At 62.6% G+C, this 55,501-nt stretch carries 57 protein-coding genes and 1 tRNA gene (2 of these 58 cut by a window edge); 35 read left to right on the top strand and 23 right to left on the bottom strand.

Annotated features, from left to right (window positions below; all coding sequences use genetic code 11):
- The 5 genes from AC2S2E_RS03410 to AC2S2E_RS03430 all read right to left on the bottom strand — a co-directional run.
- Positions 1-229, bottom strand: the start of a protein-coding gene (locus tag AC2S2E_RS03410) for an MDR family MFS transporter (RefSeq protein WP_486523699.1). 1,301 nt of this gene lie to the left of the window's left edge; only the first 229 of its 1,530 coding nucleotides appear in the window; the start codon lies at positions 227-229; its stop codon lies beyond the left edge, outside the window.
- A 2-nt stretch (positions 230-231) separates the two neighbouring features.
- Positions 232-1,311, bottom strand: coding sequence for an HlyD family secretion protein (locus tag AC2S2E_RS03415; protein ID WP_476106096.1), 1,080 nt, complete (start codon positions 1,309-1,311; stop codon positions 232-234).
- 145 nt (positions 1,312-1,456) lie between these two features.
- On the bottom strand, positions 1,457-2,383 hold the full coding sequence (locus AC2S2E_RS03420; protein ID WP_486524538.1) for a formylglycine-generating enzyme family protein: 927 nt from the start codon (positions 2,381-2,383) through the stop codon (positions 1,457-1,459).
- Between the two features lie 77 nt (positions 2,384-2,460).
- On the bottom strand, positions 2,461-4,188 hold the full coding sequence (locus AC2S2E_RS03425) for a sulfatase family protein (RefSeq protein ID WP_486523700.1): 1,728 nt from the start codon (positions 4,186-4,188) through the stop codon (positions 2,461-2,463).
- Between the two features lie 133 nt (positions 4,189-4,321).
- A complete protein-coding gene (locus AC2S2E_RS03430) occupies positions 4,322-5,275 on the bottom strand; it encodes a LacI family DNA-binding transcriptional regulator (protein WP_486523701.1) in 954 nt (317 codons plus the stop codon).
- 228 nt (positions 5,276-5,503) lie between these two features.
- Between AC2S2E_RS03430 and AC2S2E_RS03435 the strand changes: the two genes are divergently transcribed.
- The 9 genes from AC2S2E_RS03435 (at position 5,504) to arsH (ending at position 12,138) form a co-directional block, all read left to right on the top strand.
- The gene (locus tag AC2S2E_RS03435; RefSeq protein WP_486523702.1) at positions 5,504-6,040 is read left to right on the top strand and encodes a hypothetical protein; all 537 of its coding nucleotides are present in this window, start codon (positions 5,504-5,506) and stop codon (positions 6,038-6,040) included.
- 27 nt (positions 6,041-6,067) lie between these two features.
- On the top strand, positions 6,068-6,535 hold the full coding sequence (locus AC2S2E_RS03440) for a cupin domain-containing protein (protein WP_486523703.1): 468 nt from the start codon (positions 6,068-6,070) through the stop codon (positions 6,533-6,535).
- 63 nt (positions 6,536-6,598) lie between these two features.
- A complete protein-coding gene (locus AC2S2E_RS03445) occupies positions 6,599-7,507 on the top strand; it encodes a LysR family transcriptional regulator (protein WP_486523704.1) in 909 nt (302 codons plus the stop codon).
- A gap of 109 nt (positions 7,508-7,616) precedes the next feature.
- Positions 7,617-8,822, top strand: a complete 1,206-nt coding sequence (locus AC2S2E_RS03450) for an MFS transporter (RefSeq protein ID WP_476106103.1) — start codon at positions 7,617-7,619, stop codon at positions 8,820-8,822.
- 211 nt (positions 8,823-9,033) lie between these two features.
- Positions 9,034-9,405: an ArsR/SmtB family transcription factor gene (locus AC2S2E_RS03455; RefSeq protein WP_486523705.1), complete on the top strand. Its 372-nt coding sequence runs from the start codon at positions 9,034-9,036 to the stop codon at positions 9,403-9,405.
- A complete protein-coding gene (gene arsC / locus AC2S2E_RS03460; RefSeq protein ID WP_486523706.1) occupies positions 9,402-9,842 on the top strand; it encodes an arsenate reductase (glutaredoxin) in 441 nt (146 codons plus the stop codon). The genes AC2S2E_RS03455 and arsC overlap by 4 nt, the downstream gene beginning before the upstream one ends.
- Positions 9,839-10,339, top strand: a complete 501-nt coding sequence (locus tag AC2S2E_RS03465; RefSeq protein WP_486523707.1) for an arsenate reductase/protein-tyrosine-phosphatase family protein — start codon at positions 9,839-9,841, stop codon at positions 10,337-10,339. The genes arsC and AC2S2E_RS03465 overlap by 4 nt, the downstream gene beginning before the upstream one ends.
- On the top strand, positions 10,336-11,388 hold the full coding sequence (arsB, locus tag AC2S2E_RS03470; protein WP_486523708.1) for an ACR3 family arsenite efflux transporter: 1,053 nt from the start codon (positions 10,336-10,338) through the stop codon (positions 11,386-11,388). The genes AC2S2E_RS03465 and arsB overlap by 4 nt, the downstream gene beginning before the upstream one ends.
- A 3-nt stretch (positions 11,389-11,391) precedes the next feature.
- Positions 11,392-12,138, top strand: coding sequence for an arsenical resistance protein ArsH (gene arsH / locus AC2S2E_RS03475; RefSeq protein ID WP_486523709.1), 747 nt, complete (start codon positions 11,392-11,394; stop codon positions 12,136-12,138).
- On the opposite strand, the gene cueR is transcribed toward arsH, so the two are convergent.
- From cueR to AC2S2E_RS03495, 4 genes are all read right to left on the bottom strand, one after another.
- Positions 12,135-12,608, bottom strand: a complete 474-nt coding sequence (gene cueR, locus AC2S2E_RS03480; protein WP_486523710.1) for a Cu(I)-responsive transcriptional regulator — start codon at positions 12,606-12,608, stop codon at positions 12,135-12,137. The genes arsH and cueR overlap by 4 nt on opposite strands.
- Positions 12,608-14,839: a heavy metal translocating P-type ATPase gene (locus AC2S2E_RS03485; protein ID WP_486523711.1), complete on the bottom strand. Its 2,232-nt coding sequence runs from the start codon at positions 14,837-14,839 to the stop codon at positions 12,608-12,610. The genes cueR and AC2S2E_RS03485 overlap by 1 nt, the downstream gene beginning before the upstream one ends.
- Positions 14,840-14,963: 124 nt before the next feature.
- Positions 14,964-16,019, bottom strand: coding sequence for an NAD(P)-dependent alcohol dehydrogenase (locus AC2S2E_RS03490; RefSeq protein WP_486523712.1), 1,056 nt, complete (start codon positions 16,017-16,019; stop codon positions 14,964-14,966).
- Positions 16,020-16,052: 33 nt separating this feature from the next.
- The gene (locus tag AC2S2E_RS03495; protein ID WP_476106121.1) at positions 16,053-16,460 is read right to left on the bottom strand and encodes a (R)-mandelonitrile lyase; all 408 of its coding nucleotides are present in this window, start codon (positions 16,458-16,460) and stop codon (positions 16,053-16,055) included.
- Between the two features lie 81 nt (positions 16,461-16,541).
- Between AC2S2E_RS03495 and AC2S2E_RS03500 the strand changes: the two genes are divergently transcribed.
- The 6 genes from AC2S2E_RS03500 (at position 16,542) to AC2S2E_RS03525 (ending at position 22,873) form a co-directional block, all read left to right on the top strand.
- A complete protein-coding gene (locus tag AC2S2E_RS03500) occupies positions 16,542-16,808 on the top strand; it encodes a hypothetical protein (protein ID WP_486523713.1) in 267 nt (88 codons plus the stop codon).
- Positions 16,805-18,019, top strand: coding sequence for a helix-turn-helix domain-containing protein (locus AC2S2E_RS03505; RefSeq protein ID WP_486523714.1), 1,215 nt, complete (start codon positions 16,805-16,807; stop codon positions 18,017-18,019). Before AC2S2E_RS03500 ends, AC2S2E_RS03505 begins: the two co-directional genes overlap by 4 nt.
- Before the next feature lie 328 nt (positions 18,020-18,347).
- Positions 18,348-19,034 (top strand): CopG family ribbon-helix-helix protein, encoded by a 687-nt coding sequence (locus AC2S2E_RS03510; protein ID WP_486523715.1) that lies wholly within the window; start codon positions 18,348-18,350, stop codon positions 19,032-19,034.
- On the top strand, positions 19,031-21,598 hold the full coding sequence (gene mobF, locus AC2S2E_RS03515; RefSeq protein WP_486523716.1) for a MobF family relaxase: 2,568 nt from the start codon (positions 19,031-19,033) through the stop codon (positions 21,596-21,598). Before AC2S2E_RS03510 ends, mobF begins: the two co-directional genes overlap by 4 nt.
- Before the next feature lie 7 nt (positions 21,599-21,605).
- A complete protein-coding gene (locus AC2S2E_RS03520) occupies positions 21,606-22,055 on the top strand; it encodes a hypothetical protein (protein WP_486523717.1) in 450 nt (149 codons plus the stop codon).
- 89 nt (positions 22,056-22,144) lie between these two features.
- The gene (locus AC2S2E_RS03525; RefSeq protein WP_486524540.1) at positions 22,145-22,873 is read left to right on the top strand and encodes an IS6 family transposase; all 729 of its coding nucleotides are present in this window, start codon (positions 22,145-22,147) and stop codon (positions 22,871-22,873) included.
- A 1-nt stretch (position 22,874) separates the two neighbouring features.
- On the opposite strand, the gene AC2S2E_RS03530 is transcribed toward AC2S2E_RS03525, so the two are convergent.
- From AC2S2E_RS03530 to AC2S2E_RS03555, 6 genes are all read right to left on the bottom strand, one after another.
- Positions 22,875-23,066: a hypothetical protein gene (locus tag AC2S2E_RS03530; RefSeq protein WP_486523718.1), complete on the bottom strand. Its 192-nt coding sequence runs from the start codon at positions 23,064-23,066 to the stop codon at positions 22,875-22,877.
- Positions 23,067-23,112: 46 nt separating this feature from the next.
- Positions 23,113-25,161 (bottom strand): glycoside hydrolase family 97 protein, encoded by a 2,049-nt coding sequence (locus tag AC2S2E_RS03535; RefSeq protein WP_486523719.1) that lies wholly within the window; start codon positions 25,159-25,161, stop codon positions 23,113-23,115.
- A gap of 28 nt (positions 25,162-25,189) precedes the next feature.
- Positions 25,190-26,809: an alpha-amylase family glycosyl hydrolase gene (locus AC2S2E_RS03540; protein WP_486523720.1), complete on the bottom strand. Its 1,620-nt coding sequence runs from the start codon at positions 26,807-26,809 to the stop codon at positions 25,190-25,192.
- 11 nt (positions 26,810-26,820) lie between these two features.
- A complete protein-coding gene (locus AC2S2E_RS03545; RefSeq protein ID WP_486523721.1) occupies positions 26,821-28,620 on the bottom strand; it encodes an alpha-amylase family glycosyl hydrolase in 1,800 nt (599 codons plus the stop codon).
- Positions 28,617-30,137 (bottom strand): tryptophan halogenase family protein, encoded by a 1,521-nt coding sequence (locus AC2S2E_RS03550; protein ID WP_486523722.1) that lies wholly within the window; start codon positions 30,135-30,137, stop codon positions 28,617-28,619. The genes AC2S2E_RS03545 and AC2S2E_RS03550 overlap by 4 nt, the downstream gene beginning before the upstream one ends.
- A 72-nt stretch (positions 30,138-30,209) precedes the next feature.
- On the bottom strand, positions 30,210-33,002 hold the full coding sequence (locus tag AC2S2E_RS03555) for a TonB-dependent receptor (protein ID WP_486523723.1): 2,793 nt from the start codon (positions 33,000-33,002) through the stop codon (positions 30,210-30,212).
- Between the two features lie 228 nt (positions 33,003-33,230).
- Here AC2S2E_RS03555 and AC2S2E_RS03560 point away from each other — a divergent pair, with 228 nt between their 5' ends.
- The 3 genes from AC2S2E_RS03560 (at position 33,231) to AC2S2E_RS03570 (ending at position 36,726) form a co-directional block, all read left to right on the top strand.
- Complete coding sequence (locus AC2S2E_RS03560; RefSeq protein WP_486523724.1) at positions 33,231-34,265, top strand: LacI family DNA-binding transcriptional regulator; 1,035 nt, start codon at positions 33,231-33,233, stop codon at positions 34,263-34,265.
- A gap of 129 nt (positions 34,266-34,394) precedes the next feature.
- Positions 34,395-35,879: an MFS transporter gene (locus AC2S2E_RS03565; protein ID WP_486523725.1), complete on the top strand. Its 1,485-nt coding sequence runs from the start codon at positions 34,395-34,397 to the stop codon at positions 35,877-35,879.
- 118 nt (positions 35,880-35,997) lie between these two features.
- A complete protein-coding gene (locus AC2S2E_RS03570; protein ID WP_486524541.1) occupies positions 35,998-36,726 on the top strand; it encodes an IS6 family transposase in 729 nt (242 codons plus the stop codon).
- Between the two features lie 86 nt (positions 36,727-36,812).
- Here AC2S2E_RS03570 and AC2S2E_RS03575 read toward each other — a convergent pair whose 3' ends face one another.
- A complete protein-coding gene (locus AC2S2E_RS03575) occupies positions 36,813-37,220 on the bottom strand; it encodes a helix-turn-helix domain-containing protein (protein WP_486523726.1) in 408 nt (135 codons plus the stop codon).
- Between the two features lie 110 nt (positions 37,221-37,330).
- Here AC2S2E_RS03575 and AC2S2E_RS03580 point away from each other — a divergent pair, with 110 nt between their 5' ends.
- Genes AC2S2E_RS03580 through AC2S2E_RS03595 form a run of 4 tightly spaced genes read left to right on the top strand, consistent with a single transcriptional unit; the run spans position 37,331 to position 38,815 of the window.
- The gene (locus tag AC2S2E_RS03580) at positions 37,331-37,525 is read left to right on the top strand and encodes a hypothetical protein (RefSeq protein WP_476106900.1); all 195 of its coding nucleotides are present in this window, start codon (positions 37,331-37,333) and stop codon (positions 37,523-37,525) included.
- Between the two features lie 31 nt (positions 37,526-37,556).
- A complete protein-coding gene (locus AC2S2E_RS03585; RefSeq protein ID WP_486523727.1) occupies positions 37,557-37,736 on the top strand; it encodes a hypothetical protein in 180 nt (59 codons plus the stop codon).
- The gene (locus AC2S2E_RS03590) at positions 37,733-38,437 is read left to right on the top strand and encodes a hypothetical protein (RefSeq protein WP_486523728.1); all 705 of its coding nucleotides are present in this window, start codon (positions 37,733-37,735) and stop codon (positions 38,435-38,437) included. Before AC2S2E_RS03585 ends, AC2S2E_RS03590 begins: the two co-directional genes overlap by 4 nt.
- Positions 38,438-38,452: 15 nt before the next feature.
- Positions 38,453-38,815, top strand: a complete 363-nt coding sequence (locus AC2S2E_RS03595; RefSeq protein ID WP_486523729.1) for a tyrosine-type recombinase/integrase — start codon at positions 38,453-38,455, stop codon at positions 38,813-38,815.
- An 11-nt stretch (positions 38,816-38,826) separates the two neighbouring features.
- Here the strand turns inward: AC2S2E_RS03595 and AC2S2E_RS03600 are convergent.
- Positions 38,827-38,903 (bottom strand) — tRNA-Arg (locus tag AC2S2E_RS03600).
- 139 nt (positions 38,904-39,042) lie between these two features.
- Here AC2S2E_RS03600 and AC2S2E_RS03605 point away from each other — a divergent pair.
- Positions 39,043-39,423: a hypothetical protein gene (locus AC2S2E_RS03605; protein WP_476106893.1), complete on the top strand. Its 381-nt coding sequence runs from the start codon at positions 39,043-39,045 to the stop codon at positions 39,421-39,423.
- 28 nt (positions 39,424-39,451) lie between these two features.
- Positions 39,452-39,961, top strand: a complete 510-nt coding sequence (locus AC2S2E_RS03610) for an MmcB family DNA repair protein (protein WP_486523730.1) — start codon at positions 39,452-39,454, stop codon at positions 39,959-39,961.
- A 338-nt stretch (positions 39,962-40,299) separates the two neighbouring features.
- Here AC2S2E_RS03610 and AC2S2E_RS03615 read toward each other — a convergent pair whose 3' ends face one another.
- From AC2S2E_RS03615 to AC2S2E_RS03625, 3 genes are all read right to left on the bottom strand, one after another.
- Positions 40,300-41,001 carry a DUF1013 domain-containing protein gene (locus tag AC2S2E_RS03615; protein ID WP_476106889.1) on the bottom strand — a complete coding sequence of 234 codons (702 nt, stop codon included), beginning with the start codon at positions 40,999-41,001 and terminating at the stop codon, positions 40,300-40,302.
- Between the two features lie 169 nt (positions 41,002-41,170).
- Positions 41,171-41,800: a glutathione S-transferase family protein gene (locus AC2S2E_RS03620; protein WP_476106888.1), complete on the bottom strand. Its 630-nt coding sequence runs from the start codon at positions 41,798-41,800 to the stop codon at positions 41,171-41,173.
- Entirely contained in the window at positions 41,797-42,801 is a 1,005-nt protein-coding gene (locus AC2S2E_RS03625) for an NAD(P)H-quinone oxidoreductase (protein ID WP_486523731.1), read from the bottom strand. Before AC2S2E_RS03625 ends, AC2S2E_RS03620 begins: the two co-directional genes overlap by 4 nt.
- A gap of 95 nt (positions 42,802-42,896) precedes the next feature.
- Between AC2S2E_RS03625 and AC2S2E_RS03630 the strand changes: the two genes are divergently transcribed.
- From AC2S2E_RS03630 to AC2S2E_RS03655, 6 genes are all read left to right on the top strand, one after another.
- Positions 42,897-43,121 (top strand): DUF1192 family protein, encoded by a 225-nt coding sequence (locus AC2S2E_RS03630; protein ID WP_486523732.1) that lies wholly within the window; start codon positions 42,897-42,899, stop codon positions 43,119-43,121.
- Between the two features lie 147 nt (positions 43,122-43,268).
- Positions 43,269-45,677, top strand: coding sequence for an ATP-dependent Clp protease ATP-binding subunit ClpA (gene clpA / locus AC2S2E_RS03635; protein ID WP_486523733.1), 2,409 nt, complete (start codon positions 43,269-43,271; stop codon positions 45,675-45,677).
- A 94-nt stretch (positions 45,678-45,771) separates the two neighbouring features.
- On the top strand, positions 45,772-46,779 hold the full coding sequence (gene hemB / locus AC2S2E_RS03640) for a porphobilinogen synthase (protein ID WP_486523734.1): 1,008 nt from the start codon (positions 45,772-45,774) through the stop codon (positions 46,777-46,779).
- A complete protein-coding gene (locus tag AC2S2E_RS03645; protein ID WP_486523735.1) occupies positions 46,772-47,308 on the top strand; it encodes a GNAT family N-acetyltransferase in 537 nt (178 codons plus the stop codon). The genes hemB and AC2S2E_RS03645 overlap by 8 nt, the downstream gene beginning before the upstream one ends.
- A 9-nt stretch (positions 47,309-47,317) precedes the next feature.
- Entirely contained in the window at positions 47,318-47,890 is a 573-nt protein-coding gene (locus AC2S2E_RS03650; protein WP_486523736.1) for a gamma carbonic anhydrase family protein, read from the top strand.
- Entirely contained in the window at positions 47,877-48,158 is a 282-nt protein-coding gene (locus AC2S2E_RS03655) for a DUF167 domain-containing protein (protein WP_476106878.1), read from the top strand. The genes AC2S2E_RS03650 and AC2S2E_RS03655 overlap by 14 nt, the downstream gene beginning before the upstream one ends.
- On the opposite strand, the gene AC2S2E_RS03660 is transcribed toward AC2S2E_RS03655, so the two are convergent.
- From AC2S2E_RS03660 to AC2S2E_RS03670, 3 genes are all read right to left on the bottom strand, one after another.
- Positions 48,148-48,771 (bottom strand): YoaK family protein, encoded by a 624-nt coding sequence (locus AC2S2E_RS03660; RefSeq protein WP_486523737.1) that lies wholly within the window; start codon positions 48,769-48,771, stop codon positions 48,148-48,150. The genes AC2S2E_RS03655 and AC2S2E_RS03660 overlap by 11 nt on opposite strands.
- Positions 48,772-49,203 carry a group II truncated hemoglobin gene (locus AC2S2E_RS03665; protein WP_486523738.1) on the bottom strand — a complete coding sequence of 144 codons (432 nt, stop codon included), beginning with the start codon at positions 49,201-49,203 and terminating at the stop codon, positions 48,772-48,774.
- Between the two features lie 74 nt (positions 49,204-49,277).
- Positions 49,278-50,804 carry a peptidoglycan DD-metalloendopeptidase family protein gene (locus tag AC2S2E_RS03670; protein ID WP_486523739.1) on the bottom strand — a complete coding sequence of 509 codons (1,527 nt, stop codon included), beginning with the start codon at positions 50,802-50,804 and terminating at the stop codon, positions 49,278-49,280.
- Positions 50,805-50,955: 151 nt separating this feature from the next.
- Between AC2S2E_RS03670 and AC2S2E_RS03675 the strand changes: the two genes are divergently transcribed.
- From AC2S2E_RS03675 to AC2S2E_RS03695, 5 genes are all read left to right on the top strand, one after another.
- On the top strand, positions 50,956-53,535 hold the full coding sequence (locus AC2S2E_RS03675) for a helicase-related protein (protein ID WP_486523740.1): 2,580 nt from the start codon (positions 50,956-50,958) through the stop codon (positions 53,533-53,535).
- 5 nt (positions 53,536-53,540) lie between these two features.
- Positions 53,541-53,855, top strand: a complete 315-nt coding sequence (locus AC2S2E_RS03680) for an RNA-binding S4 domain-containing protein (RefSeq protein WP_476106870.1) — start codon at positions 53,541-53,543, stop codon at positions 53,853-53,855.
- On the top strand, positions 53,852-54,190 hold the full coding sequence (fdxA, locus tag AC2S2E_RS03685; protein ID WP_172340052.1) for a ferredoxin FdxA: 339 nt from the start codon (positions 53,852-53,854) through the stop codon (positions 54,188-54,190). The genes AC2S2E_RS03680 and fdxA overlap by 4 nt, the downstream gene beginning before the upstream one ends.
- A gap of 343 nt (positions 54,191-54,533) precedes the next feature.
- On the top strand, positions 54,534-55,064 hold the full coding sequence (locus AC2S2E_RS03690) for a CarD family transcriptional regulator (protein ID WP_476106868.1): 531 nt from the start codon (positions 54,534-54,536) through the stop codon (positions 55,062-55,064).
- A 157-nt stretch (positions 55,065-55,221) separates the two neighbouring features.
- Positions 55,222-55,501: the 5' end (the start) of a head GIN domain-containing protein gene (locus tag AC2S2E_RS03695; protein ID WP_476106866.1), read on the top strand. The gene runs 458 nt beyond the window's last position; only the first 280 of its 738 coding nucleotides appear in the window; the start codon lies at positions 55,222-55,224; its stop codon lies off the right edge, out of view.

Genomic DNA, 55,501 nt, shown 5'->3' on the forward strand with positions numbered 1-55,501 from the left:
GCACCCGCTGAAGCCAGGCGGCCAGCGGGATGATGACGATTTCGGCCACCAGATAGGACGTGGCCACCCACGTCCCCTCGGTGCCCGAAGCGCCGATTTCACCCTGAATCGTAGGCAGCGCGGAATTGACGATGGAAATGTCGAGCGTCGCCATCAGCGCGCCCAACGTTCCCGCCGCCACCGCCAGCCATGCCGACAGGTCGGCCTTTACCGGAGGCGCATCGACCATGATCAATGCGCCGTTTTCGTGTCCACCATCGCCGTCACCGACAGACCCGGCACCAACAGGCGGCGCGTATCGGCGTCGGCTTCAATGCGGATGCGCACCGGCACGCGCTGGACGATCTTGGTGAAATTGCCGGTCGCATTGCTGGGCGCGATCAGGCTGAAGCTGGACCCGGTGCCAGGCGCAAGGCTCTCGATCTTGCCCTTGATGGCGCGGCCATCGAGAGCATCGACCTTGATCGACACATCCTGTCCGGGGCGCATATGGGCCAATTGCGTTTCCTTGAAATTGGCCACGACATAGATCTTGGACAAAGGCACCAGCGTCATCAGGCGCGTGCCCGCCGACACGAACTGGCCCTGCATCACGGTCTTGTCCCCAATGCGGCCGTCGATGGCGGCGCGGATCGTGGTGGCGTCCAGATCGACATTGGCGGCGTCAAACTGGGCCTTGCCGCCCTGTCCCTGCGCGGCGGCCTGTCTGGCCTGCGCCTCGATGCTGGCGATGCGGCGTTGCTGGGCCTCGATGGCGGCTTCCTGTGCGCGGACCTGCGCGGCGGATTGATCGGCCGCGGCGCGCAATTGCGACAATTGCTGCGCCTGTTCTGCCCCGCTCGCCACCAGAGGCGTAAAGCGCTTGACCTGATCGGCGTCGAACTTGGCTTTGGCTTGCGCGGCGCTCAACTGGGCGCGGGCCTGTTCGATCCCGGCGCGCTGTTCGGCAATGGCGGCCTGCGCATTGGCTTCCAAGGCCTGCGCAATGGCGACCTGCGCCGATGCCTGCGCGGTCTTGGCCTTGTAATCGCGCGGGTCGAGCGTGATCAAAGGCGTGCCCGCCTTCACATCCTGGTTATCCTGAACCAGCACCTGTGCCACATAGCCGGAAATACGCGGCGAGACGGCCAAAGTATCCGCCGCGATCTGGGCGTCGTTGGTTTCCTCGATATAGCGACCATGGGTGAAATAATCCCACCCCCACCAGCCGCCGCCCAGCAAAACCGCCAATCCCAGGATGGGCAGGACTTTGCGTGCGGTCGAAGACGAGGAATTCTCAGAGGAATCAACAGTCGGGGGAGTTTCGGTCATGCAGTACTCTCATACGTACCAGGGCCAAATCGCATGCCAAACCTATTGGCCAAGCATCGTTATGCTGGGGGTATAGTGGTTTTCCGCCAGTGACAAGCCTGTCAAAAGCGCTTCCCTGTCCGTAAACCATACGGTGTAATGGAAGTCAATCAGCCCGATGGTCCATCACGCAACGAAAACCTATGTGGCTGGTTGAACTGTCTATCGATTGGGGGTGGCGGGCCGCCGGTCGATAGCGCTGGCAATAGGATGGCGCGCATAGGTGCGAGCCGCCCTTGATCACCTTGCGCGGGATTTTGGCGGTGGGTTGGGCGGGATCGAAACTCTTGGCGCGAAAACCCCCACGCGGATTGTCGATGGCGCAACAGGCGCTCTTCTTGCGCGGGCGCGCATCGCCCGGCAGGCTCCACCAATCCTCGCAGATTTCCCAGACATTGCCGATCATGTCATGGATGCCATAACCATTGGCGGGAAAGGCGCGCACCGGGCTGGTCCGTACCCAGCCATCGGCGGCAGTGTTGGCAAAGGGGAACAGGCCCTGCCATGTGTTGGCCCTATGCTCGCCCCCCGGCGTCAATTCGTCCCCCCATGCATATTCGGCATCCTCCAGCCCGCCGCGCGCGGCAAATTCAAACTCGGCCTCGGTGGGCAGACGCTTGCCCGCCCATGCGGCATAGGCGGCGGCGTCCTGATGCGTCACATGCACGACCGGGTGGTCAAGAATATCCGCAATATCGCTCTCCGGCCCCAACGGATGGCGCCAGCACGCCCCCGCCACCCATCGCCACCATTGCGACGGATCACCCAGATCCACCGGCCGGTCGGTCATCGTGAAAACCAGCGATCCGGCCACCGCCAGCGCCGGGTCCATGCCCGGATAATCCCGCGGATCGGGCGGGGTTTCGGCAAAGGTCTTGTATCCGGTGGCCGCGACAAAAGCGGCGAATTGCGCGTTGGTCACCGGGGTTTCATCAACCCAGAATGAAGCAACCCGCACCTTTCGGCGCGGGGCTTCCTCCGGATAAAAGGCCGAAGATCCCATCATGAACACGCCGCCTTCGACAAGGCGCATATTCGATGGGGCGGGCGAAGGCTGCGGCATGGTCATCGCCTATGTCTATGTCCGGATAAACGGCTTGCAAAGGCCCCTTACTTTTCGGGAATCTTCTTGAGCTGTTCGGCCACGGTGGGCGAATTGACGAAAGGCCTGCCCGCCGCTTTGGCCGCGCCCTTGGCCATGGTGTCTGGCATGATGTCGTCCAAACGGTCGGTCCGATTGGGCTCGACCAGCCATTCTTCCGGGAAAGGAGCCGCCCCCGTCCCCCCCTTCATCCGCCGCACCGAACCGATGGCCTGACGCGCGGTATAGGGGATCATGTGCTTGCCCTTATCATTCGCCATCTGTTGATAGAGGGCGGCGCGCAGGGTGATCTTGTCGTTCAGATGCGCCGGATCGTCGATCAGATTGGTCATCTCGGTGGGGTCGGCGCCGATGTCATACAGTTCCTCGCGGTCATAGATGCCGTGATACTGAATATACTTCAGATTGCCGCGCGTAATGGCAAATGTGGTGGGCGTTTCGGGGAAGCTCCATTCCCAGTAATATTCGTAGATGAAATCGCTGGGGTTCCACTGTGCAGGCTTTTGCGCGCCGGTGATCAGGCCCCATGCGTTCTGGCCCTCGAACTGTTGCGGCATGGTTTTCACGCCCGCCGCCGTCAAAAAGGTCGGAGCGAAATCGAGGCCGCGCACGCGCCCCGTGTTGACCGTATTGGCGGGCACCGTCCCCGGCTCCCACATCACCAGAGGCACGCGGACCGATGCCTCATAGGCGGTGCGCTTGTCGATCAGCCCATGGTCGCCGATCTGGAACCCATTGTCGCTGGTGAACACGACCAGCGTGTCCTTTTCCAGATGGTTCTTTTTCAGGTACGCCATGATCCGACCAAGGCTGTCATCCACCGCCGAGAGCGTGCCATAGTAATATTTCAGGTATTCCGTCATTTTCATGTCGGAATTATAAAAGAAATCAATACCATGCCACGTATTGCGCTGATCATAGACCCAGCGCGGCTTGCCCTTGTAATTTTCCGGCGTGTTTTCCGCGCTGGCGGGCAGGGCGAATTTTGCCTTGTCATACTGATGCGCATAGCGCGGCGGGGGCAAGGGATCGGAATGGACCGCCTTGTGCGAAAGGTAGAGGAAGAAGGGCTTCTTGGGATCACGCTCCTTTTCCAGCCAGTTCATCGCATAATCGGTCAGTTCGTCGGTGATATAGCCGGTCTGGGCAACCTCTTTGCCATCGACGTTGAACATATTGGCCTTGCCCGCAGCCACGGCGGCGGCAGGCAGGTCGCCCGTGGGGTAATAATGCCCCTGCCCCTTGAAGCTGAGCCATTTGTTGAAGCCGGGGCGCGGGGCGTCGGTGTCATTGCCCATGTGCCATTTGCCGATAAAGGCGGTCTGATACCCGGCCTGTTGCAGATAGGCGGGGAAGAAGGTCAGCCCATCCTCGGACGAATTGTTATTGTCCACCACGCCATGGTTGCGCGCCGTCATACCCGTCAGGATCGTCGCGCGGCTGGGGCTGCACAGCGAGGAGGTGGTCACGCCATTGGGGAAATAGGTGCCCTCACGCGCCATCTTGTCGATGTTGGGCGTCTGCAACAGGCCCGGTTGCAGGAAGCCCATGCCGTCAAAGCGCAGATCATCGACCAGCACGAAGATGATGTTGCGCGGACGGGCGGGCGCTTCGGGCGCCGGGGCCTCTGCGGGCTTGGCAGCAGGTTTGCGGGCCGCCTGCGCGACGCCACCCTGAAACGCCATGACGGCAAAGCATGCCGCGCCGCCCAGAATCATTTTGTGCAATTTCGCCATCACCAACCATCCCCTGCCTGGCCAATTCTTTGACCCATCCGCGCGCCAGAGAGGATTGCCGCCCCCGCGCCATCTTGGCCCCATGCATAATCGGGCCGCGCGGGGAGTCAAGAAAATACCATCGCTGGTACTTTTAGGCCGATTCGCGGATCACCAGATGGTGGGCAAAGCCCGCCTCCCCCAGATCCCGACCCAAGGCCATATCCACCGCAATCCGCGCAATCTCCTCGACCGGCTGGTGAATGCTGGTCAGCGCGGGGAAGCACATCTGCCCCTCGATCGAATTGTCGAAACCGGCAATCGCCACATCCTGGGGCACGCGAAACCCCATGCGCAATGCGCAGGCCATCGCGCCCAGCGCCATCTGATCATTGGCGGCGAAAATCGCGGTGGGCCGTCGGGGCAAAGCCATCAGTTCGCGAAAGGCGCGCTCGCCCTCGACAAAGGTCATGCCCGCCCGCACGACATGGGTTTCGGGAAAATCCAGCCCCCACCCAGCCAGCCCTTCGCGAAAGCCCGTCAGCCGTTCTTCGGATGCCATTTCGGGCCGGGGCGGCGCGATCATGGCCAGACATTGATGCCCCTTGTCCGCCAGATAATCCGCCATTTCGCGGGCAATCGCATGGTCATGCACTGCCACGCTGCGCCCCACGCCATCCTCGCGCCCTGCAATCCGCACCACCGGCTTGCCCAGCGCCGACAGGGCCGAAAGCACACGCAAATTATCCGCAAAGGGCGGCACCACAATCACCGCATCGGGTTCGCATGACAGGGAAATCGCCGCATCTTCGCCATCGATCACCTCCAGCACCAGATGATAGCCCACCTTTCGACAAGCATCCGCCGCGGCCACCATAATGCGCGAAAAATAGCTGTAGGTCAGGCGGGGGGCGATCATGGCGATGATGAAACTGCGCCCGCTGGCCAATTGCCGCGCGGCCAGAGCGGGGCGGTAATTCAGCGCGCGGATCGATGCCTCGACCTTTTCGCGCACCTTGGGCCGGACGGTCTGCGCGCCATTGATAACGCGTGACACCGTCTTGATCGAAATGCCCGAATGCTCTGCCACATCCTTGATCGTTGCCATTGCGCGCCATCCTTTGATCGGTTGGCTGATGCGCCAATTTACCTGTCATGCGCAAGGAGAATGATTAAAATACCAACGATAGCACTTATATCGCTACCATCGCTGCTCACGATTGCATTGGACGAAACCGCCCGCAACCTGTAGGGCTGGCCATACCGTCAGCATCATTATGTCGCGCGCTGTCGGCTGAGAGTTGCCATGCTCCCGCTTGCCATGGGAGCATCCATCATGATCCGACAGGGTGAAAATCGGCAAACTGATCCGGCAAAACACTGGTTCGACCATACCAATGCGCAGGCATTGCATACCAGTTTCGCCACGCTGGAGGCCGGTTGCCGCTATCTGATCGCGCGTGCCGCGCAAACGCGCCCCGCGCCCAGCCCGCTCAAACCGCAGGTGTTGATGCGGGTTTCGGGCAACCATCTGAAAGAACTCGACCGGTTCTTCTCGCTGCTGATCAGCGAATATCGCGGATTCCTGCAGGCGATGGCGCCCAAGGCCTATCGCCGCGCCCCGGCCGATCTCCACCCGCTGGACAAACACCGGCCCCGCCTGCGCGCGATCCGGCGGTTACAGGTCGTGGCCTGTGATCAACCCGTGCGCAACCATTGCGCCTTGACCGCGCGCGATCTGGCCATGGCCTCGCTGGGCGTGGCGGGCGGGAAACAGGCGGCAGGACAGCCCTTTGTCCTTGACGATCAGGCTCTGGCCGAAATCGCGCGCTTTTATTTGACGCTGGCGGGTGAAGTGATCGGGTTGGGTTAAGCCCCGACCGTTGATAAGGATTGCCCGATGACCTTGCGCCTGCTTGCCGCTTCGTTGTTCGTGATCGCGCCCGGCGCGGCCCTGGCCCAAAGCGCCGCGGCCATCCATGTCGATGCCGCACAGGTGCAGGAAAAAATCGCCAAGGCCCAAGCTGCAGCCGAGGCGGGCAAGCCGATCCCGGCGCTGGACCTGCTGAACCTGTCACCCTATCGCGCCAATATCGAATATCGCATCAAGGTGGGTGGCGCATCCACCCATCGCGATGAACACGAGTTCTTTTACGCCATCGAGGGCAACGGCCATCTGGTGACGGGCGGCGCCTTGATCGATGAAAAGAACGCCGGCACCCCCAATGTCACCGGCAGCGCGATTCAAGGCGGCATCGGTCAGGACGTGAAAAAGGGCGACTGGATCATGGTGCCCGCCGGCGTTGCGCATTGGTTTGACCGGATCGACGGGCGGTTGGTATTGATGGCGATGAAAATGCCGAAATGATACCGGTGTTTCACGTGTGACATCCCTCTACCCGTTCGCTCGCCAAATCCCTATATTCCGCCCATGGCCTTTGCACGCACCGACCTTGCCGATCTTGCCGCTTTTCTGGCCATTGCCCGCCACCGCAATTTTCGTCAGGCGGGGCTGGAACTGGGCGTCAGCGCCTCGGCGCTCAGCCATGCACTCAAAGGGCTGGAGGAAAGGCTGGGGGTTCGGCTGGTCAATCGCACCAACCGTTCGGTGACGCTGAGCGCGGCGGGAGAAGACCTGATCGCGCAATTGAGCGGGCCTTTTGCCGCCGTGCTGGGCGCAGAGGACGTACTCAACCGCCATCGTGACGCGCCGCGCGGGCGCATCCGCATCAATGTTCCCGATGTGGCGGCCGATATGCTGCTGGCCCCGGTGCTGCCGGAATTCAACCGACGCTGGCCGGACATCGAACTGGATATCTATGTCGAAAACCGCATGCTCGACGTCTTTGACGATGGGTTCGATGCGGGAATCCGGTTTGGCGGCACCGTGCCCGATGACATGATTGCCCAGCGATTGAGCGCCGATGTCGAATGGGCCGTGGTCGCCTCGCCCGACTATGTGGCCGCCCATGGCTTGCCCCAGCATCCGCATGATCTGAAGGACCATCGCTGTCTTCAGGTGTGGCTGGGCAATGGTCGCGTCTATCGCTGGGAATTTGAACGCGGCGGTGAAAGCATGGCCTTGGCGGTGCCCGGATCGATCACCCATAATTCGGGACAGTTTGCGCTCAATCTGGCGCGGCGCGGGGCGGGTATCACCTATTTGCCGCTGATTTGTGCGGCCGATGATCTGGAACAGGGGCGTCTGACATCGATGTTGTCGGATTGGCTCACGCCGGGGCCTGCGCTGCATATCTATTATCCGGGGCGGCGCAATTTGCCGGTGGGGTTGCGCATGTTGATCGAATTGATCCGCGAGCTGCGCCCGATGGGTTTTTGATCGATTCACGGTTTGATGAATTTTCCTCATCGACCCATCGAAAAAGCACCGGCTAATCCCCAAGACGTAACGCGGATAGGAAGGCTCATCCCTCCTGTCCGAGAATCTGATGACCAGCCTTTCCCCCCACGCCAATGCAGCAAGCCCCTTTCCCGCCGATGACGCCCCCGCCGCGTGGAGCGCGGTCTTTGCGCTGACGCTTTGCGTCTCGACCCTGATCGCGTCGGAATTCATGCCGGTCAGCCTGCTATCCCCCATCGCCCACGACCTGCATCTGACCGAAGGCACCGCCGGACAGGCCATCGCCATTTCCGGCCTGTTCGCTGTCATCACCAGCCTTTGTATTGCCCGGATCAGCAGCGGGATCGACCGGCGGCATCTGTTGATGGGCCTGACGGGGTTGATGGCCGTATCGGGCGCGGTGGTGGCCGCGGCGCCCAATTTTCTGGTGCTGATGGTGGGGCGCGCGCTGATCGGCGTGGTGATCGGCGGCTTCTGGTCAATGTCGGCGGCCACGGTCATGCGCCTGGTGCCGCCGCGTGATGTCCCCCGCGCGATGGCGCTGCTCAATGGCGGCAATGCGCTCTCCACCACCATCGCGGCGCCTCTGGGCAGCTTTCTGGGCCAATATATCGGATGGCGCGGCGCCTTTTTCGTGGTGGTGCCGATGGCGGCCCTCACCTTTGCGTGGAAATATTTCAGCCTGCCCAGCCTGCCCTCGCCCCCCGAAAAGCCCGCCACGATGGTTGCCGTCCTGCGCAAACCCAAGGCGGCATGGGGCATGATGGCCACCGCCTTGCTGTTCATGGGGCAATTCTCGGTCTTCACCTATTTCCGCCCGTTTCTGGAGCAGGTGACGCGGGTCGATGTTTCGACCCTATCGCTGATCCTGCTGGGGCTGGGCGCGGCGGGTCTGGTGGGCAATGCGATCATTGGGCGGTTCATTGCCGCGTCTCTGCGGGGCACATTGCTCGCCATGCCGCTGGTGCTTGGACTGGTGGCGCTGGGTCTGGCGCGATGGGGGGCGGGCGTCGTGCCCACTGCGGTTCTGATGGCGCTGTGGGGCTGTATCGGCACCGCCGCTCCGGTGGCATGGTGGGCGTGGATGGCGCGCACCCTGCCCGATGATGCCGAGGCAGCGGGCGGATTGATGGTCGCCGTGATCCAGATGGCGATCACGCTGGGCGCAGCATTGGGCGGCGTGATGTTCGACCATCTGGGCTATCAGGCCAGTTTCATTACCGGCGCCATCCTGCTGGTTCTGGCCGGACTGGGCGGGGCCTATGCCCTGCCCATCGCCACCCGGCGCGCCTAACCCTTTGCGCGAAAGCGATAGTCCCTGAACCGCACCACGCCCTTGCCGCTGGCATAGATCGCCATGTGCCGATGAATTCCCTTCTGCCTCTTGTGAACATTAGATCCGCTATATGATGAAGGTGTAAGCAAGGGGCATACCCAACACCATCGCTCTTGACGAGCGCGGCGTATCTCCATATTTCAATACTTATCGAAATATGGAGATACGCGTGGAATTGCCCCCCGTCACCCCGGAGTTGCCCAAAGCGGAAAATGTCATCGCCGCGCTGGGCGCGCTGGCGCAGGAACACCGGCTTGCCGCCTTTCGCCTGCTGGTTCAGGCGGGCGCAGATGGCATGGCCGCGGGCGCCATCGCCGAAAGGCTGGGCATGGCCTCCTCCTCGATGAGCTTTCATCTGGCCGCGCTGTCCCATGCCGGATTGGTGTCACAACGCCGTCAAAGCCGTCTGATCATCTACACCGCCAACTATGCCGCGATGAACGGCCTGATGGCCTATCTGACCGAAAATTGCTGCGGCGGGGCGTCTTGCCTGCCCGATGTCGCCTGCTGTCCCACACCTGTTGCGGAGCAAACCGTATGACCTTGCCTGTTGATATCATCATCTATCACAACCCGGCCTGCGGCACGTCGCGCAATGCGCTGGCCATGATCCGCAATGCAGGAATCGAGCCGCATGTGGTGGAATATCTCAAGACCCCGCCCTCGCGCGAAATGCTGGAGAGCCTGATGGCGCGGGCCGGGATCGGTGCGCGCGCGCTGTTGCGGGAAAAGGGCACGCCTTTTGCCGAACTGGGGCTGGGCGATCCGGCATTGTGCGATGCGCAACTGATCGACGCGATGATCGAGCATCCCATCCTCATCAACCGCCCGCTGGTCGTCTCGCCGCTGGGCGTCAAATTGTGCCGCCCGTCCGAGGAAGTGCTCGACCTGATTCCCGCCGCCCAGCAAGGCGCCTTTGCCAAGGAAGATGGCGAACAGGTGATCGACGCCACCGGCGCCCGCGTGGGTGGCGCATGAGCGCGCCCTTTTCCATTCTGGTGCTGTGCACCGGCAATTCGGCCCGCTCGATCCTGGGCGAGGCGATCTTCAACCATCTGGCCCCCGGCCGGGTTCAGGCTTTCAGCGCGGGCAGCAAGCCCAAGGGCGTGCCCCACCCCGGCGCGCTGAGGCTGTTAGCGCGGCGCGGGATCGACACATCGGTGTTTTCCTCCAAAAGCTGGCTGGTCTTTTCCGGCCCCGATGCGCCGCGCATTGATCTGGCCATCACCGTCTGCGGCAATGCTGCGGGTGAGGCCTGCCCGGTCTTTCCGGGCGCCCCCTTGCGCGCCCATTGGGGATTGGAAGACCCCGCCGACGCCGTGGGCGAGGAAGCCGAGGACGCCGCCTTTGAGGAAACATGGCGCCTGTTGATGATGCGGGCGCAGGCTTTTCTGGCGCTGCCGTTCGAAACGATGGACCGCGCGGAATTGACCGCGCAACTGGCCCAAATCGGGCAAATGGAAGGTGCGGCATGACCCAGCGTCTGTCTTTTCTCAACCGCTATCTGACCTTGTGGATCTTTCTGGCCATGGGGCTGGGCATCGGGCTGGGGCGCTTTATCCCCGCCGTTCCCGCCGCATTGAACGCCATGTCCGTGGGCAGCACCAGCATCCCCATCGCGATCGGTCTGATCCTGATGATGTTTCCCCCGCTGGCCAAGGTGAAATATGAGGAATTGGGGCAGGTTTTCCGTGATAGGCGGATTCTGGGCCTGTCCTTTGCGCTGGCATGGATCATCGGCCCGGCGCTGATGTTTGCACTGGCGGTGACGTTTCTGCCCCATTCGCCCGAATATATGACCGGGCTGATCCTGATCGGCATCGCGCCTTGCATCGCCATGGTGCTGGTGTGGAATCAGCTGGCCCATGGTGACCCGCAATATGTCACCGGGCTGGTCGCGTTCAATTCACTGTTCCAGATCTTTTTCTACACGCCCTATGCTTGGCTGCTGCTGACCGTGCTGCCCCCGATTTTCGGGTTGGAGGCGCATGTTATCGACGTCTCGTTTCCGATGATTGCCAAGGCGGTGCTGACCTATCTGGGCGTGCCTTTCGCCTCGGGCTATCTGGTGCGGCGCGTGCTGATCTCCCATCGGGGCAAGGAATGGTACAACAGCCACTTCATCCCCGCGATCAGCCCGATCACGCTGGTCGCGCTGCTCTTCACCATCATCGCCATGTTCAGCCTGAAGGGCGGCGAAATCCTTGCCCTGCCGATGGATGCGGTCAAGGTGGGCGTGCCGCTGGTGATCTTTTTCATCACGATGTTTTTGCTCAGCTTTGCTCTGGCCAAGGTGATGGGCGCCGATTATCCGCGCGCCGCCGCGCTGTCCTTTACGGCGGCGTCGAACAATTTCGAACTGGCCATTGCGGTGGCGATTGCCGCCTTTGGTCTGGCCTCGCCCGTCGCCTTTGCCGCCGTCATCGGCCCGCTGGTCGAAGTGCCGGTGCTGATCGGGCTGGTCAATGTTTCGCTGTGGATCGGCCGCCGCTGGTTCGCCGACAGCACACCGGAAAAGGTTTGATCCATGACCCAGTCCACGCGCCTGCGCACCCTGTCCGATCCGCATCATCTGCCCGCGCTACGGCCTGAATATGCGCATTTGCGCCCTGCCCTCGGCCTTGGCGCGGGTGATCCGCCGCCGCGCATTCTGCTGCTCTATGGCTCGTTGCGCGAACGGTCCTATTCGCGGCTGGTGGTCGAGGAATCCGCCCGCCTGCTGATCCATTTCGGGTGCGAAGTGAAGATCTTCGATCCCTCCGACCTGCCCCTGCCCGATCAGGTGGGCGGCGATGACCACCCCGCCGTCCATGAACTGCGCCAACTTTCGCTCTGGTCCGAAGGTCAGGTGTGGTGCAGCCCGGAACGCCATGGCCAGATCACCGGCATCATGAAGACCCAGATCGACCACCTGCCTTTGGCCATGAAGGGGATGCGCCCGACGCAGGGGCGCACTCTGGCCGTTATGCAGGTGAGCGCCGGGTCGCAATCGTTCAACAGCGTCAACACCCTGCGCCTGCTGGGCCGATGGATGCGGATGTTCACCATCCCCAACCAATCCTCCGTCGCCAAGGCCTATGAGGAATTTGACGAGGCCGGGCGAATGAAACCCTCGTCCTATTACGACCGCATCGTCGATGTGTGCGAAGAACTGGTACGCTTTACCGTGCTGCTCCGCCCGCATGTCGATCAACTGGTCGACCGTTATTCGGAACGGGTGGAACGGGGAACGCCTGTGGAAACTCCGGTGGAAAAGGCCAGGATTGGGGTCTAATTACGGCGATTGGCTGTGGATTGTTCGCGCAATCGGTGGATGGGATCGGGGCGCCCGCCTTCATCACCCCCCGGCCCATCACCAGGTTGCGCCAGATCGGCCAGGATCGGGCAATCGGGCCGGTCATCCCCGGCACAGCATCCGATCAATGTCTGAAGCGTGGCGCGCATTTCCTCCATCGCGGCGATGCGCGCGCTCAATTGCGCGACATGGTCCGACGCAATCCGCTTTACATCGGCGCTGTGGCGCGAACGGTCGCGCCACAGGCCCAGCAATTCGTGGATCTCGGCCACGGCAAAGCCCATGTCGCGGGCGCGGCGGATAAAGCGCAGATTGTGGACATCGGCGGGCGAATAATCACGATATCCCGATTCCCGCCGGTCCGCCTTGGGGATCAGGCCCGTCTGTTCGTAATAGCGGATCATCTTGGCCGAAACGCCCGATGCCTTTGCCGCCTCGCCAATGTTCATCACGCGCCTCCTTTGGCCCGAAACTGCCGCAGCCGCAGCGAATTGCCCAGCACAAAGACAGAGGACATGGCCATCGCGCCGGCCGCAAACACCGGCGAGAGCAGCACCGGATACAGCACCCCCGCCGCCACCGGGATCAACGCGACATTATAGGCAAAGGCCCAGAACAGGTTTTGCCCGATCGCCCTCATCGTCGCGCGCGACAGGGCCATGGCGTCGCCCACCCCGCCCAGATTGCCCGACATCAACACGACATCGGCGGCCTCTATGGCAATATCGGTGCCCGTGCCCACGGCCACGCCAATATCGGCCTGCGCCAAAGCGGGCGCGTCATTGATGCCATCGCCCACATAGGCCAACATGCCATATTGCGCCTGCAACCGGCGCACGGCTTCCACCTTGCCGTCGGGCATGACCTGCGCCACCACTTCATCGATGTTCAGGCGCGCGGCAATGGCCTGCGCCGTGGCGCGATTGTCGCCGGTGATCATGGCCACTTTCAACCCCATCGCATGAAAAGCCGCAATCGCGGCGGGCGTCTCCGGCTTGATTGGATCGGACACGGCCAGAACCGCCGCCAAAACGTCATCCATCGCGACATAGAGCGGGGTCTTGCCATCGCGGCCCATGATCGCGGCGGTTTCGGCCCATATGCCGACATCGATCCCCATGCTGTCCATGAAGCGATCCGCGCCAATCGCCACATCGCGCCCATCGACCACGCCGCGCGTGCCCATGCCGGTGATGGCGGCAAATCCGCTGACCGGGGCGAGGGTCAAACCTTCCTCACGCGCTGCGGCAACGATGGCACGGGCGATGGGGTGTTCGGATCGATCCTCCACCGCCGCCATCGTGCCCAGAACAACGCCCCGTTCAAACCCCGGCGCCAGATGCAGATCGGTCAGCACCGGCCGCCCCAGCGTCAAGGTGCCCGTCTTGTCCAGAGCAATGACCTTTGCCTCGCGCAGGGCCTGCAAAGCCTCGCCCCTGCGGAACAGGATGCCCAATTCCGCGGCGCGGCCCGTACCCACCATGATCGCGGTGGGCGTGGCCAGCCCCATCGCGCATGGGCACGCAATAATCAGCACCGCCACCGCATTGACCATGGCCAAACCCAGCGCCGGTTGCGGCCCAAACACCATCCACCCCGCAAAGGTCATCACCGCCGCCGCCATCACCGCCGGAACAAACCACAGGGTTATGCGGTCCACCATGGTCTGGATCGGCAATTTGGCGCCCTGTGCCTCCTCCACCATGGCGATGATTTGCGACAGGACCGTATCGGCCCCCACCGCCGTCGCGCGAAAGGCCAGGGCGCCATGTTGGTTCACCGTTCCGCCGACAAGGCGGCTGCCGATGGTCTTGGCCACCGGGATGGGTTCGCCGGTGATCATGGCTTCATCGACAAAGCTGTCGCCCTCGATCACTTCGCCATCCACCGGGATGCGTTCGCCGGGGCGGACCTCGATAATGTCGCCGGTCAGAACCTCGCCAATGCCGACCTCGATCACTTCGCCTTTGACCCGCACCCGCGCAACCTTGGGCTGAAGCCGGATCAGCCGCCCGATGGCCTCGGACGTGCGGCCCTTGGCCCGCGCCTCCATCATCCGGCCCAGCAGGATCAGCGCGATGATGACCGAGGCGGCCTCGTAATAGACATGGACCGTGCCGGGGGGCAGTTGGCCGGGCGCAAAGGTCGCCACCAGCGAATAGGCGTAGGCCGCAAAGGTGCCCACCGCGACCAGCGAGTTCATATCAGGCGCCATGCGCAACAGCGCCGGAATGCCATGCCGATAAAACCGCCGCCCCGGCCCCGCCAGAACCAGCGTGGTCAGCGCAAATTGCAGATACCAGCTGTTCTGCATCCCGATGGTGGCGTGGATCAGTTCATGGACGCCCGGAATGACATGCCCGCCCATTTCCAGCGCAAAGACCGGCAAGGCCAGCACCAAAGCCAGCAGAAAATCGCGGCGCAATGCCTGCGCCTCAACGTCGCGGCGGTGGTCGGTTTCATCCTGATCGATGTCGGTGTGAAATTCATGGGCGGAATATCCCGCGCCCTTGATGGCGGACACAAGGGCGTCGGCATCCGCTGTGCCGCGCACATTGGCGCGTTGCGTCGCCAGATTGACGCTGGCCCCCGACACGCCGGGCACGGCCATCAACGCCCTTTCGGCCCGCGCCACACAGGATGCGCAGGACAGGCCCTCGATCTGCAAAACCTTGTTCATGATCCGCACTCACGCCACGAATTGTCGTTCATGGCGCGAATGTGGGGCTTCCCATCATGGGAAGGTCAAGCGCTATTTGCGAGGCATATTCCGGGGATGGGGTGAAATACGCCTCGCAACCGGCTCAGGCCATTTCGGCCTCAAGCGAAGCCATGTCGATCACGAAGCGATAGCGCACATCGCCCTTTTCAAGTCGATCATAGGCTTCGTTAATGTCCTGAATGGCGATCATCTCGCATTCGGGCAGCACGCCATTTTCGGCGCAGAAATCCAGCACTTCCTGCGTTTCGGCAATGCCGCCGATCAGCGATCCGACAACGCCCGTGCGGTGCAGCACGCTGGTGGCGGTGTTGAATTCGCCCACCGGGCCAAGCTGGCCCACGATCACCAACATCCCGTCAATGTCCAGCAGGGGCATATAGGGGTTGAGGTCATGCTTCACCGGCACCGTGTCGATGATGACATCAAACGTCATCGAGGCGGCCTGCATCGCGGCGACATCGCCGGAAATCAGCAGGCCATGCGCGCCCATTTCGGCGGCTTCTTCGGCCTTGTCGGCGGTGCGGCTGATCGCGGTGACATGCGCGCCCATGGCCGCGGCCAGCTTCACCGCCATATGGCCCAGACCGCCAAGCCCGATCACGCCCACGCGGCTGCCTTCCTTGACACCCCAACGCTTGAGCGGGGCATAGGTGGTGATCCCGGCGCACAGAATCGGCGCGGCGCGCGACAGGTCCATGCCATCGGGCACGCCCAGCACAAATTCTTCACGCACGACAATATGGCGCGAATAGCCGCCGTAATTGTTGGTGCCATCAATCCGGTCGGGCGCATTATAGGTGCCGTGCAACCCTTCGCGACAGAATTGCTCCTGATGCTTTTCGCATTGATCGCATTCAAGGCAGCCATCGACCAGACAGCCCACCGCCACATTGTCGCCCACCTTGTATTTGGTCACATCACTGCCGGTTTCGATCACGCGGCCCACGATTTCATGGCCCGGAATCGCCGGATAGACCGTGCCACCCCAATCGTTGCGGACGGTGTGAAGGTCGGAATGGCACACGCCGGCATAAAGAATTTCGATCACCACATCATTGGCGCGCGGTTCGCGGCGATCAAAATGAAACGGGACGAGCGGAGATTCCGCCGAATGAGCGGCATAACCAAGGGTCTTCATAGATATCCTTTCGATCTTTAATTCTGGCGATCTTTAATCCTGAGGCAGAGCCAGAAAATCGTCGTCGGCCACATGTTCCATCCATGTCGCCGATTGGCCATCGACGGTTTCGATAATGGCAATATGGCTCATCGCCGTCGTCTCGCCCGCGCCGTGCCAGTGGCGTTCGCCGGGGCGGATCCACACGGTGTCGCCTGCGCGTATGGTGCGGACCGGCTCTCCATCCAATTGCACCCGGCCCACGCCATGGGTGACGATTAAGGTCTGGCCCAGCGGGTGACTGTGCCATGCAGTGCGGGCGCCGGGCTGAAAATGAACATGGGCGCCGGAAACCGAGGCACCATCGCTGCCGACAAAGGGGGTGTCGATGCGTACTTCGCCGGTAAAGGTGGCTTCCGGGCCAAAGGCGGCAGGCGCACTGCCGTTGCGGGTGATCTGCATGGGGGCTTCTTCCTGAATAGGGCGCCGCCTTTCTAGGCCTTGAAACGACGCTTGATTAGCCCACGATCAGGACATGCGGCGATGAGCCGATTTCATGAAACCAATGTCAAATTCGCAAATCACGGCCCCCGCATGAACGAACATGCGAATTTGGAACGGGCGATCCCGACAGCGATTTCGGCAAAGTCTGGAAAAATGGTGCACCCGACAGGGGTTCAACAAGGCGCTGATTTCAAATCATTAGACAGGCAAACCGGGGCAAAACGCCTGACGGGTTTCTGCGGGTTTGCGAGGGTGTTGGCTAACCGGACTTCGCTGCCAATTCAGGCTGAATCTGGTGCCGTATGAGTACGACCCTCACCCATGCGGGCCTGCCTGCGGGCGTCACGCGCTTCGACCTGCTGCGCCTGTTCGAGCAAGTGGCTCGGCCCGGCTTCGGCCTGTCCTCCACCGCCGTGGCGCTGGTGCGGCACTACGTCCTCAAGACGATGGATGCCGATTACCTCAAGGGCCGCATCTGCGCCGTCTGGACACAGGCCTGCCGTTTTGCCGAGGCGCTAGGCATCACGCCCCGCTCGATCAATTCAGCCGAGCGTGAGCTTGAGCGCGCCGGTTTCATCGTCCGCAACGCCGGCATCAACGGAGCGCGGGCGGGTGACCGCCAGGACGGCATCATCACCTGGGCAGCGGGCATCAATCTCGCGCCCCTCATCACCCGCTATAATGAGTTGAAGAGCAAGGCCGAGGCGCTCGACCTGCAAGCCCGCGCCATCAGCCAATGCCGCGCCGAGATCCGTCAGTTGGGGCAGTGCATCCGCCACGCCTGCGATGACGCCTTGCGCCAACGCGCCGAGGCCGTTCTGCCCGGCGGCCGCACCGCCCGCATCACCAGCATCGCCCGCCTCACCGCGATCCGGGAGACCCTGTCCGCCATGCTCGATGCCATCGCCAGCGCGCCCGCAGCCGATCCCCGTGCACCAAAAACTTCCGACGCGCCGGAAGAAAACTGCGCACCCAATATACAAGACAAAAACTCACCACAAAGCTGTAGCGCGCGGGGCGCAGCGCCCGACCGGATCACGCCCAGCGCCGCCGTCAGCGTCGCCACACAGGCCTATCAGGAGCTGGTCGCGGCTTTGGGCGGCGCCACATGGCCCAACATCGTCGAGGCCTCATGGCGAAGCTGCGCCCGCCTCGGCATCGCCCAGAGCACATGGGGCCGCGCCTGCCAGCATTTCGGACGAGAACGCGCCGCGCTCTGCGTCCTGCTGATTGACCGCAACGCGGAACTGCCCGGCGACCATCGCTACAAGGCCCGATCCCCCAGCCGCTGCCTGTCCGGCATGATGCGCAAGGATCGCCAACATAGCTTCAACCTCACCGGCCTGTTCCGGGCTGGCCAGAATGACCAAGTTGTCGCTGAGCGTGATGATCGCGCCGTGCCCGTCGATCCGTTCCAGCCTGTCACCGAGGACATGGGCAATGGCGCGCTGGGCCAGTTCGCCAGCAGTCTCATCGCCCACCTTGACAATCAGTTCATAGGAGGCACGGCGCAATGATCGCCCCCTTGTTTCCATCGCGGCCTACAGGCCGGGATACCTACCCCACAAGGGCCAGATTCTGCTCACTGCTCTCCAAGCCCCCCCCTGTTGAGAGCGGCGGTGTAAGGCAAATCAGGCACACACCACGCTACTGGGTAGCCTTGGATCTAGGCAATGAAAGTGCTGTAAATCAGCATGTTGATGCCGCCTATGCCGCCCTATGTAGGCGGTGGCGACTTCATACCGTGCGCTGCATTTCGCGAAGGCTGCCTGCCTATGGGCCTAGACAGGCCCTAGAATCGCGCAATTCCCCCATTCCTGTGCCTAGCCGCAAGGGAGGCCGCTGATGGCGCAACTCAACGTCAGCTTCGACGATGCGCTGCTGGCTGAGGTCGACCGGTTGGCGGCCCAGCGCGGGATCAACCGTCCCGAACTGCTGCGCGCGCTGGTGCGCGAGGCGATTGGCGCGGAGGGGAAGGTTGGTGGCGCGGTGGTGGTGCCGCCGCCTGTTGCGCCGGAACCTCTGCTGCTCACCACGCCGCAATTCCAGAGCAGCCTGGAGCAGATGGCCTTAGATCTCGACCGCGTGCTGCGCGACATGGACCGGCGTGAGGTACGGCTCGGCAAGGCGCTTGCCGCACGCGCCGCGCTGGATGCTGGGGCCGAGGCGCATCTCGCCAACATGATCGGCGAGCGGGTCGATGCCAGCCTCGGTGGTTTCGAGCATCGGCTGACCAAGCAGCTTGCCCGCCTGCCCGGCGAGGTGGCGATGCAGGATATCCTCGCCCGGCTGGAACAGAACGTCCAGACCCTCGCCAAATTGCCGCCCCCGCCGCCACTGGTCGATCCCAACAGCCTCGCGATGCAATTTGCGGCGATCCTGGCCGGTGCGCTGCTGGCGCTGATGCTCTTCTGGGGGCTGCTGTACCGCTACCCTTGGCAAGTGGTGGTGCCCACCAAACCTGACCCCGCCGAGATCATCGACCTGCGCCCCGAGACCACATCCCCCAAGCACCGGAGCAAACACCCATGATCTCGATCGGCGCGGTCAGCTCCGCCAGTGGTGCGGCGGGCTATTATGCCAATGACAACTATTACACCGAGGGCGAAGGCGCCGACCATAGCCAGTGGCACGGGCGCGGCGCCGAGGCAGTGGGGCTGACTGGATCAGTTGCCACCTCCGCCTTCGAGGCGGTGCTGGAAGGTCGCCTGCCCAATGGCGCCAGCATCACCACGCCTTCGGGGCAGGAGCATCGCCCCGGGCTCGACATGGCCTTCCCTGCGCCCAAGTCGGTGTCGCTGATGGCGCTGGTCGGCGGGGACGAACGGCTGTTGGCGGCCTTCGAGGCCAGCGTGAAGGCGACGCTGGGCTGGGTGGAGCGCAATCTGATCGAGGCGCGCCGCTTCGACGAGAAGAGCGGTACTCAGCAGCCGGTGAAGACGGGCAACATGGTCGCGGGCCTGTTTACCCATGACCTGTCGCGCAATCGCGATCCGCAACTGAACATCCATGCCGTGATCGCCAATGCTACCCAGCGGCCCGATGGCGCTTGGCGGGCTCTGCGCAATGATCCGCTCTATGCCCAGCAAGCGACCATCGCCGCCGTCCATAACGCTGACCTGCGTGCCAGAATTGAGGCCTTGGGCTATCGCACCACGCCCGCGCAGAACCCCGCCTATGGCCAGTTCGAGATCGCGGGCATCTCGCGCGACCACATCATGGCCTTCTCCACCCGCCGCGAGGAAATCGCCGCCGCGCTGGAAGCCAGTGGGCGCGGCGGCACGGCGGCCGAGCGTGAACTGGCGGCGCTTTCGACCCGCGCCGCCAAGGATCCCGGCATCTCGCGCGAGGAGGATCGGGTTGCTTGGGCTGAGAGGGCGGCGACCATTGGCTTTGATCCTGCACCGTTGCGAGAAGCGGCCATGGCGCAAATCGCGCGGGGCGGGACGATCTGGGATCGGGTGGTTGACGGTATCAGGGGGATTGCTGCCAGAGGGCAGGCCATTGTCGCCGCCATGGGTTTGGCCCCGCGCGAGAAGGATCCACTGGTGCCAGAGGGGCCGGGCAGACTCTCGCCGCAGGACTATGCCGCAGCGCAGGCGGTGGCCTCGGGCGTCCGGCATCTCAGCCAGAACGAGGCGGGCTTCTGCCGCTTTGACCTGATCCGCGCCAGCCTGTCTTTCGGCGGGCCGATGCAGGTGGCCGACATCGAGGCGCGGATCGACAGTCTGGCTGAGCGCCGGATCCTGCTGACCGATCCTGATGGGGCAATGATGACCACGCGTGGTGCGGTGGCGCTGGAGCGGGAGGTGATCGCGCTCTGGGCGCATGGGAAGGATCAGGCCAAGCCGCTCGTTGAAGGGCTGGCCGCGCCGCAAATCCAGCAGGTGGCGCGCGATATGGGGCTGCGGCGCCTTTCTCCCAAGCAGGAGACTGCCGCCAGTTTGATTCTGGAGGCCAAGGATCGTGTGATCGGCGTGCAAGGTGTGGCAGGCGCGGGCAAGTCGACCATGCTTCAGCCTGTCACGCGGATTGCGGGCGAACAGGGGCGGGCGGTGATGGCGTTGGCAGTGGGCGCAGAGATTGCCCGCAAGCTGGGCGAGGATCTGGGCGTGACATCATCTTCGGTCGCGGCGTTCCTTGGGCGGCACCGAGTCTTGCTCAATGCGGATGCGCCGACGGCGTTGCAGGACAAGGCGCTCGCGGAACTCAAAGGCGCGGTCATCATCGTCGACGAAGCCTCGACCCTCAGCAGCCGCCAAGCCGCTGATTTGATGCGGCTTGCCCATCGCGCCGATGTCGCCCGCCTCGCGCTGGTGGGCGACACGCGGCAATATGGCGCGGTGGAGGCTGGCAAGCCTTTTGCTGATTTGCAGGCCCAAGGCCTCGCCACGGCTGAGCTTACCGACAACGTCCGCGCACAATCGGGCATCATGAAGACCCTCGCGCCGCTGCTCGACCAGGGCGAGCTGCACAAGGCGATGGGCCTGCTCAATCCCTACACGCATGAGGTGCCGTCGGGCGATTTGGCCTCCTACGCGGTTGCGATCTGGGCCAGCCTGCCGCGCGAGGAGCGGGAGCAGACCTTGCTGCTCACCGCAGGGCGGGCCTTGCGCGCCGAGGCGAATACGCAAGCACAGGCCGTCCTCAAGGCGCGTGGCGAGATCGATCAGAAGGGTGTGTCCATCCCGATCCTCGACCGCGTAAACCTGACCCGTGAGCAGGTGCGGCACCGTGAGCCCTATGAGCGCGGGCGGATCATCGAGTTCCGCAACGCCATGCCGCGGCAGGGTCTGGACAAAGGCACGATGGGGCGCGTGGTGGACCGCAAGGGCGACAAGGTGGTGCTGGACACGGCGCAGGGGCGCATCACGTTCAGCCCCAACAGGCTGGCGCATAATCTGAAAGAGGATGCGGTCAGCGTGTATGAGGAGCGCACCATCACCCTGCATCAAGGCGACCGGGTGCGGTTCAGCGCCAACAATCACAAGCTGGGCGTACTCAACGCGCAGGCCGGGCAGGTCGAGGCGCTGGACAGCCAGTCGATCACCATCGCGCTGGCGGGGGATCGACTGGCTGACCCTGGCGCTGGATGATCCAGCTTTGCGCAAGCTGGATCTGGCCTATGCGCTCAATGCCTATGCCGCGCAGGGCGTGACCACGCGGCACGGTATCGTCGTCATCGACAGCACCGAGACGCGGCTTGCCTCATCGCGCACCATGTCTGTGGCCTTGACGCGCATCGCCGATCAGCCAAGGCTGGTCATCGACAGCGCGCCAAGGTTGGAGCGGGCCGCTTTGCGCAATTCCGCCGAGAAGCTCTCGGCGCTGGAGGTCTTGGGCAAGGTGGGCAAGGTTGATCTGCCCAAGGGTGTTCGCGATCCTGTGGCTGGGCGGGAGATCCGAACCGCCGAGCATGTTCAGCGCGAGGAGGAGCGGCTTTGGCACAATGCTGTGCGCGTCCCTGGCGGCATGGGGCCGGGCTTCAAGGCCGAGGGCTATCCTTTCCAGCGCGAAAATCAGTCGGAGAAGCGATTGGAGTTGGGGTTGTGAGGTTGCTGAATGACTGCGATTGCGGACGAACCGGAACGGCGGTTCTGTCGCAAAATTTGCGGTATTCCTATATGGCTGTGCGCAACGTGATGGGATTGTGGGAGAAAAGGGTGTTCAAAGGTCGCCACTTTGATGCGCCGCTGATCCTTCTGTGCGTACGCTGGTATCTGAGTTACGGCTTGAGCCTTCGGAATCTGGAGGAGATGATCGCCGAGCGCGGGATCAGCGTGGACCATTCCACGATCCATCGTTGGGTGTTGCGGAATGCGCCGAAATTGCTCAGCAATTTCAACCGGCGTAAGCGGCCGGTCTCGGGTAGATGGCATATGGACGAGACCTATATCAAGGTGAAAGGCCAATGGATGTATCTGTATCGAGCCATCGATAAGGCGGGCGCCACGGTCGACTTCATGTTTTCGGCCAAGCGCAATCTCAAGGACGCACGCCGGTTTTTCCGGCGCGCATATAAACGACATGGCTTGCCGTCGCAGGTCACAATCGACGGCAGCCAGACAAATCTGGAAGCCGCCCGGCGCTGCCATGGCGAGGTCAGGTTGCGGACGCGATCCTGGGTCAAGCCGGTAATCATCCGTCAGAGCCAATACATGAACAACCGCATCGAGCAGGACCATCGGCGCATCAAGCGTCGGACCCGCCCGATGCTCGGCTTCAAGGCGATGGCCAGCGCTGCGATCATCCTGGAAGGCATCGAACTCATCCATATGATGCGCAAAAATCAAATGGTGTGGCCCGCTCAAACCCGGAACGACGGGCGAAATAGGTCCGTCGCCCAGCAGTTCGAAGCCCTCGCCGCATAATTCAACATGTCAAAGAGCGCTTTTCGGCCGGCCCCAATCTTTGCGACAGAACCGGCAGCGGCACCGGGATCAGATGGGTATCGGCGCTGCGGGTATAATCCGGATCAATGCGCCCGATGGCCCAGTTGACCCAGTTGACCCAGTTGACCCAGTTGGGACAGTTGACCCAGTTGGGACAGGGTTTTTGGCTCATCGCCCTTCCCTATCCCGTGGCGCGCCCGCGTCAACCGGAACGCCGGTTATTTAGCGGGGGTGAGACGAATTGCCCCGCCCCCGCCCGGCGCCAGCCACAGCTTGATCACATCGCCCTTGGCCACCTTGCGGGTTTCGTAGGCGATCCTGTGCCGCGCCTCGGTCAGATAGGTCGCGCCCTCGCCGTCCTTGTAGATCGTGGCGGTATAGGTCTTGCCCGCGTCGAGGAAGTCGAATTTCAGATCGACATCGCGCGCCGTGGCATCATTGACCCCGCCGACATACCAGTCGGGGCTGTTGCGATCCTGACGGGCAAAGATCGCATATTCACCCACCGCGCCCGCGATCAGATGGCTCTGCGCCCAATCGGCGGGGACCTGACGGATGAAGGCCAGTTCGCGCGGGTGGGCCTCAAGGCTCTCGATGAAATCGGCCGCCATCTGGATCGGAGAGTAGAGCGCCAGATAAAGACCCAGTTGCTTGGCCAGCGTCGAGGCGAGCGGCGCATGGTTCGCGCCCTCAAGGCTCAGGATGCCCGGCGTGAAATCCATCGGGCCGGACAGCATGCGGGTGTAAACCAGCGTCGGCTCGTGGCTGGGGCCATTGGCGAAGGCGCCCCATGCGTTATATTCCATGCCGCGCGCGCCTTCCCGCGCGATCCAGTTGGGATAGGTGCGGCGCAGGCCGGTGTCCTTGACCGGCTCATGCGCGTTGACGGCAATGTGATATTGGGCCGCCGTCTGCACCACGCGCAGGTGATGCTGCACCTGACGCTGGCCATCGTGATATTCCATGCAGATCTTGGCCGGATCAGTCCCGCAAGGCGCCTGAATGCCGCCCGCGTCCGCCACATAGCCGGTCTTGACCGCCGGCACGCCGAGGCGGTTGTACAGCTTCATCGCGTCCTCAAGCTGGGCCTCGTAATTGGCGATATTGCCGCCCGTTTCGTGGTGGCCGATGATGTTCACGCCCTTCTTGTGGCCATAGGCGGTGACGGCCTCCAGATCGAAACCATCGGCGGACTTGGTAAAGCTGAAATCGCCCCCCGTGCCCAACCAATTGCCGTTCCAGCCCTTGTCCCAACCCTCGATCAACACGCTGGAAAAACCGTTTTTGGCGGCAAAGTCGATATATTGCTTGGCGCGCTGCGTGGTGGCGCCGTGCTTTGGCCCTTCGGCCCATGTCCAGTCGCCCCGGATCATGCCCCACCAGATGCCGATATATTTTTGCGGCTTGAACCAGCTTACATCGCCGATCTTGTTGGGTTCATTGAGGTTCAGCTCAAGGTCGTTTTCCACCAGCCCCGCCGCATCATCGGCAATGCGGATCGCGCGCCATGGCGTGTTGAACGGCAGATCGCGCACCACCCGCGCCCCTTGCCCCGAAGGCGCGAGGGTGGTGCGGAATTTCTGCCCATCGGCGCGCTTGAACCACATGGCCGAATAATCGACCAGCGCCGCCTCGTGGAAGGACAGATGCGTGCCATCGTCAAGCCGCATGGTGATCGGCGTATGCGCGGTGGAGACGCCATCAATCGGGGTCTTTTGATAGACCTGTTCATAGCGGTTCCATTCGCCGCCGGGGATCCACCAAGCGGTGCCGCGCGGCGCAATGTCGAATTCGGTCACTTCATCGGCGATGTGCATCGTCGTCATCGCGGCCTGCTTGGGCATTTCATAACGAAAGCCCACGCCATTGTCGAAAATGCGGAAACGCACGTCCATCAGCCGTTCGCCCTGCTCCTTGGACTGGCGCAGGTGGAGGGTAAGCTCATTGTAATGGTCGCGCACATAGCGGCGCTCGCCCCAAGGTTGCTCCCATGTGTCATCGCCCTTGGCGGTGTCGGCGCCGGTGATGGTCCACCCGCGCACCATATTGACACCATCGGTCAGGATAAAGCCCATCAGCGATGGCGCGATCAGCGCCTTGCCCCGCCGGGTGATGGCATAGCGCACGCGCTGGTCGCTGTCGGTGGTGACGGCAATGGCGATGGTGCCATCGGGCGAGGTTGCCGAATAGCTGGCGGGCGCGGTCTGGGCATAGGCAGAGGTGGCGGTCAGCAAAAAGGCGGCAAGAGGAGCAAACGAGCGGGCCATATAGGTCGTCTCCGGGGGAAAAGGGGTTTTAGGCAAGGAGGACGAAGCGGGCGGCATAAGGCGGCAATTGCCGCGCATCCGCACCGTTCAGTGCCAAGATGATCTCGCCCTCGCGCGCATCATGCGCGATGGTTTTGCCGCCAAGGTTGAAGGCGCAGGCCATCGCCTCGCCCCCCTCGCGGCGGGTGAAGGTGAGCAGATCGCCATCGGCGCGCAGCCCCTCCATCGCGCCGACCGCCAGCGCCCGATGCGCGCGGCGCAGGGCGATGATTTGGCGGGTGATGGCCAACTGGCTCTGCGGATCGGCCTCCTGCCGGTCCACCGCGCGCGCAATGTTGGCGGGCGAGAGCGGCAGCCACGGCGAACCCTTGGTAAAGCCGCCCTGCTCGTCCTGCACCTGCCACGGCATAGGCGTGCGCACACCATCACGGCTCAACGTCAGCGGCCAGTTGGCGATGGCTTCGGGATCCTGAAGCAGGTGGAACGGAATATCGTCCTGCGTCAGACCCAATTCCTGCCCCTGATACAGAAACGCATTGCCGCGCAGCGCCATCAGCAGCGCCATGGTCATCCGGGCATAGGCATCGCGATGCTCCGCGCCCACCCAGCGCGAGACATGGCGCGGCGCATCGTGGTTTTCAAAGGCCCAGCTTGGCCAGCCCTGCGCGCGGCCATCGGCGTCGGGCGTGCCATTCCACTGCGCCTGCGTGCGCGCCACCAGATCGGCGGTCAGGCGCTCGGCATAAAGGAAATCAAAGCTGTAGGCGCTCGAAAGCCGCCCTTCGCCCGCCGTATAGGCCTTCATCAACGGATCGGCATCATCGCCGCCGATTTCGGCCACGGTAAAGGTCGCCCCCGCCGCATGGCACACCGCCGCGATGCGTTCGACAAAGCCGACCACATCGGGGTGGTTCATGCTGTTGACCTTGGCCTGAAAATCATAGGGCCGGGTGCGGGGCTTGCCCCCCTCTTCCTCAGAAAGGCCCGGCGCCGGCGGATTGTCGGCAAAGCCGGGGTCGAACATCGCATGGTTGAGCGCATCGAGCCGGAACCCGTCCACGCCGCGATCCAGCCAGAAGCGCAGCACATCAAGGCACGCCTCCTGCACCGCTGGATTATGGCCGTTCAACTGCGGTTGTTCTTTCAGGAACTGGTGCATGTAATATTGCTGGCGGCGCGCGTCCCATGTCCATGCCGGGCCGCCAAACACCGATTGCCAATTGTTGGGCGGCGTGCCGTCAGGGTTCGCATCGCGCCAGACATACCAGTCGGCATAGGGGTTGGCCTTGTTGGCCCGGCTTTGCGCAAACCATGGATGGGCATCGCTGGTATGGGCAAAGACCATGTCGATCATGACTTTCAGGCCCAGCCCATGCGCCCGCGCCACCAAGGCATCGAAATCGGCCAGCGTGCCGAAAATGGGATCGACATCGCGGTAATCGGCCACATCATAGCCGAAATCAGCCATCGGGCTGGTGAAGAACGGGCTGATCCAGATGGCGTCGACGCCCAGCGAGGCGATATGATCGAGATGAGCGGTAATGCCCGGCAGATCGCCGATGCCATCGCCGTTGCTGTCGGCAAAGCTGCGCGGATAGATCTGATAGATGGTGGCGCCGCGCCACCATGGGTCTTGCAAAGGGGGCATTGTCGGGGTCCTTATTGAGTGGCCGCGCAGATGGCATAGCCAAAGGCGGGCAGCCGGATCGTCGCGCTGCCCGGCGCGGCGGGCGCGGCGGGGCATGGGCCGGACAAGGTTTTAAAGCGCCGGGTGGCGCTCTCGATGGCCACCTGCGCGGTGACGGGTTGGTCCGATGTGTTGAAGGCCAGCAGCACCTCGGCCCCGGTTGTGGGATCAAGGCGCGAGACGGCAAACAGGCCCGGCCCCTCGCCCGAGGCGCGCAGGATCGTCCGCCCGCCCCACAGCGCGGGCGTGGCGCGGCGGATCTGCGACAGCCGGGCGATGGCCTGATAGAGCGGATGGGAGGGCGTGAAGTTGGCGTTGGCGGTGGTCGAAGATGTGCCGACCAGCGCGTCCTGATTATATTCGACCACCTTGCTGGCAAACATGTCCTGCCGCGAGGATTGGTCGCCCCCGCGCCCGGCAAAGCCCTGTTCGTCGCCATAATAGATCGTGGGCGCGCCGCGCAGCGTCAGCAGCATGGCATGGCCCAGCAGATCGCGCGCCAGCCATTCCTGCGCCCCGATCCCCGGCTTGGCCTCGCGCAGGGTCATGGCAAAGCGGCCATTGTCATGATTGCCAAGGAAGGTGGGCAGGCGCAGCGCCTCCTTTGGTCCATAGAGCGCATCATCATCCACCATGCGGGCCAGTTCCTGCGTGCCGGTCTTGCCGCTGGCCGCATCGGTGGCCGCGCGCATGAACGCAAAGTCCAGCACCGCCGGCAGCCCCGCGCGATGCACCCATCCGGCCAGCAGCGCCGGATCATAATCGCCGGTCGCCACTTCGCCAAAGATGTGGAAATTGGGGATGCCGCGCAAACGCGCCCGCGCCTGCATGGCCGGCACAAAAGCGCGCCAGAATTGCGGGTTCACATGCTTGGCCGTGTCGATGCGATAGCCGTCAATGCCGAAACGGTCGATCCAGCTGCTGTAAATCTCGATGAACCCTTTGACCACACGCGGGTTTTCCGTGGCCAGATCGTCCAGCCCGACGAAATCACCATATTGCGCGCTCTCGCCCTTCCAGTCGGTGTCGCCGCGATTGTGATACCAGATGGGATTGTTGAGCCAGGCCGGGTTCTTCGCCTTTTCCTCGCCCGCCGGGACATAGGGCGTATAGGCAAAGGCCGGATCGGTCATATGCGCCCAATTGGCGGGGCGCGCATCATCATCGCCCGCAAACCCGGCATTGATCGGCGCGCCCGCAACCCCGCCCCGGCGCGAAAAGGGATAGTCGGCCCTGGAACGATAGGGCGCGGCGGTATTGCTCGCCTCCCGGTATTGGATGACATCGGCGGTGTGGTTGACGATGATGTCCATATAGACCTTCATCCCCCGCGCATGGGCCGCGCCCACCAAGGTGGCGAAATCCGCGTCGGTCCCGAAATGCGGATCGACATGCAGGAAATCGGTGATCCAATAGCCGTGATAGCCCGCGCTTTCCTGGCCCTTGCCCCCTTGCACCGGCTTGTTCTTGAAAATCGGCCCGACCCAGATCGCACTGGCGCCCAGCCCCTGAATGTAATCGAGCTTTTCAATCAGCCCTTTGAGGTCGCCGCCATGATAGAAGCCCTTGTCGGCCGGATCGAAACCATGGGTCAGACGGTCGCCCGCGATGCCGCCGGTGTCATTGGCCGGATCGCCATTGGCGAAACGGTCGGGCAGGACGAAATAGATCACGTCCTGTTCGGGCGGGCGGGCGCGCAGGTCGGAGAGCGGCGCCCCTTGCGCGGCGGACGCCGCCAGCGCGGCCAGAGCCAGATCCAGCGCGCGCCTCATGCCATCACCTGTTGCGCCATGGGGGCAGCGCAATGGCGGGCGATATAGTCGGCGTGGGAAGCATAGTGCCCCGCCTCTCTGGTATAAAGCGCCGCAATGAGTTCGAGATATTCGCGCAAATCCGCCTCCGATATGGCCTCGGCCATGGCATGGCTGCTGACCGGGATGATGCCCTGTGCGGCCATCACCTGAAACCAGCCCACCTCGCTGAACAATTCCTCGCCCTCGCGGAAAATCTGTCCCGAGGCGGCAAAGAGGTCGATCCTGGCGCGCAGGCTGTCGGGCAAGGGCGCCGCGCGGCAGGCCTGCCAGAAGGGCTCCTCGCGCCGGTTGGCCCAGTAATGCAAGATGATGAAGTCGCGGATGCGCTCCATTTCAAAGGCGAACTGGGCGTTGAAGGCATCGCGCGTGACCTGTGCCACCGGCCCGCCGGGCAGGAATTTGAGCAGGCGCGCAATGCCGGTCTGGATGAGATGGATCGAGGTCGATTCCAGCGGTTCGAGAAAGCCCGAGGACAGGCCGATGGCGATGACATTGGCCTTCCACGCCTCGCGGCGGCGGCCGGTGGTGAAACGGATCGGGCGGGGCGCGGTGATCGCGCCGCCTTCAAGGCTGCTGATCAATTCGTCATGCACGGCATCGTCGGAAATGAAATCGCTGCAATAAACCCGACCATTGCCGGTGCGGTGCTGCAAGGGGATGCGCCATTGCCAGCCCACCGGATGGGCGATGGCGCGCGTATAAGGCACCAGATCGACCAAACGCGGGCTTTGCACCGCCATCGCGCGGTCGCAGGGTAGCCAATGACGCCAGTCCTCATAGGCCCCGCCCAGCGCCTCGCCGATCAACAGGCCCCGCTGGCCCGAGCAGTCGATGAACAGATCGCCCGCCACATCGCGCCCATCGGCAAGGCGCAGCATCGCGACATCGCCGGTCAGCCCATCGCGGCAAACCTCGATGATCGTCCCTTCTGTGCGTTTGACACCCCGCGCCTCGGCATGGGCGCGCAGAAAGGCGGCATAGAGCCCCGCGTCGAAATGGAAAGCATGGGGCATGGTCGGCACGGTCTGGGCGGTGATCGGCGCGCCGTCATGCATCCGCCCGGCCCGCGCGGCGACGCTGTTGAGCGTATAGGCGCCCGTTTCTTGCGCAAAGCCCAGCCGCATGCCCCGCGACCAGAAATGCTGAAACGCGCAAAGGCCCACATCGCGGCCCACATCGCCAAAGGCATGGATATAGCTGTGGCCCGGATGCAGCCAGCCGTCAAACGCGATGCCCAGTTTATAGGTCGCCTGCGTGGCACGCATGAAGGCCTTTTCATCAATGCCCAGCGCCTTGTTGAACACGTTGATGTGCGGGATGGTGGCCTCGCCCACGCCGATCGTGCCGATCGCGTCGCTTTCCACCAGTTCGACCGCAAAGCCGCCGTCGAGAAAATGGCCCAGCGCCGCGGCCGTCATCCAGCCTGCCGTGCCGCCGCCCACGATGACGATGCGCTGTTGTGGCCTTTGGCTCATCCCGCAATTCCCGTTATTATATTCTTGCAAAAGACGGGCGGAGCATGACGCCCCGCCCGCGTCCTGTCGCGATCAGAACTTGTAGCTGACGCTCAGGTAATAGTCGCGGCCATAGCGCTGATAGTCGATCAGCTGGCGCACATCATTGTTCTGATAGGTGATGAAGGGACGGTCGGTGAGGTTCTTGGCCTGAAGCATGACCGAGAGGCCGTAGAGCTTCGAGCTCGGCTGGAACTCATAACCGATCTGGGCGTCCACAATCGCTTCGGCCTTGGCCTGACGATAGGTGGGATTGGCCGAGAGGCCCGCCACTTCGGCCAGGAAGGTCGAGCGGAAGCGATAGTTCACGCGCGCCTGGAACCCGTGCTTTTCATAATAAAGCGCCGCGTTCTGCACCCAGTCCGACAGGCCCGGCAGTGTGATCGCCTGGCCCGGATTGCTGGCCAGATAGATCGTGCTGTCGGTATAGGACAGGCTGCCGTAGAAGCCGAAGCCGTCGAGCTTGGGGCTCAGCAGCGAGAAGGGCAGCGAGAGCGTGCCTTCCACACCCTTGACATCGCCATGGCCGGTGTTGGCAGGCGCATTGACCGTGCCAAGCGTGGTGCCCACCGCCGCGCGCTGGGCGGGCGTCAGACTGCTGAGCGCAGAGGAGAAGTCATAGATGAAATTGTTCGACGGATCGACGAACTGGGTCAGCTTCTTGTAATAGCCCGCCACCGAGACATAGCCGCCCTTGCGGAAATAGCGTTCGAGCGAAAGGTCGATGTTGGTCGAGTGATAGGGGCGAAGCTGGGCATTGCCGCCGGTCGAGCTGAACACCGATTGGCCCGGCGTGGTCGAACCCAGACGGGTGGGATCGATGTTGAACTCCTGATTGACGCGCAACTGGTCAAGGCGAGCGCGCACCATCGTATGCGAGGCCGAGAATTTCACGAACATCGAAGGCGTCATTTCCATCGACAGGTTCAGGCTGGGCAGGAAATTGGTGTATTTCGCGCCGCCCGTGGCCGGATAGAGCGAGACAGTCCCGTTCGAGAAGTTCGAGATCGAACCGTCCGAGCTCTGATTGGTATGCACCACCTGCGCGCCGATGCTGCCCGTCAGGCGCTTGCCCGCCACATCGCCGTCCAGCTTGAGCATGGCATAGCCGGTGATGACATTTTCGGTCACCGAATTGTCGCGCACCAGCGAGACGGGGCGATTGTCATAGGCGGCGTTAAAGCTGTTGTTATACAGATACATCGGATCGAGCGCGAGCATCTTGGGCACGCCCAGATAATCCAGCGCCACCGAGCCGAGCACCGCCGCATTGGGCACCGGGGCAAAGGTGGTGGTGCCGCTCGACACGGTGCAGTTGGTGCCCGCGCCCTTGGGGCAGAGGAAGTAGGAGAGGAAGTTCGACACCTTCTTGCGGCGCGAATAATTCACGCCCACTTCCCAGCCGGAAATGACGTTATTGCCGCCGAATTTGCCGTCCATGCTGGCGCGCAGGGCCAACAGGTCGTCTTTGAAATTGGGCTTGTTCAAAAAGCCCGCCTGCACCACGGCGGTCGTGCCGTTATAGCCCCAGCCGAGCGGGTCGGTGATGCCGAACAGGCCGGTGTTCGAATAATCCAGCGTGGGTTTGATCGAGAAGGTGCCGTTGGGATTGGCGCTGATCTTGAGCGTGTCGGAGGCGCCCGCCGAATTGTATCCGGTGCCGCTATAGGTTTCGAGCAGGAAGTCGGTGCGCTTGGCCGTGCTGTAGCTGGCGTCGAGGGTGATGTGCGTATCCTCGGCCACGGTCCAAACGCCGTTCCACCCGGCCGAGAAATTGTCCGCCGAACGCTCGTTCAGGTCATTGCGCTGCACCGCACGCACGCCGGTCAGCGTGGCATTGGTGACCAGACCGTTGGTGGTGGTATAGCCCGGCTGTATCGTCGCGCCCGAGCCCCATGCCGGGGCAATCGGGAATTCGATGCCGCGCAGGTGCTGGGTTTCCTTGAACTTGGAATAGAGCAGGTCGAGCGTGGAATGAAAATTGTCGCTGGGCGCCCATTCGACCGTCACCACGCCGCCATAGCGCTTGAGCATGTTCGACTGGACATAGGGCTTGGCCCCGCCAAGGAACAGCGCGCCGCCCGCCGCCACCTCATTGGGGAAACCCCATGCGTTATAGCGTTCGTTCTGCGAAGGGGCGCGCGTGGCCGACAGGCCGATGGCGATGCCCCACTTGTCGTCGGCGAACTTGTCGACATAGGCGGCCGAGGCGCGGAAGCCCTTGTTGTCCGAATCCGGGTTGAGCGCCTTGATGCCGTTCATCTGGCCGCGCACCTGAAGCGCGATGATGCGGTCCTTCTGGGCCAGCGGACGCAGCATGCGCAGGTCCACCGTGCCCGACACGCCCGCCGCGATCAGCCCGGCGTTGGCGGACTTGTACACCACGACATTCTTGAAGAATTCGGACGGATACTGGTCATATTCCACGCCGCGATTGTCGCCCACGGTGACCTGTTCGCGCCCGTTGAGCAGCGTGGTGCCAAAGTCGGGGCCAAGGCCGCGGATCGAGAGGCGCTGGTCGCGCCCTTCCAGACGCTGGGCCGTGACGCCGGGCAGACGGGCCAGCGAGTCCGCAATCGAAACGTCGGGCAATTTGCCGATGTCTTCGGCCGAAATGGATTCCACGATCACCGGCGAACGGCGCTTGAGCGAGGCCGAGGCATCGAGCGAAGCGCGAATGCCGGTGACTACGATGCCCTGATCGTTGGCCGCCGTTTCGGGCGCGGCCTGCTGGGCCATGGCCAGAGCCGGGAAAATGAAGGCAGACACGGCGATGCATGCGGCGGACGCACCAAGGCGCCCCGCCTTGAAGCTGCGGAAGCTCATGATATTCCTCTCCTGATCACACCGGCTGCGCATGGATGACAAACGGTCCATGCGCGCCGGCTTCGTCCCGGCATAGGGCACCCCTGCCCCTTGGTTCCGGTCAACGTGGAGGACGTTTACAGCGCAGATGGCCGTGAACAAAAGATGGCATACGTATACCCACTTTATGCGCAATCGGCTAATGATGCTCTAAGGCCACGCAAGAGCCGGTCAGGAGGGCGCGCAATCATGGGGCAAAAACGGTCGAACAGGCCCACCAGTTTTGACATCGCCTATCGCGCCGGCGTGTCCCAGCCCACGGTCAGCCGGGCGCTGCGCGGGTCGCGATCGGTCAGCGCCGAGACGCGCGCGCGGATCGAGGCGATTGCCCGCGAGTTGAACTATACGGTCGACAAAAACGCCTCCTCGCTGCGTTCGCAGCGGGCCAACACGATTGCGCTGCTGTTTTTTGAAGAGCCCAGCGAGGATGACTCGCGGATCAATCCCTTCTTTCTGGCGATGCTCGGCTCGATCACCCGGCAATGCGCCAATCGCGGGTTCGACCTGTTGATTTCGTTTCAGAAAATGGAGGACGACTGGCATACCCGCTATCAGGACAGCCACCGCGCGGACGGGCTGATCCTGCTGGGCTATGGCGATTACACGCAATACGAACAGCGCCTGACGGGGCTGGTGGCACAGGGCACGCGCTTTGTGCGCTGGGGCTCGGTGCGGCCCGACAATATCGGCGCGACCGTGGGCAGCGACAATTTCGGCGCAGGCCAAATGGCGGGGGCGCATCTGATCGCACAGGGCCGCCGCGACATCGCCTTTCTGGGCCAGGCAGATGAGCATTATCCCGAATTTTCCGACCGTTATCATGGGCTTCAGGCGGCATTGGCGCAGGCAGGCCTGAGCGTGAACCCGGATTTGCAGATCGACGCGCTGACCACCGAGGAATCGGGCTATCTGGCCGCGCGCGCGCTGATTGCGCAGGGCGTGCGCTTCGATGCGATCTTTGCCGGGTCGGACCTGATCGCCATCGGCGCGATGCGCGCGCTCTCCGAGGCGGGCCTGTCGGTGCCGGGCGATGTGGCGCTGATGGGTTTTGACGATATTCCCGCCGCAGGCATGACCAACCCGCCGCTGACCACGATGATGCAGGATTTGAAATCAGCGGGCATTTTGCTGATCGAAACGCTGCTGGCCCAAATCGAGGACCGCCCCCTGCCCTCGCCCGTTTTGCCCACGCGGCTGGTGCGGCGCAAAAGCTGCGGGGGGTGAGCGGCACCGGGCAAATGACGCAGGCGATTTGCCAACCGAGCATAAGGTATTCGTATACGTGATTGCCCCGCGCGCCCGTCCATGCAAGGCCGGGCGCAAGAAACAGACCACCACGCGGAAGGGGAAATCATGTCGGGCAAGCCCAAACTTGGCTGGGCCGGGCTGTGTAATGTCAGCTTTGGCTTTTTCGGCATCCAGATCGGCTTTGCCCTGCAAAATGCGAATATGAGCCGGGTTTTCCAGTCGCTTGGTTCCTCGATCGACGATCTGCCCGCGCTGTGGATTGCCGCGCCTTTAACGGGTCTGCTAGTCCAGCCGGTGATCGGGCATCTGTCGGACCGGACGTGGCTGGGGCGGCTGGGGCGGCGGCGGCCCTATTTTCTGGCGGGGGCAGTGCTGGCTTGCCTCGCCTTGCTAGTCATGCCGCTCCAAGGGGCGCTGCTGGGCGCGGCGATGCTGCTCTGGCTGCTTGACGCCAGTCTGAATGTGGCGATGGAACCGTTCCGCGCCTTTGTCGGCGATATGCTGGACAAGCGCCAGCATACGGCGGGCTATGCGGTACAGACCGCCTTTATCGGCGCGGGGGCGGTGGTGGGTTCGCTGTTCCCCTCGCTGCTCGACGCGCTGGGCGTGGCCAATGTCGCGCCGCAGGGGCAGATCCCCGATACGGTGCGCTATAGCTTCTGGGCGGGCGGGGCGATCCTGCTGGCGGCGGTCTTGTGGACGGTGCTGAACACGCGGGAATATTCGCCCGCGCAGATGGAGGCTTTCGGCGAGGCGCCCGCCCCTGAAACCGGCCCGGACCTTGCGCTGGCGGCGCGCTCGCCGTTGGGAGCCTTGCCGTGGATCGGTGCGGGCGGCGCGCTGGCGGTCTGCGTGGCGCATTGGGCACTAGCGAAGGAGCTTTATCTGCTGGCCGGTCTGCTGGCAGCCTATGGCGCGGCGCTGATCGCGGCCATCCTGCTGGCGCGCGCGGGGCGCACGTCGATGCTCTCCAGCGTGGTGGGCGATTTTGCCGGTATGCCGCCGCTGATGAAGCGCCTCGCGCTGGTGCAGTTTTTCAGTTGGTCGGCGCTGTTCATCATGTGGATCTATACCACGCCCATCGTTGCCCAATATCATTTCGGCACCACCGATCCGGCCAGCCCGGCCTATCAGGCGGCGGCCAATTATGTCGGGCGCCTGTTCTCGATCTATAATGGCGTGGCCGCGCCTGCCGCGCTCATCGTGCTGCCGTGGCTTGCCCGGCGCATCGGCAAGGCGCGCACCCATGCGGTCAGCCTGATGGCGGGGGCGGCGGGATTTGGCTCCTATCTGGTGCTGCGCGATCCGGCCTGGCTGATGCTGTCCGAGGTGGCCATCGGCCTTGCCTGGGCCTCGATCCTGGCCATGCCCTATGCGATGCTGGCCTCCAGCCTGCCGCAATCCAAGCTGGGCGTGTCGATGGGTCTGTTCAATGTGTTTGTGGTGGTGCCGCAATTGCTGGTGGCCACGGTCATGCACACGATCATGGAGGCGTTTTTCCCCGGCGCGCCGGTGTGGACCATGGCTTTTGCCGCCGCCACGTTGATGCTGGCCGCGCTGGCCACGTTAACCTTGCGCGGCGTGGATTGAAACCTTCGCATCAACGGCTAGTTTGAAAGGCGCAACCACAAGGAACCGCCCCCCCATGCCCCCCATGCGGGTTCTGTCGCAAAATTTGCGGTATTCCTATATGGCTGTGCGCAACGTGATGGGATTGTGGGAGAAAAGGGTGTTCAAAGGTCGCCACTTTGATGCGCCGCTGATCCTTCTGTGCGTACGCTGGTATCTGAGTTACGGCTTGAGCCTTCGGAATCTGGAGGAGATGATCGCCGAGCGCGGGATCAGCGTGGACCATTCCACGATCCATCGTTGGGTGTTACGGTATGCGCCGAAATTGCTCAGCAATTTCAACCGGCGTAAGCGGCCGGTCTCGGGTAGATGGCATATGGACGAGACCTATATCAGGGTGAAAGGCCAATGGATGTATCTGTATCGAGCCATCGATAAGGCGGGCGCCACGGTCGACTTCATGTTTTCGGCCAAGCGCAATCTCAAGGACGCACGCCGGTTTTTCCGGCGCGCATATAAACGACATGGCTTGCCGTCGCAGGTCACAATCGACGGCAGCCAGACAAATCTGGAAGCCGCCCGGCGCTGCCATGGCGAGGTCAGGTTGCGGACGCGATCCTGGGTCAAGCCGGTAATCATCCGTCAGAGCCAATACATGAACAACCGCATCGAGCAGGACCATCGGCGCATCAAGCGTCGGACCCGCCCGATGCTCGGCTTCAAGGCGATGGCCAGCGCTGCGATCATCCTGGAAGGCATCGAACTCATCCATATGATGCGCAAAAATCAAATGGTGTGGCCCGCTCAAACCCGGAACGACGGGCGAAATAGGTCCGTCGCCCAGCAGTTCGAAGCCCTCGCCGCATAATTCAACATGTCAAAGAGCGCTTTTCGGCCGGCCCCAATCTTTGCGACAGAACCGCTGGAGCGGGTGAGGCTGGGAAGGGCCAGAGATCAGGCGACCAGCTTGCCCATCGCATCGACCACGCCCTCGTCAAACTGCTCGTGCGCCCAAATGTATTGGAACAGTGCGGCGCTAAGGCGGACGAGATGCTCCTGCTGCACCTCATCGCCGCCACGGGTCAGATAGGCCCAGGCGGTGGCCAAGGCCCGCTCATGGACCTGCCCCAGATCCGGCGCGAATATAGGGCCGTCACCCAGCAGTAGCCAGCTCGCGCTCACACCATGCTTTTCGCACAGATCCGCGACGAGCGAGGCGGGCGGCACACGAACGCCGCGCTCATAATTGGCGAGCCCCGGTTTCGAAATGCCCAACGCCTCAGCCAGTTGAACCTGACTGAGCCCCTTGATGCGTCGCACTTCCGCGATGCGCGTGCCGATAGCGCGTGACTCGTCAATCACGGCTTCAAAATCTGCCTTGACGAATACATATGTATGTCATTGGCCTATATATGACGTTCAATAGCAGCATGTGTAGCACCATGCTGCGCCAATATACAGGAGCAACTTTCGTGACGAGACTCCTCAGCCCCCGCGAGATGGCCCAGCAATCGGGTTGGCCCGAAGGCCGCATCCGCCGCCTGATCTCGACGCGCCGCCTGCGCCATATGAAGATCGATGGCCTGATCCTCCTGCCTGAAACAGCCATCGAGGAATTTACGGCTGCCCATATGGTCGAACCGGTGGCGATCAACACCACCCAGTAACCCGTTCCCACCTTCGCAAGGATGCAACACCATGGCGGCACCTGACGCTGTCCGGCAAAGAACCATCACGCGCGCGGCAAAGGCCATGCGCGCCGCAGGCGAAACCAGCTACAAGATCGAGATCACCCCTGCCGCCGCCATGGTGATCTGGGCAGGCGAAGTGGCACAGCGACCTTCCGACAACAGCTTTGACCGGTTGATTGCGCGATGAAACGCCGATGGCTGCCCAAATGGGTTTCCGGTTTTCGTGATCGACACGGCAAGGCCCGCTATCGTTTTCGGCGCAAAGGGCAGGCGCAATATCTGTTCAAGCACGCTCCCGGCACCGAGGAGTTTCGGCAGGAATATCAGGCTTGTCTGACCGGTGCAGAAGCGCCCAAAATCCAGCCGGGCGCAGACCGTGTCAAACCCGGCACGTTCGATGAACTGATCATCCGTTATTATCGCTCACCCGAGTTTCTCGATCCCAGCCCCCGCACGCAGGAAGTCTATCGCGGTGTGATCGAACGCTGGCGCGCCAGATATGGCAGCGGCCGCGTTGCGGATCTGGAAACGCGCCATGTCGCGGCCATGATGGCGGACATGCTGCCCCACCGCACGGCAGCCAACATGCTGCGCAAGCGGTTGAGCGCCTTGATGGCTTTTGCCAATCGGCAGGGCGACATCGATAAGAATCCTGTTCTGGCCACCAAACCCTATCGCATCGAGGAAGGCGGGTTTCACACGTGGACCGAACCGGAAATTGCACAGTACGAGGCCCATCATGCCACCGGCACCATGGCCCGCCTGATGTTTGATCTCTTGCTTTGGACCGGACAACGAGGTGGCGATGTTCGGCTGTTAGGCCCCAGCAACATTCAAGACAAACGCCTTGTCATCACGCAGGAGAAAACCAAGGTCACCGTATCCTAGCCGATCCTGCCCGCCTTGGCGCAGTCGATTCTGGCGACGCAAACTGGCGAAGAGACGTTCCTGGTCACCAGCCATGGCAAGACGTTTACCCGCAAGGGCTTTGGCAACAAATTTCGCGACTGGTGCGACGCGGCAGGGCTGAACCACTGCAGCGCCCATGGCCTGCGCAAGGCCGCTGCACGCCGCTTTGCCGAGGCTAGATGCTCCAACCAGCAGATCAAGGCCTGGACCAGCCACACCACCGACAGCGAGATTGCCCGCTACACCGCCGCTGTCGATCAGCAGCTCATGTCGGACGCTGCCGCTGAGATGCTGTTGGCTAACCTCATCCAGCGGGTTAGCCAAAAATCCGGCCAAACCCCAGTGAAAGGACAATAATATGAGGAAAGTGGCGCACCCGACAGGATTCGAACCTGTGACCCCTGCCTTCGGAGGGCAGTACTCTATCCAGCTGAGCTACGGGTGCGCACCGGACAATTTTGGCGGTTAGCAGCGCTTGGCCGTCAGCGCCAGAGGTTTTCGGCATATGTCGAAAAGAAGAATGCAAATACCCGTAGTTACCCCATTAGGCTTTTGGCAAGGGCTGCACCCTATGATGCAACCTTATGGAAATTGTGCCCATAACACCTGAAGCCTTTACCCAAGACGGCGAACAGGCCGATCCGCTTGGGCTGCGTTGGGCCGCGCTACGTGAAGCGGCGCGGGCAATTGCCGCTTTGGCGGGGGTTCATTCTTCGCAAGAGATTGCCGCTTTGCTGACCTTTCCCGCCGGATTGCGTCAGGTAGAGCCGCGCCGGGCACGTCTGATCGAACAGATGATCGGCGATCTGGTGGCCATTATGGAGCCGGGCGTGGCCGCCTTGCTGTCGGTCCATGAACGCGGCGGCGATGTCGTTCCGCCCGCGCGCGCCCTGTGGCAGGAATTTACATCCGCACGACAGGGTTTGATGGCCCTTGTGCCGCCCAGCAGCGGACAGGACTTGTAAGTTCACGTTACGTTCTTAAAATGACGGCATGGATGGCCCGCTTGATCCCCTGTCGCCCGATTCGCTTACCGCACCCACTCTGACCGCCGACGCTTTGATGGTCGCGCGCGGGATCAGCCGCTTGTTCGCCCGGAACGACATCTGGTGTCTGCCCGAAATGCCGCTGCGCAACGGGCGGCGGGCCGATCTGATGGGCATCGATGCCAAAGGCCAGGTCATCATCGTCGAAATCAAAGTCGCCCGCGGGGATCTGATGGGCGACGGCAAATGGACCGATTACCTCGACCATTGCGACCGCTTCTTCTGGGGGCTGGCCAGCCACCTCGACCGCGCCTGTATGGAAAGCGAGGCCTTTCGCCCGGACCAGTGCGGCTTGATCGTGGCCGATGGTTATGACGCCGAAATCCTGCGGCCCGCGCCTTTGATGCCCTTGGCGGCGGCGCGCAGGAAGGTGGAGGTTGAACGTCTGGCGCGGGCAGCCTTGCGGCGGCAGGCGGTGGCGCTGGATCCTCGGATTGGGCAGTGGGGTGGGGCTTGATCGGGGGTTTGAAGGTTTTTGAAGAAGGAAGGATGAATGCGAGGGTCTAGACCCTCGCGCTCCCATTACTGTCTGCGTTGCGCCACGGATTCGGCGTTTTGTGTCGGGCGCGATGTCTGGAAATTAAAGCCTGCGGCGCGGAAAGCACGAGTTCGCCGCGCCGCAGGCTTTCAAACACCGCCCAATCCACAAACCTTCGAACCCATACGCAACCGCATAAAGGGAGTGCAAAGGGCCCCCGCCCTTTGCCCGCCGGAGGCATCTTAACCCCCCTGTAAAACCCAAAAAAAAGGGCCGCCCAAAGGCAGCCCCCTTTTCACACCAATAAACCGAATCGCTTATTCGCGACCTTCGGCCTCTGCGGCACGTTTGGCGGCGAGCCATGCGGCGGCTTCGGCTTCCTGTGCGGCTTCGCTGGCGGCCTTGGCCTGCGCTTCGCGGGCGGCGCGCAGTTCTTCGATCAGCGCGTCGCGGTCGCTGCCCAGACGCTGGACGTCGGCTTCGTCATCCTCGGCGCTGCGGCCCTTGGCGGCCTTGGCAACCATCGCGTCCAGTTCGCGCTGCGAGCACAGGCCCAGCGTTACCGGATCCTTGGCCGTGATGTTGCCGATGTTCCAGTGGCTGCGGTCGCGGATCGCGGCGATGGTGGTGCGGGTGGTGCCGATCAGCTTGCTGATCTGGGCGTCCGACACTTCGGGGTGGTTGCGCAGAATCCAGGCGATACCGTCGGGCTTGTCCTGACGCTTGGACACGGGCGTATAGCGCGGGCCCTTGGTGCGGCTGACGGTCACAGGCGCCTTGAACATTTTCAGGCGATAGTTGGGATCGTTCTGGCCGCGCTCAATTTCCATCGCGGTCAGTTCGCCCGCGCGCAGCGGATCGCGGCCCATATACTTGGCGCTGGTCAGATCGTCGGCCATCGCCTGCACTTCGAGAATGTGCAGACCGCAGAAGTCCGAGATCTGCTCAAAGGTGAGCGCGGTATTGTCGACAAGCCACGAGGCCGTTGCATGCGGCATCAGCGGGGTGGGCTGGGTCACGGGTCATCTCCGAGCGTGTTTGAGGCGGGAAAAACCCGCCAAAACCGGGCACAAAATAGAAGGGCCGCCCCTTCACGGAGCGGCCTAACCTTTTCCCCATAAGCGCGGGATTGATTCTGGGCAAGGGTTTTGCCCGAAATTCCGCCCAAAAATTGCGCTTATTTTGAACTTAAAACAGCGGGACGAAGCCCGGCAACGCCTTGATCCGATCGATCCAGCGCCCAATCGCGGGGAAATCGCCAAGGACAAAGCCCCCTTCCCCGGCCACATGGGTATAGGCGAACAAAGCGACATCAGCCAAAGTGATGCTGTTGCCGACAAACCAGTCATGCGTGGCCAGATGTTCGTCCATCAGCCGCAGCGCCGCCTCACCCGCGGTCCGCTTGGCGCCAAGCTGCCCCTTCTGCGCCTCGCTCAGATTCTCCTCGCCAATATAGCCGAGCCAGAAGCGCAGGGTCGCGACATTGGGTTCGTGGTTATATTGTTCAAAGAACATCCAGCGCAGCATGTCGGCCTGACGAAACCGGTCGGCCGGGATCAGCGATGTGTCATGCGCCAGATACCAGCATGCCGCATTGCTTTCAGGCAGAAAGCGCGTGCCATCGGCGCCGTTGATTTCCAGCACCGGAATGCGGCCATTGGCATTGACCTGCGCCAGAAATTCGGGGGTACGGGTTTCACCCTTGCGAATGTCATAGGCGACGCGCGCCACCGACGCGCCCACCAGCGCAGCGGTCAGGCGGATCTTGTAACAATTGGCCGAAATCGGATCTTCGTGCAGCGTGTAAGTTTCGGTCATGCCACCTCCAGCACAATTTTGCCGACCAGATCGCCCGACTCCATATGGGCATGGGCCAATGCGGCTTGTTCCAGCGGATAGGTCCGCGCCATCACCGGGCGGATATCGCCATGCTCAAACAAAGGCCAGACATTGGCCTCGATCTCTTGCGCCAGCAACGCCTTGAACTCGTTGCTGCGCGCGCGCATCGTCGATCCGGTCAGCGTCAGGCGACGCGCCATCACCTGCCACATGGGAATTTCGGCCTTGGGTCCGCCCTGTACCGCGATGGTCACATGACGGCCATCATCGGCCAGGCATTTCAGATTGCGCGCCACATAATCGCCCGCCACCATGTCCAGCACCAGATGCACGCCCTGCCCATCGGTGATGCGCTTGACCTCCTCGACAAAGTCATGGCTGCGATAGTTAATGGCGTGGTCCGCGCCCAGTTCGAGCGCGCGGGCGCATTTGTCATCGCTGCCGCAGGTGACGATCATGGCCAGATCGAACGCCTTGCCCAGGGCAATCGCCATGGTGCCAATGCCGCTGGTGCCGCCGTGAACCAGAACCCGCTCTCCACCGATGGCCCAGCCTCGTTCAAAGACGTTGTGCCACACGGTAAACAGCGTCTCGGGAATCGCCGCCGCCTCGATCAACGACATGCCGTCGGGCACAGACAGACAAATGCCCGCTTCGGCAATACAGTATTGTGCGTAGCCGCCGCCATTCACCAGCGCGCAGACGTTTTGGCCCAGCAAGGATTCGTCCGCCCCGGTGCCCAGCGCCACCACCTCGCCGGCCACTTCCAACCCAAGGATGGGGGAATGGCCCTTGGGCGCAGGATATTGGCCAAGGCGTTGAATTACATCGGGACGATTGACGCCGGCGGCCGCGACCTTGATCAAAACCTGACCCGGACCGGGCATCGGAATCGCCAGATCGGCCAGCTTGAGGACATCTGCCGATCCCGGTTGATCGAACGTAATCGCCTTCATAAATTCCGGAAGCACAGACGTCATAATCGCCCCGTGATGTGATTTTACACTAATTAACTCCAAGCCCTAGCTCTGCACCCTGTTGACAGCAAGCGAAAGCGGTCCGATGCTGCTCAACAATGGATGAAGAAGATCGCCCCCATGCTTTGGCACGCGGTCGTAAAGACGCCGCCGCCTCTCTCGCTTTGGAGAGCCTTGAGCCTTATTCGCAAGACGAATTGGACATGCGGATCGTTTTGCTCGAAAACGAGATCGCGCGGGTCAAGGCCCACAAGGCGAAAGCCGCCGCCAGCCGCATGGCCGCCGAGGCGCTTTTTCGTTCGGCAAAGGACACGTTGAGTTGATGCGGGCGCCCCCTCGTAATCTTACTTGGGATCGCCATATAGGCTTCATCAAACCTGTTGTCGCATATCTTGCCGGAATGAATTCCGGCTTGTTCGCCCTTCCCGTCCCTCCAGCCCCCCTGCCCTCTTGTAGCGAAAGCGCGATCAATGCCCAGTTTCGCCCAAAGTCTTGAAAAGACCCTCCACGCCGCGCTGAGTCAGGCGTCGGAGCGCAGCCATGAATATGCAACGCTGGAGCATCTCCTGCTGGCGTTGATCGACGATCCTGATGCGTCGCAGGTGATGATCGCCTGCGGTGTGGATCTGGGCGATCTGGCCGAGGCGGTGAAGCAGTATCTTGATCAGGAATATCAGTCGCTCAAAACCAAGGAAAAGGGCGACCCGGCCCCGACCGCCGGTTTCCAGCGCGTGATCCAGCGCGCGATCCTGCATGTGCAGTCGAGCGGCAAGGACACCGTCACCGGCGCCAATGTGCTGGTCGCGCTGTTTTCCGAACGCGATTCCTATGCGGTCTATTTCCTGCAACAACAGGATATGAGCCGTCTGGATGCCGTTTCCTTTATCAGCCACGGAATCGGCAAGGGCGGCAAGAAGATCGAGGACAAGAGCCCCAAGGGCGCCGAAGCCGAAGAACCGCGTCAGGAAGAAAAGCAGGAAACCAAGTCGTCCAACAATGCCAACAAGAAGGATTCGGCGCTCGACCAGTTCTGCGTCAATCTGAATGACAAGGCATTGGGCGGCAAGGTCGACCCGCTGATCGGGCGCGGGCCAGAGGTGGACCGCACGATCCAGATCCTGTGCCGCCGTTCGAAGAACAACCCGCTGTACGTGGGTGATCCGGGCGTGGGCAAAACCGCGATTGCCGAAGGTCTTGCGCGCAAGATCGTCGAGGGCGAAGTGCCCGAAGTGCTGGCCAATGCGGTGATCTATTCGCTCGACATGGGCTCGCTGCTGGCGGGCACGCGTTATCGCGGTGATTTCGAGGAACGTCTGAAGCAGGTCGTTTCGGAACTCGAAAAAATGCCGCATGCGATCCTGTTCATCGACGAAATCCACACCGTCATCGGCGCCGGCGCGACCAGCGGCGGGGCGATGGATGCGTCCAACCTGCTCAAGCCCGCGCTTTCGGGCGGTTCGATCCGTTGCATCGGTTCGACGACCTATAAGGAATTCCGCAATCACTTCGAAAAGGACCGCGCCCTGCTGCGCCGGTTCCAGAAGATCGACGTGAACGAGCCTTCGGTCGAAGATACGATCAAGATCCTCAAGGGTCTGCGCACTGCGTTCGAGGATCACCACAAGGTCAAGTACACCCCCGGCGCGATCAAGTCGGCGGTGGAACTGTCCGCACGTTACATCAACGACCGCAAATTGCCCGACAAGGCGATCGACGTGATCGACGAAGTGGGCGCGATGCAGATGCTGGTGCCGCCGTCGAAGCGGAAAAAAACCATCACCGAACGCGAGATCGAAGCCGTCATCGCGACCATGGCCCGCATCCCGCCCAAATCGGTCAGCAAGGATGACCGCACCGTGCTCGAACATCTCGAACGCGATTTGAAGCGTCAGGTGTTCGGTCAGGACAAGGCCATCGAGGTCCTCTCGTCCGCGATGAAGCTGAGCCGCGCGGGCCTGCGCGATCCCGACAAGCCGATCGGCTGCTTCCTCTTCTCCGGCCCCACGGGCGTCGGCAAGACCGAAGTGTCCAAGCGCCTGTCGGAAATCATGGGCATTCCGCTGCAGCGTTTCGACATGTCGGAATATATGGAGCGCCATTCGGTCAGCCGTCTGATCGGTGCCCCTCCGGGCTATGTCGGTTTCGATCAGGGCGGTCTGCTCACCGATGCCATTGATCAGCAACCGCATTGCGTGCTGCTGCTCGACGAAATCGAAAAGGCCCACCCGGATCTGTTCAACATCCTGCTTCAGGTGATGGACAATGGCCGCCTGACCGATCACCACGGCAAGACGGTCGATTTCCGCAACGTGATCCTGATCATGACCACCAATGCGGGCGCATCCGACATGGCGCGCAGCGGCATCGGCTTTGGCGACATCTCCAAGGCGGATGCGGGCGACGAGGCGGTCAAGAACCTGTTCACGCCGGAATTCCGCAACCGCCTGGATGCCATCGTGCCCTTTGCCTATCTGGGCAAGGAAGTGGTCAGCCGCGTGGTGGACAAGTTCATCCTGCAACTCGAACTGCAACTGGCCGATCAGAACGTTCATATCCAGTTCGACGCCTCGGCGCGCGAATGGCTGGGTGATCGCGGCTATGACCGGCTTTATGGTGCGCGCCCGATGGCCCGCCTCATTCAGGACAAGGTCAAGCAACCGCTGGCCGAGGAACTGTTGTTCGGCAAGCTGGCCCATGGCGGCGAAGTCAATGTCACGGTCAAGGAAGGCGAAAACGGCAAGAGCGAACTGACGTTCCTGCTGGTGCCCGCCGCGCCGAAACTGGACGCGAAAAAGACGCCCAAGGGCAAGAAGAAGTCGAATGCGCAATCGGAAACCGGCGGCGAAACCGGCAATGAAACCGGGACCGAGAGCGAATAAGGCTATAAATCAATAAATTGGCGGGTGGGGCAAAACGTCCCGCCCCCCAATTGACTCTTTCCGTCACGCGCCAAGGGGTTTAGACCCTGCGCCCATGACCCAGACCATCCCCGCGCCCTTTCCCGCGCTTCGCCTGCGCCGCACCCGAGCCACCGGCTGGTCGCGCGCGCTTCATCGCGAAAACATCCTGACGCCCGCCGATCTGATCTGGCCCCTGTTCGTCACCGAAGGCACGGGCGTCGAAGACCCCATCGCCTCGCTGCCCGGTGTATCGCGCTGGAGCGTGGATGGCATCGTGGCGCGTGCCAAGGAGGCCGTGGCGCAGGGCATCCCGGTGCTGGCGCTCTTCCCCAACACCCAACCCGAACGCCGCAGCGAGGATGGCGCCGAGGCGCTTAACCCCGACAATCTGATGTGCCGCGCGATCAAGGCGATCAAGGACGCCTGCGGCGATGACATCGGCATCCTGACCGATGTCGCACTCGATCCTTATACCAGCCATGGTCAGGACGGATTGATCGACGATGCAGGCTATGTCCTGAACGACGCCACGGTCGAGGTGCTGGTGGGCCAGTCGCTCAATCAGGCCGCCGCGGGCGCCGACATCATCGCCCCGTCGGACATGATGGACGGCCGCATCGGCACGATTCGGCAGGCGCTGGAGGCCGCAAACCACCATAACGTCCAGATCATGTCCTATGCCGCCAAATATGCCAGCGCCTTTTACGGCCCGTTCCGCGATGCGGTGGGTTCGCGCGGGCTGCTGAAAGGCAATAAAAAGACCTATCAGATGGACCCGGCCAATGCCGAGGAAGCATTGCGCGAGGTCGCCGTCGATCTGGCCGAGGGCGCGGACAGCGTGATGGTCAAGCCGGGCCTGCCCTATCTGGACATTGCGATCCGGGTGAAGCAGCAGTTCGGCGTGCCGGTGTTCGCCTATCAGGTGTCGGGCGAATATGCGATGATCGAGGCCGCCGTGGCCGCGGGTGCCGCCGACCGTGACACGATGGTCCTGGAAACACTGCTGGCCTTCAAGCGGGCGGGATGCAGCGGGGTTTTGACCTATCACGCGCTGCATGCCGCACGTTTGATGAATGGATAATCTGCCGATCATCACGGATCGGCTGATCCTGCGCCCATGGCATGATGGCGACCGCGATGCCGCATGGGCCATGGCGCAGGACGCAGAAGTGATGCGCTACCTGCCCCCGCTGACGCGCGAGGGCAGCGATGCGATGATCGACCGGATGATGGCGATGCAGGCCGAGCATGGCCACACATTCTGGGTGATGGAGCGGCGAGCAGACGGCGCGTTCCTTGGCATGTGCGGTTTTTGCCCGCCCCGCCCGCCTTTGACCGAATATGAGATTGGCTGGCGTCTGGCCCGCGCCGCATGGGGTATGGGTTACGGCACAGAGGCCGCGCGCGCCGTGCTGGATTGGGCATGGACGCATCGCGACATGCCATCCATCGTGGCCATCACCACCCGTAAAAATGCCAAAAGCCGGGCGCTGATGGAGCGGATCGGCATGGCCTATGCTCCGTCCGAAGATTTCGATCATCCCGCGCTGCTGGAAACTGATCCCTTGCGTCCCCATGTTCTCTATCGCATTGCACGGCCAAAGAGCTGAGAGGACACCATGCGTTCAGACATCACCATCGCCCCGTTCAAGGGCATCTGGCCCCGGATTCATGACAGCGCCTTTATCGCGCCGGGATGTCGGATCATCGGCGATGTCGACATCGGGCCGGACGTCAGCATCTGGTACAATTGCGTGATCCGGGGCGATGCCAATACAATCCGCATCGGCGCGCGCAGCAATATTCAGGATGGCAGCGTCGTTCATTGCGACAGCCCCAAACCCGGCAGCCCCGATGGATTTCCCACCATCATCGGCGAGGACGTGCTGATCGGCCATATGGCGATGGTCCATGGCTGCACATTGATGGACCGTGCCTTTGTCGGATTGGGCGCGATTGTCATGGATGGCTGCGTGATCGAGGAAGACGCGATGCTGGCGGCGGGCGGCCTGCTCAGCCCGGCCAAGCGCATTCCCAGCCGCCAGATGTGGATCGGCCAACCGGCCCGTTATGCCCGCGAATTGGACGATGCCCAATTGGCCGATATGCAGCGGGGCGTTGCCGCCTATGTCCGCAACGGGCGCGAGCATAAGGCCGCGATCGATGCCATGATGGCGCATGGCGCGGCCTAAACTGGCCCTGCCCCCGGCTGATGCGATCCGCGCCTTGGTGGATGGCGAAGGCAGGCTGGCGGTGAAAGTGACGCCGGGCGCGCGCAGCGAAGGGCTGGAAATTGCCGAGGGCCGTTTGATGGTCAAGGTCCGCACCAAGCCCGAAGATGGCAAGGCGACCGCCGCCGTGATCGATCTGGTGGCGCAGGCGCTGGGCATAGCGGCAAGCCGGGTCACGCTGCTGCGCGGGGCGACTTCGCGGGAAAAGCTGCTTTCTATCAGCGGGTGATGCGATAGGCCGCGATGGTTCCGGCCAACGCCCATCCCGCGCCCAGCCACAGGCCCACCTGCGGCATGTGCATCCCCATCGCCGCCCCCGCAATCCCGCCCAGCACCAGCCCCAGCCACAGCGCCAGACTGGCCCCGGCGCCGGGCATCTTCTGTCCCTGCGCCGCCGCGCCCAGCGCCTGCCCCGCCTTGACCAGAGCGCCGGTGACATAGGTCAGCGCCAGCGTCCCTTCGCCATCACGCTGAAACGTGGCGTTAAGAGCGCCCATGGCCAGAACCAGCGCCCCTTGCGCCACAATCGTCCCCTGCGCCGCCGCACCCAACGCCAAGAGCGCACAAACCATGCCCAGCACCGCGACCTTGCGCGCCGCCCCCGCCCGCGCCGCCACGACCGTACCCAGCGCCACGCCCAGCACAAAACCAAGGATCAGCCCCGCAGGCACCAGCGCGCGATGCAGGTGGGTGACCATATCGACCGCCATGCGCGTCGAATTGCCCGACATAAAGGATATGAAATAGCCGCCATTGGCGACAAAACCGCTCGCATCGACAAATCCGGCCAGCCCGGAAAGCGCAATGGCCAAACGCCGACGAGAGCGGTCCAGCCTGTGCATTCAGCCTGCTGTTTTGCCTTTGACCGGCACCATCGACGCCGCGATTTCTTCCAGAACCCCCGCCATCGCGTCGGCCATCACACGGTCCGCAGGCGCCACATCGGCAATCGCGCGGCGCATGGCGGCGCCCCATTGGTCGGCGGTGTTTTGGGCGATGGGCATGGCGCGATGCATACTCATCATACATTTGCCCGATGCGAACCAGTCACGCGGACCGCCCGACCAACCGATCAGGAATCCGGCAAGACTTTCACGCATCGGATCGAGATTATCCGCATGCATCGCCCGCAAATCGGCATAGGCCGGGTCACTTTCCATCAGATCGTAAAAGCGGTTGGCAATCGCCCTGATCACTTCGCCCCCGCCCAACCTTTCATAGGGCGTCTTGCGGGCGATAACTTCGTCCTGAACCTGTTCCTCGGCCTGACTCACGCGGTGAAATCCTCATACAACGGGGGCAATTTCATCACCTTGCCACCGGTTTGCATAGGGGGATTTGACCCGGATCAATAATTTGCCCGCGACGGCCCCCGCGACGATAAGGCGTTAACCGAGGACATCGCCATTTGCGCGCCCACCGGACCTCCCACTGGCCCCAGCCCCGCCGATGGTTTCACGTGAAGCACTTGAGCAAGGCGGGCGCGAAAGGCGGCCTGTTCCTGTTTGTCGACGCCTGCGCGCACGGTAAAGCTGACCGACATGGGATCGACCGGGGCGCCGGCGCGAAACACCTCGTAATGCAGATGCGGCCCGGTCGACAGGCCGGTCGAGCCGACATAGCCGATCACCTGTCCTGCCCGCACCCGCATACCCGATGCGACGGCGAAGCGGCTGAGATGGCCATAGCCGGTCGATACCGCACCGCCATGGTCCAATCGGATGTAATTGCCATGCCCGCCATGCGGCCCGACGAAATTGACCACCGCATCGGCCACAGCATAGACCGGCGCGCCCCATGGCGCGGCCAGATCGGTGCCCGAATGCATCCGCGCAAACCCAAGGACCGGGTGCAGCCGCAGGCCAAAGCTCGAACTGATCCGCGCGCCCGCCACCGGCATGATCAGCGCCTGCGTCTCGCGCTGGGCCGCCATGTCGGAGGCGTCATAGAATTGCATGTCGCGCCCTTTGCCCCAGCGCAGCAATTGCTTGGCCATATGCCCGCCCTGTTCAATCGCGGCATATTGCAGGTCGCCCACCTCGACCTGTCCATCAGGGGCGCGTTTGTAATCGAGCACCATGTCGAACACATCGCCCTGATGCACTTCATCCAGGCTGAGATGTGCGTCAATCGCGGCAAGGAATTGCTGGATCGCCTTCATCGGCGCACCGGCGGCGCGGGCGGCGCGATAGACGCTGCTGCCCGCAACGCCGCGAATGCGCAAAGGCGTGGCGTCCACCGGTAAATCGTGGCGCGACACGGCAAAGCCATCCCCCGCCCGCGTCGCCGTCAAGTCCAGATCGAAACGCGCACGCACCGTCAGGCTCTCCAACGGGCGGGGCAAACCCGGCGCGGCGGCCTGTCCCAGATGCAGCGCGAAACGCGTGCCCGGCGCGATGTCGGCCAAAGGTACCACCCCCGCCACGGCCGCGCGCACCGCGTTGTTATCGGCGGCCGAAACCCCCGCGCGCGACAGCATCGCCCCGACATCATCCTGTCCGGCCAAGGTCAGGGTCAGATCCAGGCTGGGCCTTTCGGGCGCCTGCGCCAAGGGCACGAGCCGCGAGGTTGGTCCCATCCTTTGCCCGGTATCGCCGCCATAGAGCAGCGGTTGCACGGTCTGGCTGTGCCATTGTTCCTGTGCGGTCGCGTCCATCATCTGGGGGTCGCCCATGCGGATCGCGGGCAATCCGGGCCACAGGCTGATGGCAAAACCGATCCCGCCCAGCATCACCGCCAACCCGCGATACCAACGCGGCGTGCCGATGTCATGGGCCAGATCAGGCGCAAAATCGAACCGGCCCAGCACGCCTTTTGCACGCGCCACCAGCGCCATGGGCGAGGCAACAGAGGTGGGAATAGCGCGGCTTGCCATGGAGGCCTTTGAAAAAGAGATTCGTAGCCATCCCTCCCTGACGCAAGAGGGTTAATACAACGCTTAGAACTGTGGCCTTTTTGGTCCTTGTCGACCCCATTGCGACGAACAGCCCTTGCGGCCCATGCCGCGCTTTGCCACATTCGGGTCAATGTCTTTCACCGCAAACCTGCGCGGACTATCGCGCGCGCATCAGTCCCACGATGGCCGGGTCAAGGCCGTGCTTGGCCCCACGAATACGGGCAAGACCCATCTGGCGATCGAGCGTCTTTGCGCCCATTCATCAGGCGCCATCGGCTTTCCGCTGCGGCTATTGGCGCGTGAGGTTTACGAAAAAGTCTGCGCGATCAAGGGGGTGGAACATGTCGCGCTGATCACTGGCGAGGAGCGGATAGAGCCGCCCGGTGCGCGATGGTTGCTGTGTACGGTCGAGGCTATGCCCGTCAGAGGAGGATCGAAACAAGGCGCGAATGCGCGTTTCACCGACCTCGCCTTTGTCGCGATTGACGAGATCCAATTGTGCGGCGACCGCGACCGGGGCCATATTTTCACCGACCGCCTGCTGCACGCCCGCGGGCGAGAGGAAACCATGCTGCTCGGCTCATCGGTGATGGAGCCGATGGTGCGCGCCCTTGTGCCCGAGGCCGAGATTGTCAGCCGCCCGCGCTTTTCCACGCTCAGCCATTCGGGGGCGAAGAAACTGTCCCGCGTGCCCCCGCGCAGCGCCATCGTCGCGTTCAGCGCTGAGCAGGTTTACGCCGTGGCCGAAATGCTGCGCCGGTTTCGCGGCGGGGCGGCGGTAGTGATGGGCGCGCTGTCCCCCGAAACCCGCAACCGACAGGTCGCGCTCTATCAATCGGGCGAGGTCGATTATCTGGTGGCCACCGACGCCATCGGCATGGGGCTGAACCTGGACATTACCCATGTCGCGTTTGCGGGCCTGTCGAAATATGACGGGGTGCGTCAACGCCGCCTGCTGCCCACGGAAATGGCCCAGATTGCCGGGCGCGCCGGGCGGCATCAACGGGATGGCACATTCGGCACTCTGGCGGGGACCGGGGGGCATGATGCGGAATTTTCCGATGAAGAAATCTACGCCATCGAGGAACACCGCTTTGCCCCTCTGGCCAAGCTCTTCTGGCGCGAATCGGATTTAAGCTTTGATTCGGTGGCCCGCCTGATCGACTCGCTCGAACGGCCCCCGGCGAAGGCGGAACTGATCGCCGCGCCCCAGGCAATCGATCTGGCGGTGCTCAAACGGCTTGCCGAAGACCCCGAAATTGCGCCGGGCGTGCGCGGCGCCGGACTGGTGCGCCGCTTTTGGGAGGCCTGCTCGCTGCCCGATTTCCGACAGCAGGGGGCCGAAACCCACGCCCGCTTTGTCGCCAAATTGTGGTCCGAATTGCGCAGCGGGCCGTTGGGCGCGGACACCGCCCCGCGCGCCATCGCGCAACTGGACAATACGCAGGGCGATATTGACACGTTGCAGGGCCGGATCGCGGCGGTGCGTTCATGGTCCTATATTTGCCAGCGGCCCGATTGGGTGATGGCCCGCGACGAAATGGCCGCCCGCGCCCGCGAGGTGGAATCGCGCCTGTCGGATGCTCTCCACGCCCGTTTGACCGAGCGTTTCGTCAATCGGCGCACGACCGTTCTGATGCGCAAGCTGGGGCCGGATGCGGGCCTGCTCTCGGTCGCGATGGAGGGCGATGATGTGCTGGTCGAAGGGGAAAAGATTGGCGAGCTGACCGGCTTTGCCTTTCGGGTTGACCCTTCGGCGCGGCATGAAGATGCGCGATTGCTTCAGGCGGCGGCGGAAAAACATCTGACCGATCTGTTGAGCAAGCGGGCGGGCGAATTGATCGCGGCGTTGAGCGCGGGCCAAGCCGATGTGGTGATGGAGGGTGAAAAGATCCTCTGGCGCGGCCATCCTCTGGCCCGGATCGCCAAGGGGCGGGCTTTGCTCAATCCCACGCTGACCCCCGCGCATGTGCTGGACCGTTTGCCCGCGACATTGCGCGGTGAATTGATGGCGGGATTGTCGGCATGGCTGGCGCATCGGTGGAAACCTTTGGCGCCGCTGGCCGCAATGGAGGCGGCCAGTCTGGAGCCGGGAAGCGGTTCGGACCTGCGCGCACTGTTGATCCGCATGATCGAAGGGGGCGGGATGGTCGATCGCGCGGTTTCAGGCGTCGAAAAACTGACCGGGCCACAGCGTGACATTTTGCGCAAGCTGGGCGTGCGGATCGGGCCGCTCGACATTTTTCACCCGGCGATGGTCAAGGCCGCGCCATTGGAATTGTGGCAATCGGCAACGGGCAAATCGGGCATCATTGCCCATCCGATGGCCCCGGTATTGAAACCCAAGGACAAGGCACCCCCGCTGGCCTATCGCCGTTTGGGCAACGAAGCGCTGCGCATCGACCGCGCCGACCGCCTGTTGCGCGAGGCCCATGCCCGTCGCAAGGCGGGCGGCAAGGCGCCCTTTACCCTCGATCCGGCCGAGGCGGTCAAGATCGGCCTGTCGACGCGGGCCTATGCCCATCTGCTGCGTCTGGCCGGGTTTCGCCCGATCATGCCGCGCGTTTTGCCCGATAATGTCTTTGGTCCCACCACGCCCCTCGTCTGGCGCTGGCAACCGCCCCGGCGTGAGACCGAGGCGTCGAGCCGGCAACAGGCCGCCATGGATGCCGACAGCCCCTTTGCGGCTCTGGCCTCGCTGGTGGCATAGGCGTCATGCGGATCGACAAACTCCTCTGGTTTCTGCGCTTTGCCAAAACGCGAGGGCAGGCGCAGGAATGGGTCGAACAGGGCCATATCCGCCGTAACGGGCAACGGATTGAACGCTGCTCCGCCTCGGTGGCGTTGGGCGATGTGCTGGTGTTGCCGGTGCCGTCGGGGGTGCGCGTTATCCGCGTGACGGAGATGCCATTGCGCCGCGGACCACCATTAGAAGCACAAAGCTGCTATCAGGTGCTTGACGACACCCGCCCTTCCCCACTAGCAGCGGGTGGAGTTTATTCTTCATCGAAAGGGGATTTGCAGCCATGACCTATGTCGTTACTGACGCCTGCATCCGCTGCAAATACATGGATTGCGTGGAAGTTTGCCCGGTTGACGCCTTTTACGAAGGCGAAAACATGCTGGTGATCAACCCCAGCGAATGTATCGACTGCGGCGTTTGCGAACCGGAATGCCCGGCCGAAGCCATCCTTCCCGACACCGAAAGCGGTCTGGAACAGTGGCTCGAGCTGAACACCAAGTACAGCGCCGAATGGCCCAACATCACGACCAAGAAGGATTCGCCCGCCGACGCCGACGAATTCAAGGGCGTTGAAGGCAAGTTCGAAAAGCTGTTCTCTGAAGCGCCGGGCGAAGGCGACTAAGAGAAACGCCGGGGGCGAATCACCCCCCGGTTGGCATTTTTGAGTGCCAGAATGAGAAAATTTTGTTGCCAGAGGCTGGGGTTGCGATAAACGCACCGCTGGCCTCTGGTAATTTTGTTACAGGCGTGCTATATAATACGTCAGTCGCGACAGGCTGCGTATGTCTTGGCCTGTCGTCATCACCAAAAACCGGGTCGAACCCCCTGACCATGAAAGGCGTCGTTACAGCACACGGTTGATGTTTCGCATCACACCGCCGCAAAAGCTCATCACTTTTGCGCGGATTTGCGAAAACGCCGTGATCCTCTCCATGCTGTCAACGGGCCGAGTGAAAGGACGATAGATGACCGCCAAGGCGCACGCCTTCGATGTTGGAGATTACGTCGTTTACCCCAAGCACGGCGTTGGCCGGGTGATCGAACTGCTGGAGCAGGAGATCGCGGGTATGAAGCTGGAACTGTATGTCCTGCGCTTTGAAAAAGAGCGGATGACCCTGCGCGTTCCGGTTAACAAGGTCGAAGCTATCGGCATGCGCAAATTGTCCTCGGACAAGACGTTGCGTGAAGCGATGGATACGCTCAAGGGCAAGCCCAAGGTCAAGCGCACCATGTGGTCGCGCCGCGCCCAGGAATATGAAGCGAAGATCAACTCCGGCGATCTGGTTTCGATTGCCGAAGTGACCCGCGACCTGTTCCGCGCCGACGATCAGCCCGAGCAGTCCTATTCGGAACGCCAGATCTTTGAAGCCGCCTCCAGCCGCCTTGCGCGCGAACTGGCCGCGATGGAAAAGACCGACGAACCGGCCGCTCTGAAAAAGATCCTCGCGATTTTGAACGAGTATGCGCCCAAGTATTACGAAGCCGCCGCGGTTTGATCCGCCGGCCTGTATCGGGCTTAAACGTAATGGGTTGAAGAGGGGCTGCCCGATGGGGCGGCCCCTTTTTCGTTGGGGGTTTCGATTCCGGCTTTCCTTGCGGTGCTTGGTGTATTATATCACCAACACACAAGATGCCGCAAACGGGAGACGCCCCATGGATTTCCGCAAGATCGCCTCTGCCTTTGCCCCGGTGATGGCCATCGGCATGACCGCCTTGATCACCGGATGCCACAATGCCGACATTTCCATCAACGGCGAGGCCGGCAAGCCGCTTTCCGAACTCGACCTGTCCGGCCCCGCGCCCGACAGCGTGGTTCTGCTTGGCCCCGATGTGGTCAAAATCGAACCGGGTGAAAAACTGGCCATCCGGCTTGAAGGCAACCCCGATCAGACCGACAGATTGCGCTTCACGCTCAAGGATGGAAAACTGGGCA

It is taken from the genome of Novosphingobium sp. 550D (genome assembly GCF_057401885.1).

Excerpts from the sequence above, each read along its gene's own strand:
- AC2S2E_RS03445 (WP_486523704.1), top strand. The coding sequence starts at position 6,599 with ATGGCCTTTGCACGCACCGACCTTGCCGATCTTGCCGCTTTTCTGGCC.
- clpA (WP_486523733.1), top strand. The coding sequence starts at position 43,269 with ATGCCCAGTTTCGCCCAAAGTCTTGAAAAGACCCTCCACGCCGCGCTG.
- AC2S2E_RS03430 (WP_486523701.1), bottom strand. The coding sequence starts at position 5,275 with ATGGCAACGATCAAGGATGTGGCAGAGCATTCGGGCATTTCGATCAAG.
- AC2S2E_RS03655 (WP_476106878.1), top strand. The coding sequence starts at position 47,877 with ATGGCGCGGCCTAAACTGGCCCTGCCCCCGGCTGATGCGATCCGCGCC.
- AC2S2E_RS03605 (WP_476106893.1), top strand. The coding sequence starts at position 39,043 with ATGGAAATTGTGCCCATAACACCTGAAGCCTTTACCCAAGACGGCGAA.
- AC2S2E_RS03540 (WP_486523720.1), bottom strand. The coding sequence starts at position 26,809 with ATGCCCCCTTTGCAAGACCCATGGTGGCGCGGCGCCACCATCTATCAG.
- arsH (WP_486523709.1), top strand. The coding sequence starts at position 11,392 with ATGACCCAGTCCACGCGCCTGCGCACCCTGTCCGATCCGCATCATCTG.
- AC2S2E_RS03415 (WP_476106096.1), bottom strand. The coding sequence starts at position 1,311 with ATGACCGAAACTCCCCCGACTGTTGATTCCTCTGAGAATTCCTCGTCT.
- AC2S2E_RS03650 (WP_486523736.1), top strand. The coding sequence starts at position 47,318 with ATGCGTTCAGACATCACCATCGCCCCGTTCAAGGGCATCTGGCCCCGG.
- AC2S2E_RS03630 (WP_486523732.1), top strand. The coding sequence starts at position 42,897 with ATGGATGAAGAAGATCGCCCCCATGCTTTGGCACGCGGTCGTAAAGAC.
- AC2S2E_RS03545 (WP_486523721.1), bottom strand. The coding sequence starts at position 28,620 with ATGAGGCGCGCGCTGGATCTGGCTCTGGCCGCGCTGGCGGCGTCCGCC.
- AC2S2E_RS03535 (WP_486523719.1), bottom strand. The coding sequence starts at position 25,161 with ATGGCCCGCTCGTTTGCTCCTCTTGCCGCCTTTTTGCTGACCGCCACC.
- AC2S2E_RS03585 (WP_486523727.1), top strand. The coding sequence starts at position 37,557 with ATGGCGGCACCTGACGCTGTCCGGCAAAGAACCATCACGCGCGCGGCA.
- AC2S2E_RS03530 (WP_486523718.1), bottom strand. The coding sequence starts at position 23,066 with ATGAGCCAAAAACCCTGTCCCAACTGGGTCAACTGTCCCAACTGGGTC.
- AC2S2E_RS03505 (WP_486523714.1), top strand. The coding sequence starts at position 16,805 with ATGAGTACGACCCTCACCCATGCGGGCCTGCCTGCGGGCGTCACGCGC.
- AC2S2E_RS03690 (WP_476106868.1), top strand. The coding sequence starts at position 54,534 with ATGACCGCCAAGGCGCACGCCTTCGATGTTGGAGATTACGTCGTTTAC.
- arsC (WP_486523706.1), top strand. The coding sequence starts at position 9,402 with ATGACCTTGCCTGTTGATATCATCATCTATCACAACCCGGCCTGCGGC.
- AC2S2E_RS03490 (WP_486523712.1), bottom strand. The coding sequence starts at position 16,019 with ATGAAGACCCTTGGTTATGCCGCTCATTCGGCGGAATCTCCGCTCGTC.
- mobF (WP_486523716.1), top strand. The coding sequence starts at position 19,031 with ATGATCTCGATCGGCGCGGTCAGCTCCGCCAGTGGTGCGGCGGGCTAT.
- AC2S2E_RS03510 (WP_486523715.1), top strand. The coding sequence starts at position 18,348 with ATGGCGCAACTCAACGTCAGCTTCGACGATGCGCTGCTGGCTGAGGTC.
- AC2S2E_RS03435 (WP_486523702.1), top strand. The coding sequence starts at position 5,504 with ATGATCCGACAGGGTGAAAATCGGCAAACTGATCCGGCAAAACACTGG.
- AC2S2E_RS03440 (WP_486523703.1), top strand. The coding sequence starts at position 6,068 with ATGACCTTGCGCCTGCTTGCCGCTTCGTTGTTCGTGATCGCGCCCGGC.
- cueR (WP_486523710.1), bottom strand. The coding sequence starts at position 12,608 with ATGAACATTGGCGAGGCGGCAAAGGCATCGGGCGTTTCGGCCAAGATG.
- AC2S2E_RS03485 (WP_486523711.1), bottom strand. The coding sequence starts at position 14,839 with ATGAACAAGGTTTTGCAGATCGAGGGCCTGTCCTGCGCATCCTGTGTG.
- AC2S2E_RS03550 (WP_486523722.1), bottom strand. The coding sequence starts at position 30,137 with ATGAGCCAAAGGCCACAACAGCGCATCGTCATCGTGGGCGGCGGCACG.
- AC2S2E_RS03495 (WP_476106121.1), bottom strand. The coding sequence starts at position 16,460 with ATGCAGATCACCCGCAACGGCAGTGCGCCTGCCGCCTTTGGCCCGGAA.
- AC2S2E_RS03590 (WP_486523728.1), top strand. The coding sequence starts at position 37,733 with ATGAAACGCCGATGGCTGCCCAAATGGGTTTCCGGTTTTCGTGATCGA.
- fdxA (WP_172340052.1), top strand. The coding sequence starts at position 53,852 with ATGACCTATGTCGTTACTGACGCCTGCATCCGCTGCAAATACATGGAT.
- AC2S2E_RS03670 (WP_486523739.1), bottom strand. The coding sequence starts at position 50,804 with ATGGCAAGCCGCGCTATTCCCACCTCTGTTGCCTCGCCCATGGCGCTG.
- AC2S2E_RS03500 (WP_486523713.1), top strand. The coding sequence starts at position 16,542 with ATGAGCCGATTTCATGAAACCAATGTCAAATTCGCAAATCACGGCCCC.
- AC2S2E_RS03560 (WP_486523724.1), top strand. The coding sequence starts at position 33,231 with ATGGGGCAAAAACGGTCGAACAGGCCCACCAGTTTTGACATCGCCTAT.
- AC2S2E_RS03620 (WP_476106888.1), bottom strand. The coding sequence starts at position 41,800 with ATGACCGAAACTTACACGCTGCACGAAGATCCGATTTCGGCCAATTGT.
- AC2S2E_RS03660 (WP_486523737.1), bottom strand. The coding sequence starts at position 48,771 with ATGCACAGGCTGGACCGCTCTCGTCGGCGTTTGGCCATTGCGCTTTCC.
- AC2S2E_RS03645 (WP_486523735.1), top strand. The coding sequence starts at position 46,772 with ATGGATAATCTGCCGATCATCACGGATCGGCTGATCCTGCGCCCATGG.
- AC2S2E_RS03625 (WP_486523731.1), bottom strand. The coding sequence starts at position 42,801 with ATGACGTCTGTGCTTCCGGAATTTATGAAGGCGATTACGTTCGATCAA.
- AC2S2E_RS03680 (WP_476106870.1), top strand. The coding sequence starts at position 53,541 with ATGCGGATCGACAAACTCCTCTGGTTTCTGCGCTTTGCCAAAACGCGA.
- AC2S2E_RS03565 (WP_486523725.1), top strand. The coding sequence starts at position 34,395 with ATGTCGGGCAAGCCCAAACTTGGCTGGGCCGGGCTGTGTAATGTCAGC.
- AC2S2E_RS03420 (WP_486524538.1), bottom strand. The coding sequence starts at position 2,383 with ATGCGCCTTGTCGAAGGCGGCGTGTTCATGATGGGATCTTCGGCCTTT.
- AC2S2E_RS03570 (WP_486524541.1), top strand. The coding sequence starts at position 35,998 with ATGGGATTGTGGGAGAAAAGGGTGTTCAAAGGTCGCCACTTTGATGCG.
- AC2S2E_RS03425 (WP_486523700.1), bottom strand. The coding sequence starts at position 4,188 with ATGGCGAAATTGCACAAAATGATTCTGGGCGGCGCGGCATGCTTTGCC.
- hemB (WP_486523734.1), top strand. The coding sequence starts at position 45,772 with ATGACCCAGACCATCCCCGCGCCCTTTCCCGCGCTTCGCCTGCGCCGC.
- AC2S2E_RS03465 (WP_486523707.1), top strand. The coding sequence starts at position 9,839 with ATGAGCGCGCCCTTTTCCATTCTGGTGCTGTGCACCGGCAATTCGGCC.
- arsB (WP_486523708.1), top strand. The coding sequence starts at position 10,336 with ATGACCCAGCGTCTGTCTTTTCTCAACCGCTATCTGACCTTGTGGATC.
- AC2S2E_RS03610 (WP_486523730.1), top strand. The coding sequence starts at position 39,452 with ATGGATGGCCCGCTTGATCCCCTGTCGCCCGATTCGCTTACCGCACCC.
- AC2S2E_RS03525 (WP_486524540.1), top strand. The coding sequence starts at position 22,145 with ATGGGATTGTGGGAGAAAAGGGTGTTCAAAGGTCGCCACTTTGATGCG.
- AC2S2E_RS03555 (WP_486523723.1), bottom strand. The coding sequence starts at position 33,002 with ATGAGCTTCCGCAGCTTCAAGGCGGGGCGCCTTGGTGCGTCCGCCGCA.
- AC2S2E_RS03450 (WP_476106103.1), top strand. The coding sequence starts at position 7,617 with ATGACCAGCCTTTCCCCCCACGCCAATGCAGCAAGCCCCTTTCCCGCC.
- AC2S2E_RS03675 (WP_486523740.1), top strand. The coding sequence starts at position 50,956 with ATGTCTTTCACCGCAAACCTGCGCGGACTATCGCGCGCGCATCAGTCC.